The 54,340-nt window shown below is 70.4% G+C and carries 57 protein-coding genes (2 of these 57 only partly in view); 29 read left to right on the top strand and 28 right to left on the bottom strand.

All coding sequences use genetic code 11. The annotated features are described in order from the left end of the window. The 16 genes in view from fabG to C1I89_RS04575 are tightly spaced (at most 17 nt apart) and all read right to left on the bottom strand, a layout consistent with a single transcriptional unit that may run on beyond the window. A protein-coding gene (fabG, locus tag C1I89_RS04650) for a 3-oxoacyl-ACP reductase FabG (protein ID WP_102771586.1) crosses the window boundary here: on the bottom strand, window positions 1-323 show its 5' end (the start). Its footprint begins 409 nt before the window's first position; the window shows 323 of its 732 coding nt (coding positions 1-323); its start codon is at window positions 321-323; the stop codon falls past the left edge of the window. Next, the gene (locus C1I89_RS04645; protein WP_102771585.1) at window positions 320-775 is read right to left on the bottom strand and encodes an ApeP family dehydratase; all 456 of its coding nucleotides are present in this window, start codon (window positions 773-775) and stop codon (window positions 320-322) included. The genes fabG and C1I89_RS04645 overlap by 4 nt, the downstream gene beginning before the upstream one ends. Then, window positions 772-1,971: a beta-ketoacyl-ACP synthase gene (locus C1I89_RS04640; RefSeq protein WP_102771584.1), complete on the bottom strand. Its 1,200-nt coding sequence runs from the start codon at window positions 1,969-1,971 to the stop codon at window positions 772-774. The genes C1I89_RS04645 and C1I89_RS04640 overlap by 4 nt, the downstream gene beginning before the upstream one ends. Further along, window positions 1,968-2,507: a hypothetical protein gene (locus C1I89_RS04635; protein WP_102771864.1), complete on the bottom strand. Its 540-nt coding sequence runs from the start codon at window positions 2,505-2,507 to the stop codon at window positions 1,968-1,970. The genes C1I89_RS04640 and C1I89_RS04635 overlap by 4 nt, the downstream gene beginning before the upstream one ends. Further along, window positions 2,504-3,748: an NAD(P)/FAD-dependent oxidoreductase gene (locus tag C1I89_RS04630; protein WP_102771583.1), complete on the bottom strand. Its 1,245-nt coding sequence runs from the start codon at window positions 3,746-3,748 to the stop codon at window positions 2,504-2,506. Before C1I89_RS04630 ends, C1I89_RS04635 begins: the two co-directional genes overlap by 4 nt. A gap of 13 nt (window positions 3,749-3,761) precedes the next feature. After that, complete coding sequence (locus tag C1I89_RS04625; protein ID WP_102771582.1) at window positions 3,762-6,089, bottom strand: MMPL family transporter; 2,328 nt, start codon at window positions 6,087-6,089, stop codon at window positions 3,762-3,764. Then, window positions 6,073-6,681 carry an outer membrane lipoprotein carrier protein LolA gene (locus C1I89_RS04620; RefSeq protein ID WP_102771581.1) on the bottom strand — a complete coding sequence of 203 codons (609 nt, stop codon included), beginning with the start codon at window positions 6,679-6,681 and terminating at the stop codon, window positions 6,073-6,075. The genes C1I89_RS04625 and C1I89_RS04620 overlap by 17 nt, the downstream gene beginning before the upstream one ends. Further along, window positions 6,678-7,121 (bottom strand): acyl-CoA thioesterase, encoded by a 444-nt coding sequence (locus C1I89_RS04615; RefSeq protein ID WP_102771580.1) that lies wholly within the window; start codon window positions 7,119-7,121, stop codon window positions 6,678-6,680. Before C1I89_RS04615 ends, C1I89_RS04620 begins: the two co-directional genes overlap by 4 nt. Beyond that, window positions 7,114-8,037: an LpxL/LpxP family acyltransferase gene (locus C1I89_RS04610; RefSeq protein ID WP_102771579.1), complete on the bottom strand. Its 924-nt coding sequence runs from the start codon at window positions 8,035-8,037 to the stop codon at window positions 7,114-7,116. Before C1I89_RS04610 ends, C1I89_RS04615 begins: the two co-directional genes overlap by 8 nt. After that, the gene (locus C1I89_RS04605; protein WP_102771578.1) at window positions 8,034-8,786 is read right to left on the bottom strand and encodes a glycosyltransferase family 2 protein; all 753 of its coding nucleotides are present in this window, start codon (window positions 8,784-8,786) and stop codon (window positions 8,034-8,036) included. Before C1I89_RS04605 ends, C1I89_RS04610 begins: the two co-directional genes overlap by 4 nt. Further along, a complete protein-coding gene (locus C1I89_RS04600) occupies window positions 8,783-10,462 on the bottom strand; it encodes an ApeI family dehydratase (protein ID WP_102771577.1) in 1,680 nt (559 codons plus the stop codon). The genes C1I89_RS04605 and C1I89_RS04600 overlap by 4 nt, the downstream gene beginning before the upstream one ends. A gap of 3 nt (window positions 10,463-10,465) precedes the next feature. Continuing rightward, window positions 10,466-11,002: a hypothetical protein gene (locus tag C1I89_RS04595; protein WP_308810265.1), complete on the bottom strand. Its 537-nt coding sequence runs from the start codon at window positions 11,000-11,002 to the stop codon at window positions 10,466-10,468. Between the two features lie 8 nt (window positions 11,003-11,010). After that, window positions 11,011-11,265 carry an acyl carrier protein gene (locus C1I89_RS04590; RefSeq protein ID WP_102771575.1) on the bottom strand — a complete coding sequence of 85 codons (255 nt, stop codon included), beginning with the start codon at window positions 11,263-11,265 and terminating at the stop codon, window positions 11,011-11,013. A gap of 17 nt (window positions 11,266-11,282) precedes the next feature. Then, window positions 11,283-11,543 carry a phosphopantetheine-binding protein gene (locus tag C1I89_RS04585; protein ID WP_102771574.1) on the bottom strand — a complete coding sequence of 87 codons (261 nt, stop codon included), beginning with the start codon at window positions 11,541-11,543 and terminating at the stop codon, window positions 11,283-11,285. After that, a complete protein-coding gene (locus tag C1I89_RS04580; protein WP_102771863.1) occupies window positions 11,524-12,384 on the bottom strand; it encodes a lysophospholipid acyltransferase family protein in 861 nt (286 codons plus the stop codon). The genes C1I89_RS04585 and C1I89_RS04580 overlap by 20 nt, the downstream gene beginning before the upstream one ends. Next, entirely contained in the window at window positions 12,381-13,109 is a 729-nt protein-coding gene (locus C1I89_RS04575; RefSeq protein ID WP_102771573.1) for a beta-ketoacyl synthase chain length factor, read from the bottom strand. Before C1I89_RS04575 ends, C1I89_RS04580 begins: the two co-directional genes overlap by 4 nt. A 110-nt stretch (window positions 13,110-13,219) precedes the next feature. Between C1I89_RS04575 and C1I89_RS04570 the strand changes: the two genes are divergently transcribed. The 5 genes from C1I89_RS04570 (at window position 13,220) to C1I89_RS04550 (ending at window position 18,307) form a co-directional block, all read left to right on the top strand. After that, window positions 13,220-13,888, top strand: coding sequence for a 4'-phosphopantetheinyl transferase family protein (locus tag C1I89_RS04570; protein ID WP_102771572.1), 669 nt, complete (start codon window positions 13,220-13,222; stop codon window positions 13,886-13,888). An 89-nt stretch (window positions 13,889-13,977) separates the two neighbouring features. Beyond that, the gene (gene hmpA, locus C1I89_RS04565) at window positions 13,978-15,195 is read left to right on the top strand and encodes an NO-inducible flavohemoprotein (RefSeq protein WP_102771571.1); all 1,218 of its coding nucleotides are present in this window, start codon (window positions 13,978-13,980) and stop codon (window positions 15,193-15,195) included. 56 nt (window positions 15,196-15,251) lie between these two features. After that, a complete protein-coding gene (locus C1I89_RS04560) occupies window positions 15,252-15,689 on the top strand; it encodes an Rrf2 family transcriptional regulator (protein ID WP_102771570.1) in 438 nt (145 codons plus the stop codon). A gap of 102 nt (window positions 15,690-15,791) precedes the next feature. Further along, window positions 15,792-17,273 carry a D-amino acid dehydrogenase gene (locus C1I89_RS04555; RefSeq protein WP_102771569.1) on the top strand — a complete coding sequence of 494 codons (1,482 nt, stop codon included), beginning with the start codon at window positions 15,792-15,794 and terminating at the stop codon, window positions 17,271-17,273. 131 nt (window positions 17,274-17,404) lie between these two features. Further along, window positions 17,405-18,307 carry a DMT family transporter gene (locus C1I89_RS04550; RefSeq protein ID WP_102771568.1) on the top strand — a complete coding sequence of 301 codons (903 nt, stop codon included), beginning with the start codon at window positions 17,405-17,407 and terminating at the stop codon, window positions 18,305-18,307. Here the strand turns inward: C1I89_RS04550 and C1I89_RS04545 are convergent. Then, the gene (locus tag C1I89_RS04545; RefSeq protein WP_102771567.1) at window positions 18,304-18,960 is read right to left on the bottom strand and encodes a flavodoxin family protein; all 657 of its coding nucleotides are present in this window, start codon (window positions 18,958-18,960) and stop codon (window positions 18,304-18,306) included. The genes C1I89_RS04550 and C1I89_RS04545 overlap by 4 nt on opposite strands. Before the next feature lie 126 nt (window positions 18,961-19,086). Between C1I89_RS04545 and C1I89_RS04540 the strand changes: the two genes are divergently transcribed. From C1I89_RS04540 to C1I89_RS04495, 10 genes are all read left to right on the top strand, one after another. Next, a complete protein-coding gene (locus tag C1I89_RS04540; protein WP_102771566.1) occupies window positions 19,087-19,977 on the top strand; it encodes a LysR substrate-binding domain-containing protein in 891 nt (296 codons plus the stop codon). Beyond that, a complete protein-coding gene (locus C1I89_RS04535) occupies window positions 19,974-21,023 on the top strand; it encodes an AraC family transcriptional regulator (RefSeq protein WP_102771565.1) in 1,050 nt (349 codons plus the stop codon). The genes C1I89_RS04540 and C1I89_RS04535 overlap by 4 nt, the downstream gene beginning before the upstream one ends. 89 nt (window positions 21,024-21,112) lie before the next feature. Beyond that, window positions 21,113-22,081 carry a tripartite tricarboxylate transporter substrate binding protein gene (locus tag C1I89_RS04530; protein ID WP_102771564.1) on the top strand — a complete coding sequence of 323 codons (969 nt, stop codon included), beginning with the start codon at window positions 21,113-21,115 and terminating at the stop codon, window positions 22,079-22,081. Between the two features lie 110 nt (window positions 22,082-22,191). Continuing rightward, complete coding sequence (locus C1I89_RS04525) at window positions 22,192-23,247, top strand: 3-keto-5-aminohexanoate cleavage protein (protein WP_102771563.1); 1,056 nt, start codon at window positions 22,192-22,194, stop codon at window positions 23,245-23,247. Between the two features lie 54 nt (window positions 23,248-23,301). Beyond that, window positions 23,302-24,288, top strand: a complete 987-nt coding sequence (locus C1I89_RS04520; RefSeq protein WP_102771562.1) for a Bug family tripartite tricarboxylate transporter substrate binding protein — start codon at window positions 23,302-23,304, stop codon at window positions 24,286-24,288. A gap of 8 nt (window positions 24,289-24,296) precedes the next feature. Beyond that, window positions 24,297-24,755: a hypothetical protein gene (locus tag C1I89_RS04515; protein WP_102771561.1), complete on the top strand. Its 459-nt coding sequence runs from the start codon at window positions 24,297-24,299 to the stop codon at window positions 24,753-24,755. Next, the gene (locus tag C1I89_RS04510; protein WP_102771560.1) at window positions 24,752-25,114 is read left to right on the top strand and encodes a hypothetical protein; all 363 of its coding nucleotides are present in this window, start codon (window positions 24,752-24,754) and stop codon (window positions 25,112-25,114) included. Before C1I89_RS04515 ends, C1I89_RS04510 begins: the two co-directional genes overlap by 4 nt. A gap of 105 nt (window positions 25,115-25,219) precedes the next feature. Further along, window positions 25,220-26,107 (top strand): LysR family transcriptional regulator, encoded by an 888-nt coding sequence (locus tag C1I89_RS04505; protein WP_102771559.1) that lies wholly within the window; start codon window positions 25,220-25,222, stop codon window positions 26,105-26,107. 110 nt (window positions 26,108-26,217) lie between these two features. Beyond that, entirely contained in the window at window positions 26,218-26,856 is a 639-nt protein-coding gene (locus tag C1I89_RS04500) for a glutathione S-transferase family protein (RefSeq protein ID WP_102771558.1), read from the top strand. Window positions 26,857-26,873: 17 nt separating this feature from the next. Beyond that, window positions 26,874-27,836, top strand: coding sequence for a pyridoxamine 5'-phosphate oxidase family protein (locus tag C1I89_RS04495; RefSeq protein ID WP_102771557.1), 963 nt, complete (start codon window positions 26,874-26,876; stop codon window positions 27,834-27,836). Here C1I89_RS04495 and C1I89_RS04490 read toward each other — a convergent pair. After that, window positions 27,833-28,282, bottom strand: coding sequence for a winged helix-turn-helix transcriptional regulator (locus C1I89_RS04490; protein WP_102771556.1), 450 nt, complete (start codon window positions 28,280-28,282; stop codon window positions 27,833-27,835). The two genes, C1I89_RS04495 and C1I89_RS04490, sit on opposite strands and share 4 nt — an antisense overlap. Before the next feature lie 91 nt (window positions 28,283-28,373). On the opposite strand from C1I89_RS04490, the gene C1I89_RS04485 reads away from it, so the two are divergent. Beyond that, window positions 28,374-29,588: an MFS transporter gene (locus tag C1I89_RS04485; protein WP_258231329.1), complete on the top strand. Its 1,215-nt coding sequence runs from the start codon at window positions 28,374-28,376 to the stop codon at window positions 29,586-29,588. Here the strand turns inward: C1I89_RS04485 and C1I89_RS04480 are convergent. Together C1I89_RS04480 and C1I89_RS04475 are read right to left on the bottom strand one after the other, a co-directional pair. Further along, window positions 29,573-31,339, bottom strand: coding sequence for an acyl-CoA dehydrogenase (locus C1I89_RS04480; RefSeq protein WP_102771555.1), 1,767 nt, complete (start codon window positions 31,337-31,339; stop codon window positions 29,573-29,575). The two genes, C1I89_RS04485 and C1I89_RS04480, sit on opposite strands and share 16 nt — an antisense overlap. Before the next feature lie 28 nt (window positions 31,340-31,367). Continuing rightward, window positions 31,368-33,023, bottom strand: a complete 1,656-nt coding sequence (locus C1I89_RS04475; protein ID WP_102771554.1) for an acyl-CoA synthetase — start codon at window positions 33,021-33,023, stop codon at window positions 31,368-31,370. A gap of 151 nt (window positions 33,024-33,174) precedes the next feature. Between C1I89_RS04475 and C1I89_RS04470 the strand changes: the two genes are divergently transcribed. After that, window positions 33,175-33,885, top strand: a complete 711-nt coding sequence (locus C1I89_RS04470) for a Crp/Fnr family transcriptional regulator (RefSeq protein ID WP_102771553.1) — start codon at window positions 33,175-33,177, stop codon at window positions 33,883-33,885. Here C1I89_RS04470 and C1I89_RS04465 read toward each other — a convergent pair. Next, window positions 33,833-34,591 (bottom strand): aspartate/glutamate racemase family protein, encoded by a 759-nt coding sequence (locus tag C1I89_RS04465; RefSeq protein WP_102771552.1) that lies wholly within the window; start codon window positions 34,589-34,591, stop codon window positions 33,833-33,835. The genes C1I89_RS04470 and C1I89_RS04465 overlap by 53 nt on opposite strands. A gap of 218 nt (window positions 34,592-34,809) precedes the next feature. Between C1I89_RS04465 and C1I89_RS04460 the strand changes: the two genes are divergently transcribed. Beyond that, window positions 34,810-37,095, top strand: a complete 2,286-nt coding sequence (locus C1I89_RS04460) for a nitric-oxide reductase large subunit (RefSeq protein WP_102771551.1) — start codon at window positions 34,810-34,812, stop codon at window positions 37,093-37,095. Window positions 37,096-37,207: 112 nt separating this feature from the next. After that, window positions 37,208-38,017 carry a formylglycine-generating enzyme family protein gene (locus C1I89_RS04455; protein ID WP_102771550.1) on the top strand — a complete coding sequence of 270 codons (810 nt, stop codon included), beginning with the start codon at window positions 37,208-37,210 and terminating at the stop codon, window positions 38,015-38,017. A 47-nt stretch (window positions 38,018-38,064) separates the two neighbouring features. Here the strand turns inward: C1I89_RS04455 and C1I89_RS04450 are convergent, their stop codons facing one another. Further along, window positions 38,065-38,895 carry a Crp/Fnr family transcriptional regulator gene (locus C1I89_RS04450; protein WP_102771549.1) on the bottom strand — a complete coding sequence of 277 codons (831 nt, stop codon included), beginning with the start codon at window positions 38,893-38,895 and terminating at the stop codon, window positions 38,065-38,067. 196 nt (window positions 38,896-39,091) lie between these two features. Here C1I89_RS04450 and nirK point away from each other — a divergent pair, with 196 nt between their 5' ends. The 3 genes from nirK to gorA all read left to right on the top strand — a co-directional run bounded on the left by nirK (window position 39,092) and on the right by gorA (window position 42,016). Beyond that, a complete protein-coding gene (gene nirK / locus C1I89_RS04445) occupies window positions 39,092-40,174 on the top strand; it encodes a copper-containing nitrite reductase (protein WP_102771548.1) in 1,083 nt (360 codons plus the stop codon). Window positions 40,175-40,238: 64 nt separating this feature from the next. Then, window positions 40,239-40,565: a c-type cytochrome gene (locus C1I89_RS04440; RefSeq protein ID WP_102771547.1), complete on the top strand. Its 327-nt coding sequence runs from the start codon at window positions 40,239-40,241 to the stop codon at window positions 40,563-40,565. Between the two features lie 92 nt (window positions 40,566-40,657). Continuing rightward, window positions 40,658-42,016 (top strand): glutathione-disulfide reductase, encoded by a 1,359-nt coding sequence (gene gorA, locus C1I89_RS04435; protein ID WP_102771546.1) that lies wholly within the window; start codon window positions 40,658-40,660, stop codon window positions 42,014-42,016. A 2-nt stretch (window positions 42,017-42,018) separates the two neighbouring features. Here gorA and C1I89_RS04430 read toward each other — a convergent pair whose 3' ends face one another. Continuing rightward, window positions 42,019-42,828, bottom strand: a complete 810-nt coding sequence (locus tag C1I89_RS04430) for a DUF72 domain-containing protein (protein ID WP_102771545.1) — start codon at window positions 42,826-42,828, stop codon at window positions 42,019-42,021. Between the two features lie 139 nt (window positions 42,829-42,967). On the opposite strand from C1I89_RS04430, the gene C1I89_RS04425 reads away from it, so the two are divergent. Together C1I89_RS04425 and C1I89_RS04420 are read left to right on the top strand one after the other, a co-directional pair. Beyond that, complete coding sequence (locus tag C1I89_RS04425) at window positions 42,968-43,600, top strand: LysE family translocator (protein ID WP_102771544.1); 633 nt, start codon at window positions 42,968-42,970, stop codon at window positions 43,598-43,600. Continuing rightward, a complete protein-coding gene (locus C1I89_RS04420) occupies window positions 43,600-43,896 on the top strand; it encodes a hypothetical protein (protein ID WP_102771543.1) in 297 nt (98 codons plus the stop codon). The genes C1I89_RS04425 and C1I89_RS04420 overlap by 1 nt, the downstream gene beginning before the upstream one ends. On the opposite strand, the gene pdxR is transcribed toward C1I89_RS04420, so the two are convergent. Beyond that, window positions 43,889-45,409: a MocR-like pyridoxine biosynthesis transcription factor PdxR gene (pdxR, locus tag C1I89_RS04415; protein WP_369008003.1), complete on the bottom strand. Its 1,521-nt coding sequence runs from the start codon at window positions 45,407-45,409 to the stop codon at window positions 43,889-43,891. The genes C1I89_RS04420 and pdxR overlap by 8 nt on opposite strands. A 78-nt stretch (window positions 45,410-45,487) precedes the next feature. Here pdxR and C1I89_RS04410 point away from each other — a divergent pair, with 78 nt between their 5' ends. Both C1I89_RS04410 and C1I89_RS04405 read left to right on the top strand, forming a co-directional pair. Continuing rightward, on the top strand, window positions 45,488-46,216 hold the full coding sequence (locus C1I89_RS04410; protein ID WP_102771542.1) for a GNAT family N-acetyltransferase: 729 nt from the start codon (window positions 45,488-45,490) through the stop codon (window positions 46,214-46,216). Further along, on the top strand, window positions 46,207-47,103 hold the full coding sequence (locus tag C1I89_RS04405) for a DMT family transporter (protein ID WP_102771541.1): 897 nt from the start codon (window positions 46,207-46,209) through the stop codon (window positions 47,101-47,103). Before C1I89_RS04410 ends, C1I89_RS04405 begins: the two co-directional genes overlap by 10 nt. On the opposite strand, the gene C1I89_RS04400 is transcribed toward C1I89_RS04405, so the two are convergent. Genes C1I89_RS04400 through C1I89_RS04390 form a run of 3 tightly spaced genes read right to left on the bottom strand, consistent with a single transcriptional unit; the run spans window position 47,104 to window position 49,665 of the window. After that, entirely contained in the window at window positions 47,104-48,051 is a 948-nt protein-coding gene (locus C1I89_RS04400) for a DMT family transporter (RefSeq protein WP_102771540.1), read from the bottom strand. Next, on the bottom strand, window positions 48,048-48,383 hold the full coding sequence (locus tag C1I89_RS04395) for a thioredoxin family protein (RefSeq protein ID WP_102771539.1): 336 nt from the start codon (window positions 48,381-48,383) through the stop codon (window positions 48,048-48,050). Before C1I89_RS04395 ends, C1I89_RS04400 begins: the two co-directional genes overlap by 4 nt. 4 nt (window positions 48,384-48,387) lie before the next feature. Beyond that, complete coding sequence (locus tag C1I89_RS04390) at window positions 48,388-49,665, bottom strand: Zn-dependent hydrolase (protein WP_102771538.1); 1,278 nt, start codon at window positions 49,663-49,665, stop codon at window positions 48,388-48,390. Between the two features lie 137 nt (window positions 49,666-49,802). Here C1I89_RS04390 and C1I89_RS04385 point away from each other — a divergent pair, with 137 nt between their 5' ends. The 3 genes from C1I89_RS04385 to C1I89_RS04375 all read left to right on the top strand — a co-directional run bounded on the left by C1I89_RS04385 (window position 49,803) and on the right by C1I89_RS04375 (window position 54,057). Then, entirely contained in the window at window positions 49,803-51,425 is a 1,623-nt protein-coding gene (locus tag C1I89_RS04385; RefSeq protein ID WP_102771537.1) for an acyl-CoA synthetase, read from the top strand. 141 nt (window positions 51,426-51,566) lie between these two features. Next, complete coding sequence (locus C1I89_RS04380) at window positions 51,567-53,423, top strand: phosphoenolpyruvate carboxykinase (GTP) (RefSeq protein WP_102771536.1); 1,857 nt, start codon at window positions 51,567-51,569, stop codon at window positions 53,421-53,423. 7 nt (window positions 53,424-53,430) lie between these two features. Then, a complete protein-coding gene (locus C1I89_RS04375; RefSeq protein WP_102771535.1) occupies window positions 53,431-54,057 on the top strand; it encodes a class I SAM-dependent methyltransferase in 627 nt (208 codons plus the stop codon). Window positions 54,058-54,242: 185 nt separating this feature from the next. On the opposite strand, the gene C1I89_RS04370 is transcribed toward C1I89_RS04375, so the two are convergent. Continuing rightward, window positions 54,243-54,340 carry the final stretch of an ureidoglycolate lyase gene (locus C1I89_RS04370; protein ID WP_102771534.1) on the bottom strand. It continues 397 nt past the right edge of the window, so the window shows 98 of its 495 coding nt (coding positions 398-495); its start codon lies beyond the right edge, outside the window — the gene reads right to left on this strand; its stop codon occupies window positions 54,243-54,245.

The raw sequence follows: 54,340 nt of genomic DNA, 5'->3' as shown, positions 1-54,340 counted from the left end.
ACCTCGTCCCAGTCGTCGCCGGTCAGGGCGGGAAAGGCGCCGTCGCGCGTCAGGCCGGCGTTGAGCACCACGCCGTAGTAGGCGCCGTGGGTGTCGACGTCGGCCTGCAGCGCGGCTGCGCATTGCTGGCGGTCGGCGACGTCGAACTGCAGCACGCGGGCCTGGCGGCCGCGCGCCTGGACTTCGGCCTGCACGGCCTCGGCCTGGCCGCGCTGCCGGCGGCAGTGCAGCACCAGATCGTGGCCGGCGTCGGCCAGGGCCAGCGCGATCGCGCGGCCGATGCCGCGGCTCGAACCGGTGACGAGGATGGGGGCTGCGCTCATTCGGGTGACTCTTCCTGGATAAAGGCGTTGGGGTCCTGCGGCTGGTAGACGTTCAGCCTGGCCTGCGCCAGCAGGCGCGCGCCGTCGTGCAGTTCGCATTCGAACACGCTGATGCCGCTGGCGTCGGCCAGGCCGCGGCGCACCTGGACCGTCAGGCGCGCGCCGGCCGGCAGGGCGTCGGCATGGCTTTCGTAGCGCCGCGTGCCCAGCAGAAAGCCCAGCTTGACGGGCTGGCCGGCCTCGCGCGCGCGGCAGCCGGCCCAGGCGCCCACGGCCTGGGCCATCAGCTCCATGCCCAGCCAGGGCGGCAGCGAACCGTCCGCCAGGCTATAGGGCCCGGGCTTGACGACGGCCAGCGCGCACAGGCTGTCCGCATCATAGCTGCGGATCTCGTCTATCAATATCATGTCGCCGGCGTGCGGCAGCAGGCTGGCGATGGGCCACGGGATCATGGCTGCGCTCCGAGGATCAGGCTGACGTTGTTGCCGCCGAACGCGAACGAATTGCTCATGGCCACGCGCGGGCGGCCCGGCGCGTAGCGGTGCGCCGGCGTGCTGAATTCCAGCGCCGGCAGCTGCGGGTCGGGCACGCCGTCCCAGACGTGGGGAATCAGGCGCGCGCCGGCATTGGAGGCCGACAGCGTGGCCCAGGCCAGCGCCGCCTCCAGCGCGCCGGCCGCGCCCAGGGCATGGCCGGTCAGCGCCTTGGTCGAACAGCACGGCACGCCCTGCGGGAACACGGCGTGCATGGCGTGGCTTTCCATCGCGTCGTTGTGCGGCGTGCCGGTGCCGTGCAGGTTGACCCAGCCGACGCTGGCCGCGTCCAGGCCGGCCGAGGCCAGGGCGGCCTGCATGGCCTGGCGCGCGCCGGCCCCGGTCGGCTCCGGCGCCGACATGTGCCAGGCGTCGGAACTGGCGCCTCCGCCGAGCAGGGCCACGCCGTCGGGCCCGGCCGCGTCGCGCGCCATCAGGAACAGCGCGCCGGCTTCGCCGATGTTGATGCCGCGGCGGTTGGCCGAGAACGGCAGGCACAGGCCGTCGTCGATGGCGCCGAGCGCGGCGAACCCGTTGATGGTCAGCCGGCACAGCGTATCCGCGCCGCCGCAGACCACGGCGTCGCACAGGTCCAGTTCGAGCAGGCGGCGGGCCGACAGCAGGGCGCGCGCGCCCGAGGTGCAGGCCGTCGACAGCGTATAGGCCGGTCCGCTGACGCCCAGCCAGTCGGCGAAGAACGACGCAGGCGAGGACAGGGCCTGGCGGCGGTAGTCGTAGTCCGCCGGCCAGGCGCCGTGCGCGGCCAGGTGGCCGAAGGCGGGCGCGTTGTCGTTCACGCCCGAGGTGCTGGTGCCCAGCACCACGGCCACGCGGCCCGGCCCGTAACGCGCCACGGCGCCGCGCAATTGCGCTTCGATCTGCAGGGCCGCGGCCAGCAGCAACTGGTTGTTGCGGCTGCGGTGATGCGCCGGCAGGGCGTCGGGAATGGCAGGCAGCTCGCCGTCGTAGCCGCCCAGGGTCAGGGCGCGTCCGCGCACCCAGCCGGTGCGCGCGCGCATGCCGGACGTGTCGCCGGCCAGCGCGGCCGCGGCCACGGCGTCTATGCCCGCGCCCAGCGCGCAGACCACGCCGGGCTTGCCCAACCACGCGTTCATGGCTGCTCCTTCAGCGGCGAGATCCGCCAGTTCGTGCCGTCGGCGTCGACGATGGTGAAATCGCCGGCCCGGGCGGCGTCGGGCCAGCGCACGCTCCAGCGCGCGCGCCCCTGTTCCAGCAGGTCGCGCTGCAGCGCCGCGCCCGTGCGGCGCGCCTGCCAGCGGCCCGGACCATAGGCGGCGTCCAGCTCGGCCTCGGGCGTCCAGGCGAACATCAGTGCGGCGAACAGGTCGCGCGCCTGGGGGTTGGGGCGCAGGAAGCCGTCGTTGCGCCACTGGCCGTGTTCGAGCATCTGGCGGGCCTGCGGCACGCCCACCAGGTCGAACAGCGACCAGCGCAGCGCGGCGCCTTCGCGCTGCACCACCAGCATCGCGTCCTGCGGCGGCTGGCCGGGCGCGGCCTGCACCAGGTGCAGCTGCCGGGGCAGCGCGAACGCCGCCGTGCGCGCCGGCAGGGGCGGGGCGCCGGCGCAGCCGGCCAGCGCGGCCGCCAGCCAGGCCGCGCCGATGCAGCGGGCGAGCCTCGTTATCGTCATGCGGCCTCCGGCGGCGCGTCGCCGCCGCGGCACAGTTCGCTCAGCATGCGCAGGCGGCGCTGCGGGCTGGCGACGAAGGGGTTGGACAGATCCCAGGCGTAGCCCGCCAGGATCGAACTGATCATGCGGCGGATCTCGGGTTGCGCGTGTTCGTAGAAAACCACGTCCTGGAATTCGCCGCTGTACCAGCCCTGCACGTAGGCGCGGAACGTCTCCACGCCCACCATGAGCGGGTCGGCGAACGCCGTCTGCCAATCGACCTGCGCGCCGCCCAGCTGGCGGTGCAGCGCGTCGGCGGCCAGCTTGGACGAGCGCAGCGCGATGGTCACGCCCGATGAAAACACCGGGTCCAGGAATTCCGCGGCATTGCCCAGCAGCGCGTAGCCGGGGCCATGCAGCCGGCGCACGCTGGCCGAATAGCCGCCGATGGCGCCGGCCGGCGTGTCCCAGACGGCGTGCTTCAGAATGCGTTCCAGATTGGGCGCGGCGCGCGCCATCGCGCGCAGGACGGCCATCGGATCGGCATCGGCGCCGCCGAACCGTTCCTCGCCGCCCACCACGCCGAACGAGCTGCGGCCGTTGGAGAACGGGATCAGCCAGTACCAGATGCCGCGTTCCTCGGGATGCACGCTGATCAGGATTTTCTCGCGGTCGAAGCCGGGGTCGTCGATGCGGTCCTCGATATGGGTGTAGATGGCCTTGCGCGGCGGCATCGACGAGGGGATTTCCAGGTCCAGCAGGCGCGCCAGCACCCGCCCGTAGCCGCTGGCGTCGAGCACGAAGCGGGCCTGCACGCGGTAGCTGGCGCCGTCGGCGCCGCGCACCGCCAGCGTCGGCTCGCCATCGAAGTCGGCCGCGGTCACTTCCTGCCGGTAGCGCAGCTCCACGCCCTGGCGCGCCGCCTCGTCGGCCAGCACCTGGTCGAAGCGCGCGCGCTGCACCTGGAAGGTGGTGCCCGGACCGGGGGTGAACTTGTCGCGGAAGTCGAAATAGCTGTAGCGCTCGCCGCAGGCGAAGGCCGCGCCGTTCTTGACCTGGAAGCCCGCGGCCCGGACCGCCGGCAGCATGCCCGCTTCCTCCACGAATTCCAGGCAATGGGCCAGCAGGCTTTCGCCGATGGAAAAGCGCGGAAACTGCTGGCGCTCCAGCACCAGCACGTCATGCCCCTGCCGCTTGAGCAGCGCCGCGGCGACCGCGCCGGCCGGGCCCGCGCCGATGATCACGACTTCGCGTTGTTCCATCTCCGACCTTCTCCTATTCAGTTTGCGGAGCGGCCGGCCGGACCCAGGGCGCCCACAGCAGCGAGAAGGCCACGCCCAGCGCCACCGCCAGCCCGAAGTTGGCCAGCGCCGGGGTGCGGCTGAAAGCCAGCAGCCCGAAGGACAGCAGGGTGGTGGACGCGCTCAGCGCGATGCCGACGAGGCTGGCGGGCGCGCCCGCGATGCGCTCGTACATGAAGATCGCGTAATCCACCCCGATGGCCGACACCAGCAGCAGCCCGAACAGGCTGAACAGCGTGAGCGGCTGGCCCAGGTAGCCCAGCGCGGCCAGGCTGCATGCCGTGGCGGCGACCGGCACGGTCAGGATACGCCAGGCGGCCGCGCGCCCCAGCGTCAGCAGCAGCAGGGCGGCGGCCACGGCGTAGGACAGCAGCTTGAGTTCGGCGGCCTCGATGCGGGTGTCGGCGAACATGCGGTTCAGTTCGCCGCTGCGGTCCACCAGCGTCGCGCCCGGCACGGTTTCGGCGATGCCGGCGAGCGCGGCGGCGTCGCGCAGGCCCAGCAGGGTCACCATGCCCGCGACCTGCCCATCGCGCTCGCCCAGCCACAGGCCGCGCCAGCGTTCGGCCTGCTGGCCTTGCAGCGCCGCGGCGATGGTGACGGGCGGCAGGGCGGCGAGCGACCGCAGTTCCTCCTGCAAGGCTTCATAGGGAATGCCCAGGGCCGTAAGCGGGGCCCAGCGTTCGGGCTGCGCGGCCGCCGCGGCCAGGCTGCGGCCCAGCGCCTGCTGTTCGGCCACGGGCGCGACCAGCTGGCTCAAGGCGTTGTAGGCGGCGAGGTCGCCGCGTTCGACCAGGGCGTCCAGCGCCCGCGCCACGCGCGCCTGCCGGCGCAGCAGCTCGTCGGCGTCGGGCGCGCGCAGCAGGAAGAACTGGCTGGTCGGCACGAAGCCGGTGATCTCGCCGATCTGGCGCGCCTGCTGCAGCAGCGGCGCGGGCAGGCTCAGCCACTGCCGCAGGTCGTCCTGGACGCCGAGCCGGGCGATGCCGCCGGCGGCGCCCGCGGCCAGCGCGAGCGCGCCTATCCAGAACGCGCCGCGGCGGGCGTGCAGGCGTTCACGCGCATCCAGCGCCGCCGTCGACAGGCGCAGCAGCGGCTGCCAGGGACGCGGACGCCAGCCCTCCATCCAGGCCGGCAGCTGGCACACCGTGCAGGCGTAGGCGCCCAGCAGGCCGGCCGCCGAAAACACCGCCGTCTGCGTGAGCGCCGGAAACGGCGTGAACGCCAGCGCCACATAGCCCACCAGGGTGGCGGCCAGGCTGATGGTCAGCCCCGGCAGCACGCGCCGCAGCGCGGGCCAGCTGCGCCAGTCGGCCATGCCGTAGCTCTTGCCCAGCCAGTGCAGCGGAAAATCCACCGCCACCCCGATCAGGCTGGCGCCGATGACCAGGGTGAGCAGATGAATGGAGCCGAACACCGCCACGCAGGCCACCGCGCCGGTCACCAGGCCCACGGCCACCGGCGCGAAGGCCAGCAGGGCGCGCGCGCGGCGCAGCGCCAGCAGCAGCACCGCGACGATGCCCAGCGTGGCGCCGGCGCCGATCCAGCTGCTTTCGGCCACGGCCTGCGCGCGGCCCGCGGCCGCGTACAGCGGGCCGCCGGCCACCAGCAGTTCGGCGCCTTCGGCGTCCAGCACCTTGCGGTCCTGCTCCAGCTGCGCCGCGATGCGCTGGGGCGTGGCCGAGTCGAAGGCGTCGTCGCGGGTTTCGGCGCGCACCAGGATCCAGCGCCTGCCCGCATGCTCGGCCTGCAGGGTGCCGCTGCGTATGTCGTACTGCACCGCGCCGCCCGGATGCAGGGCTTCCTCGGCGCGGCGGGTCAGGCCGAGCCAGTCCTGGTCCGCCGGCACCAGCCCCGAGGATGAAAACGGATCCGACAGTTCGCGCGCGCGGCGCGCGGCGTAGGCGGCGGGATCGGTCTGCAGCTGGCGCCGGTCGGCCGCCGGCGGCATGGCCAGCCGGCCGGCCAGAAGCTGCCGGCGCAGCGCCGCCAGGTCCACGTCCAGCTCCACCTGCACGCGCGAAAACAGGCCACTGTCGGTCCAGCGCTGCGCCAGCCGGCGCGCGGGCGCGGCGGGGTCGGCGCCGGCCGACACCAGCGCGATCAGCTGGCGCGACAGCGGCTCCTGGATGCGGGCCTCGGCAAGCTGGCGCGTGGCGTCGCTGCCGGCGCGCGGCACCAGCTCCATCAGGTCGGCCGACACCGGCCAGCCGTTGCGGCACAGCCAGGCGCCCAGGCAGAGGACCAGCAGCAGCCCCAGCTTGAACAGCCGGGGCAGCCAGCGTTCAATCGGCAAACGCACGTTGCTCCTCGGCGGTGAGGGCCTGGGCGGCGGCCGCGTCCTGCATCTGCAGCACAGTGCGGTCGCCCTGCGTCTCGCGCAGTTCGATGCGCTGGACCAGCGCCGCGCCGTCGATCCGGATGCCGTCGAAGATCTGGCGCAGCAGCGCCGACCTGGGCGTGAGCACGAGCCGCCAGGCCTGGGCCGTGCCGCTGAGCGCAAGATCGAAGTTCTCGCGCAGGCCGCTGGTGTCGCCCGCCAGCACGGACAGGAACAGCTGGTTTTCGTGGCTGGCGCCTGCGCGCTGCGGCAGGGCCTGCCATTTGCCGTCGTCGCCGCGGCGCGAGATGCCGCGCGCGTCGATGCGCAGGTCCTGGGCCACGGGGGTGCGCAGCAGCCACAGCAGCCCCTTGCCGGCGGCCAGCGTGAAGTCGCCGCGGCTGGTGAGCGGTTGCGGCAGCGAGCGCAGGAATTTCTGCTGCACGAAGTGGCCGCGCACCACGGGCGCGGCGCGCAGCTGCGCCTGCAGGTCGGCCAGTTCGAAGGCCTGCGCGCTCCAGGACGGCAGGGCCAGCGCCAGCAGCGCGGCGCGCAGCAGCACGCGCCGCTTCATGCCGGCGCTTCCATGGCTTGCAGGCGGCGCCGCACGGCCTCGGTCAGCGCGGCCGGCGAGGCCAGCTGCATTTCGCCGGTCTCGATGCGGACCGCGACCTGCTCGGTGCTGGCCCGGGTCAGGCGCTGGCCGGTCTGCGCGTCCAGGATCAGGTAATGGATCTTCAAGCGATGCTCCCATTCCACCAGTTCGGCCCGCACGACCAGGCGCTGGCCGAACTGCGCCGGCTGCGCATAGCGCAGGTGCAGGTCGATCACGGGCCAGGCATAGCCGCTGGCCCGCATGGCGCAGTAGTTATAGCCCAGCGCGTCGAGCAGCTCGCAGCGCGCCTGTTCCAGGTACTTCACATAGTGGCCGTGCCAGACCACGTGGATCGAGTCGACGTCGAAGAATGGCACCCGGATTTCGACTTCAGCGCTGATCACGCCTCTTTTACGCATCGTCTTTCCAGAAAGGGTAGAAGTTGAACCATTGCAGCGGCGCCTGGCGGCAGTGCGCAGCCAGGCGGTCGGCGTAGCCCTGGGCCAGTTCCGCGATGCGCGCCGGGCGCGTGGCCCGCGTCCATTGCACGCGCTCGCGCAGGCGCTCCAGGCTCACGCGGTAGCGCGCGCCGTGGCGCGTGCAGAACAGCAGGTTGACCGGGCAGCCCAGCAGGCCGGCCAGCAGCCAGGGGCCCTGGGGCAGCAGGGCGGTGTCGCCCAGGAACTGCACCGGCGTGGTCCGGTCGCCCCGCAGCGGCACCCGGTCGCCGGCGATGGCCAGCCACTCGCCGCGCTCCAGCCGTTCGGCCAGGTCCAGCATGACGCCGGCGTCCAGCTCGCTGACCTGGATCATGCGCAGGCCGCCGCCGGCCTCGCCGAGCAGGCGGTTGAAGCGCGCCGCGTGCTTGTCGTGGACCAGCACGTTGAGCTTGAGCGTGCCCGCCTGTTGCGCCAGCGCGCGGCAGATTTCGATATTGCCCAGGTGCGAGCCGACCAGGATCTGGCCGCGGCCCCGGCCCATCTGCGCGTGCAGGCCGTCGGGATCGGCGATGTCCAGGCTGGCCGGCGTGATGCGGCCGCGCCAGGCGTCGAACTTGTCCAGGATGGCGTGCGCGAAGGCGAGGTACTGGCGGTAGACCGGCAGCGTGCGCGGCAGCGGCGCAGCCAGGCCGCCCGCCTGCCTCAGCCTGCGCTGGTAGGCGGCGATGGCGCGGCGCGCGCGGGCGCCGGAGACGTAGAAATACAGCACCACCAGCCAGACCACCGGCGCGATGGCGCGCCGGCCCAGCCTGCGCGCGGCCCAGACCGTCAGGCGCATGAGCGCCAGGCTGCCGCGTTCGGGCTGCTCGGCCCAGTGTCCGTCGGCCGCGCTCATGTCCGCGCTCCTCGCGCCAGCCGGCGCCACAGCAGCGCCGGCGCGCGCACCAGCATGCCGAAGAACAGGCGCGCGTGCATGCGGCTGATCAGCGCGTTGTCGCGCACGCCCTTGAAATGCGAGACGCCGTCTCGCGGGTAGGCCACGCGCGTCGGCAGCCAGATCATGGGCGCGCCGCGCCAGTGCAGCCGGACCAGCACCGCGATGTCGAAATCCATGCGCTGGCCGACCCGCGCGCCGTCGATCACCGGCAGCGCCAGCGACAGGGGATAGACGCGGAATCCGCACATGGCGTCGGGAATGTCGGCCGACAGCGTATTGATCCAGACCCAGACGCGGGTCAGCCAGCGGCCGTACAGGCGGCTGCGCGGCACGTCGTCGCCATATACCGGCCGGCCGCAGACCAGGGCTTGCGGATGCTCGCGCGAGGCGCGCGCGAACGCAGCGGCGTCCGCCAGGGCATGCTGCCCGTCGGCGTCGACCTGCAGCGCATGGGTGTAGCCCAGCGCCGCCGCCGCCCGCAGCCCGTCCTGCACCGCCGCGCCCTTGCCGCCGTTGGCCGGGCGCCGCAGCAGATGCGTGCCGGGCCGCGCGGCCAGCGCGTCCAGCACCGCGGCGCAGCCGGGCTCGGAGCCGTCGTCCACCAGCACGCAGGGCAGGCCTTGCGCGGCCAGTTGCGCCTGCACGGCGCCGACGGTGGCGCCGTGGTTGTACACGGGGATGAGCGCGCACAGGCGATAACCGCTCATGGCGCGCCGTCCTCCAGGATGCGGCCCGACGAGCAGGGCTGGCCGTCCACCGTATAGGCGAAATGCAGCTTGTGTTTGGCGGCGTCCCATTTCAGCGTCAGCGTCGCCGGGTCGCCGGGCCGGAGCAGGCGCTGGAACTTCAGGACCTCCATGCCCCCAAAGCGCAGGCCGGGCCGCAGGTCGCGCCGGGCCAGCGACATGGCCCAGCCGATCTGCGCCACGCCCGGCACCACCGGCACGGCCGGGAAGTGGCCGCTGAAATGGATCAGGTCGCAGGGGATCTCCATGGCGTAGCGGCGTTCGCCGTCGGCCCCGGCGGGCAGCGCCACGGCCTGCGGCGCCAGCGGGCGCGGACCGGCCGCGGCCTCGAAATCCTGCGGCAGCAGCTTGCCCTGCGCGTTGCAGGGCAGTTGCGTCATCAGGCGCCAGGCGCGCGGGATGGCCAGCGATTCGAAGCCGGCGGCCAGGTGCGCGCGCAGCTCGGCCAGGAGCGCCTTGCGCCCGCCGTTGCGCAGGGCGTGCAGGCCCCGGGCCGACAGCGCGACCAGCGCGACCAGCCGCGGCGCGCCGGCCAGCGTGCCCAGGCGCGCCTGCGCGACATAGCGGTGCCGCGCCAGCGCCTGCTCCAGCATGGGCAGCGAGATGCGCTTTTCTTCGATCTTGACGATGCGGTCCAGGCGGCCGAGCAGCCGGAATCCGCGTCCGCTCAGTTCGACGGCGTCGGCGGTCTGTTCCTCGGCCGCGCCGACCCAGGGCGACTGCACGCGCAGCGCGCCCTCGGCGTTGCGGCTCACGGCCACGCCGGGCAGCGGCCGCCAGTCCTGCGCGCCTTCGCGCCAGGCCACGGCGCCGGTTTCGGTGCTGCCGTAGATCTCGATGGGCCGCAGCCCGAGGTTGCGCGCGATGTGGTCGGACGCGTCGGCCGGCAGTTCGCCGCCGGCGGAATCGATGCGCAGCAGCCGCCCGCGCAACGCCGCCCAGTCCAGCCGCTGGCCCAGGCGGCGCAGCAGCGCCGGGCTGGCGATCCAGGCGAACTCGGAGTGGCGCAGGCTGGCGCGCTGCAGGTCTTCGGGATAGATGCGCTGGAACCTATCCAGCAGCCGGCCCGCGCACAGCGGCCACAGCACCCGGAAGGGCAGGCCGTACATATGCTGGGCCGATACGCTGCCCAGCACGGGCGCGCGCATGCCGGGCCATTGCCGTTCCAGCGCGTCGACCTCGTCCATCAGTTGCCGCCAGGTCTTGGCGATGTGCTTGGACCGGCCGCTGGAGCCGGAGGTGCACAGCACCAGGCCCAGCGCGGGATCGAGTTCGGCGGGCGCCAGCGGCGCGCCCCGCAGGTCCGCCAGCCGCCATTGCCGCGGCGCCGGCAGCGGCACGGGCGCGTCGACGAGCCAGCCGTCCACGGTGCAATCCAGCGCCGCGCAGGTATGAGGCTGGACGTCGCCCGGCAGCACGGCCGTCGCGCCGGCCCGCCAGCAGGCCAGCAGCGCGACCGCCAGCATGGCCGCGTCTTCGAACCACAGCGCCACGCGGCGCAGCCGCAGCGCCTGCAGCGCGCCGGCCGCCGACAGGCAGGCCTGCGCGAAATCGGCGCGCGTGAGCAGCGGCTCGTCGGCGACCGCCAGCGCGGGCGCGCCCGGCTGCAGGAGTTGCGTCAGCGGCGTCCAGGACATGGCTCAGGCCGCTTTGGCCGCGGCCGGACGCAGCAGCCACTCGCCGGCCAGCAGCAGCCCCATCAGCCCGTAGCTGATGGCGCCGTTATAGGCCAGCCACCAGTCCCACGGCGCCCAGGCGGCCAGGGCCGCGGCGGTGGCGCCGTTCAGGACGAAGAAGGCGCACCACACCAGCGTGACCTTGCGCGTGTAGCGCACGCCGGCCGGCGGCAGGTCGGGATGGCGCAGGCGCGCCAGGCGTTCGATCACCGGCGGGCCGAATTTCAGGCTGGCGCCGAAGACCGCCAGCATCATGGCGTTGACCATGACCGGATACCAGCGCAGGCCGGCTTGCGAATCCGTGGCGGCCAGGACCAGGCAGAACACGACCGCGACGGCCGGCAGCGCGCGCGAGCCGGGCTGCGCCGCGCCCGCGGTCAGGCCGCGCGCCAGCCACAGCAGCGCCAGCGGCAGCGCGATCCAGGCCGTGCTCACGCGTCCCAGCGCCGCATAGACGGCGAAGGGATACGCGATGCCGGCCACGGTCAGCGCGGCTGCCACGCCCCGTCTCATGCGGCCGGGTCCTGCTTCTGCCACATGGCTTCGACCACGTCCTCGATGGTGCGCACCGCACGGAAGTCGTTGGCGTCGAGCTTGCGGCCGGTCTGGCGGCGCACCTGGTCGATCAGATCGATGGCGTCGATGCTGTCGATTTCCAGGTCGGTGTACAGGTTCGCCGCGGGCGTGATGCGTTCCGGTTCGATCTCGAACAGTTCGATCAGCACGCTGCGCAGCGTATCGAAGATTTCTTCGCGGGTTTGCATCGTGGACTCCGTCTGCATTAGTCGTGGCGCTGGGCGTTCACGAAGGCTGCCAGCGTGGCGATGCTGGTGAAATGTTCGCGCATGTTCCGGGTTTCGGGATCGATGGTGATGCCGTAGCGCTTCTGCAGGGCCAGGCCCAGCTCCAGCGCGTCCACGGAGTCCAGCCCCAGGCCGTCGCCGAACAGCTGGGCGTCGCTGTCGATATCCTCGGGCGTGATGTCCTCCAGCCCCAGGGATTCGATGACGAAGGTTTTCAGTTCAAGTTCCAGTTGATTCATCCAGCTTGGACTCCGGGTTCGCCGCGATGGGCGATGGTTGGTTCGGCGCAGCGCGGGCGGGCGCGGCGCGCGCCAGCTCGGCTTCGAAATAGGCATGCAGGTAATCGTTCATCCGGCGTCCGGCGATGGGCAGCGGATGCGCGGCCAGCCAGGCGGCGGGATCGACGTCCTCGCCGACGTGGATGACATAGCGCATCCGGCTGGGCGGAATCCGGTACCAGGGCTCGCCCTTGGTCAGGCTGCGCGGATTCATGCTGATCACCACGGGCGTCACCACGCGCGCGCCGCGCAGCGCGATGGCGCAGGCGCCGCGATGAAAGCGCGGCGACGAATCGCGCGGCGTGCGGGTGCCTTCGGGAAAGACGATCAGCGTCTCGCCGTTGCGCAGCACCTCGGCGGCGCGGTCGAACATGTCGAAGCTCTCGTCGTTGGTGATGTAGCCGCAGCCGGCGATCGGCCCGCGCGTGAACGGGTTGGACGCCAGGCCGTGCTTGACGATGCAGTTGGCGTTGTCGACGTGGCCGACCAGGAACACCACGTCCAGCAGCGAGGGATGATTGGCCAGGATCATCTGCCCCGGCTGCCCCAGGCGCTCGGCGCCGCGGAAATCGATGGTCAGGATGCCGGTGCGCACCATGAAGCGGATGAAGATGCGGAACGTCCAGCTCAGGGTCCGGCGCGCCCGGCGCTGGCGCTCGCGCAGCCCGCCCGGCAGCAGGCGCTGCGCCGGGAACACCAGCACGCGCAGCAGCACGCCGCCCACGCCGAACAGCGTGAACGCCATGCCCGTGGCGACGAGCCGCCAGAGCCACCAGTCCTGCCGCGGCGCCGAGGTCGTCATGCCGCCCGCGTCCAGGTCCACTGGCGCGCGCGGTTCGCGTGCCGCCAGGCATCGCCGCCCAGGCACAGTTGGCGCAGCAGGTTCAGGGGATTGGGCCACAGCTGCGGCGGCGTACAGGCCGGCTCGGCCGGGCGCGGCGCCATGGCCAGCGTCCAGTCGGCGCCGGGGCGCAGGTGCAGGGCGACGGCGTAGGAATACGGCACGTCCTGCACCCAGGGAGAGTAGGGCGCCGGCGGCGATTCTTCGGCCAGCACCACCAGCACGTCGTCGTGGCCCTGGCCGAACAGCATGGCGGCTTCGACGATGGCGTGCTCCAGGCCGTCGTCCTCCACCGACAGGGCCACCGATTCGGCGGTTTCGCGGCGTATGATCGACCACTGGGCGGCGATGGCGTTGTGCACCGACAGGCCGAACGCCGTGGGCGAGAGCGGTTCGCCGGCGGCCAGCGCCTGCAGCAGCCCGAAGTTGCGGCTGGTCTCGCCGTGGCGCGAGGCGTAGACCAGCGGCATGCCGGGTCGGGCCTGGGCCATCGGCCACGCGCAGTCGAACACCCCGCGGGCCAGTGCGCTCAGGCGGCGGCGCTGCAGGGCGGGCAAGAAGTCCAGCCGGGCCGCATCCTGATTTCCGACGGGGCAGAACGGGTGTCGCGCCCAATCCAGCCAGCCTTCGGGGCTATCGATGCCAGGCGCCCAACCTCGCCATTGCGCGATCGAAAACGTCAACATAGCGCGCGATTCTACTACGGTGCTTTTGGCTGATTTTGATGAAAAAAGTTACCTGGGGCGCATCTTGTTGCGCGCTCTTCCGACCCTTTTAATGCAGGTTACCTTTTAACTTGGATACCCCTGAAATCCTGCTCTGGTGGGCCGACGGCCACGCCGCGCAAGCCTATTCGGAGGACCGGCTCTCGGCCGGCGACGCGGCGCGCGCGCGCACCGTGCGCGGGCCCCGGGCGCAGGCCGACTGGCGCGCCAGCCGCGCCCTGCTGCAGGACGTGCGCACGGCGCTGGCCGAAGGCGCAACGACCTCGCTCAGCCATAGCGCCGGCCATGCGCTGTGCGCCTCGGGGCCGGCGGGGCTGCCGCTGGGCGCCGACCTGGAGCGGATACGTCCCCGCGACGTGCCGCGCCTGGCGCGATGGGTCTGCGCGCCGCGGGAACAGGCCGCGCTGGCGCGCCTGGACGACGCCGCGCGGCTGGAACGCTTCTACCTGCTATGGACGCTCAAGGAAGCCTTCGTGAAGGCGGCGCGGCTGGATTTTCCGGCGGACATGGCCGCGGTCGGCCTGGCGGGCGATCCGGACGCGGACTGGGCCGGATGGCGGCTGCGGGCGCCGCCGGGAGCGTGGCGGGCGGCGGCTTACCGCCTGGGCGGGGAGTGGGTGGCGTCGGCGGTCTGGCGCGCCGCGGCCGGGACGCCGGCGCGTCCCGCGTGGCGCGCTGCAACCAATTGTGTGTTGCCGCCGGTTGCGATTTTGGGCGAGTGGGAGGTGTTAGCGGACTGAAGCGGATGCGGGTTTACCATTAGATTGTTAAAGATGTATTATGAATATATGTTTAACGGCGAACCCGATCGCACCACAAGGAGCAGTAGATGTTGAGTCCCGAAATCCGCGCCCTGGTCAAGAGCACCGCCCCCGTCCTGAAGACGCATGGCGTTGCGCTGACCCGGCATTTTTATGCCCGCATGTTCCAGCACAACCCTGAGCTCAAGCAGGTCTTCAACCAGGGCCACCAGGAAGGCGGTCAACAGCAGCAGGCGCTGGCCGGCGCGGTCGCGGCGTATGCCGAACACATCGACGATCCTTCGGTGCTGATGCCGGTGGTGACGCGCATCGTGCACAAGCACGTGAGCCTGGGCATCCGCCCCGAGCACTACCCCATCGTGGGCAAGCACCTGCTGGCCTCGATCCGCGAAGTGCTGGGCGAGGCGGCCACCGACGAACTGGTGGACGCCTGGGCCGCGGCCTACGGCCAGCTGGCCGATCTGCTGATCGCCGAAGAGGCGCGGCTGTACGGCGAATCGGCCGCCAAGCCCGGCGGCTGGACCGGCTGGCGCGGGTTCCGCGTGGTCGGCAAGCAGCGCGAGAGCGCCGAGATCACCTCGTTCTACCTGGCGCCTGCCGACGGCGGCAAGGTGCCCCCGTACCAGCCCGGCCAATACGTTTCGGTGCGCCTGTACGTGCCCGAACTGGGCCTGATGCAGCCGCGCCAGTACAGCCTGTCCGACGCGCCCGGCCAGGACCGCCTGCGCATCTCGGTCAAGCGCGAAACCGGCAGCGCGCAGGCGCCGGCCGGCCGCGTCTCCAACGCCCTGCACGACCGCCTGCAGGAGGGCGACGTGCTGGACGTGGCGCCGCCGCAGGGCGATTTCCATCTGCGTCCCGAAGGCAACGCGCCCGTGGTGCTGCTGAGCGGCGGCGTGGGCCTGACGCCCATGGTGTCCATCCTGAACCACCTGGTGGGCCTGAACGACGACCGCCAGATCCGCTTCGTGCACGGCTGCCGCAACGGCTCGGTGCACGCCATGAAAGAGCACGTCAACAGCATCGCCGCCGAGCGCCCCAACGTGCGCAAGGCCGTGTTCTACGAGGAAGTCGGCAACGGCGACCAGCGCGGCCGCGACTACGACCACGCCGGCCGCGTGGACCTGCTCGCCATCCAGGACGACGCCATCGTGCCGGGCGCCGACTACTATCTGTGCGGCCCCGCCGGCTTCATGCGCGCGCAGCGCCAGGCCCTGACCAGCCTGGGCGTGCCCGAAGACCGCATCCATGCCGAGGCCTTCGGCAGCGGCGGCGCGCCGGCCTGAGCGGTGTATCCTGGCGGCCTGTCTCCCCGGCCGCCGGGGACCTTCCCGACCTTGCCATGCAACTGACCCGATTCACCGACTTCGGCCTGCGCGTGCTGATGTACCTGACGCAATGCCGCGACCGGCCTACCGCCGTCACCATCCCGGAGATCGCCGACCGCTTCAGCCTGTCGCGCAATCACCTGGTGAAGGTGGCGCACTTCATGGCGCAACGCGGATGGATCGACACCTCGCGCGGCAAGGGCGGCGGCCTGCGCCTGGCGCGCCCGGCCGCCGAGTACCGGCTGGGCGACCTGATCCGCGAACTGGAGCAGCAGGGCCCGCTGATCGACTGCCGCGAGCCGCCTTGCGCGCTGGACGGCGTCTGCCATCTTTCCGGCGTGCTGGCGCGCACCCTGCAGGCCTTCTACGACGCGCTCAACGGCTACACGCTGGCCGACCTGGTGCGCGATCCGACCGCCGCCGCCATCATCCGCCTGCACCGCGCCGCCTGAGGCGCGCATTCCCTTTTGTTATGGACCCTGCGGCATTTGGCATTTGCCGCAGGCGCCGCGCGCGCCCGAGAATAGGCGATTCCCAGTCATTTGGATTCAGGCATGCGCGTTTGCGTCATCGGTGCCGGCGTCGTGGGCGTCACGTCGGCGTATTTTCTGGCGCGCCAGGGCCACGACGTGGTTCTGGTCGACAGCCAGCCCCGTCCGGCGGAAGTGTCCAGCTACGCCAACGGCGGACAGCTCAGCTACAGCTACGTGGCGCCGCTGGCCGGCCCCGGCGTGCTGCCCAGCGTGCCGGGCTGGCTGCTGCGGGCCGATTCGCCGCTGCGGTTCAGGCCCCGGCTGGACCCGCACCAGTGGCGCTGGTGCCTGCAATTCGCGCTGGCGTGCCGCGCCTCGGTGGCGCGCGAATCGACCGCCCAGCTCTCCGGCCTGTCCTATCTCAGCCGCGACGTGATGCATACCCTGCTGGAGCAGGAGAACCTGGATTTCGGCCACCTGAAGAACGGCAAGCTGATCGCCTACCGCAGCCCCGAGCTGCTGGAGAAAGCGCGCGCGCTGGTCGCCTACCAGGCCGCGCACGGGGCCGAGCAGCAGGTGCTGGACGCGGCCCAGACCCTGGCGCTGGAACCCGCGCTGGCCGGCATGNCCCAGCTCTCCGGCCTGTCCTATCTCAGCCGCGACGTGATGCATACCCTGCTGGAGCAGGAGAACCTGGATTTCGGCCACCTGAAGAACGGCAAGCTGATCGCCTACCGCAGCCCCGAGCTGCTGGAGAAAGCGCGCGCGCTGGTCGCCTACCAGGCCGCGCACGGGGCCGAGCAGCAGGTGCTGGACGCGGCCCAGACCCTGGCGCTGGAACCCGCGCTGGCCGGCATGGGCGGCAGCCTGGCCGGCGCCATCTACACGCCGAGCGAAGAGGCGGGCGATTGCCGCCAGTTCACCGAGGCGCTGTTCGAGCGCCTGCAGTCGCTGGGCAACGTGGAATGCGTCATGTCCAATCCGGTTTCCGGACTGCAGCGCGAAGGCCGCCGCATCGTGGCGGTGAACACGCGCCAGGGCGACATCGGCGCCGACGCCATCGTGCTGGCCACCGGCATCGGCACGCGCGCGCTGCTCGGTCCGCTGGGCCATGACGTCCCGCTGTATCCGCTCAAGGGCTACAGCCTGAGCGTGCCGCTGGCCGACGGCGATGATTCCGTGGCCCCGCGCATCAGCGTGACCGACTACGAACGGCGCATCGTCTACGCCCGCGTGGGCGGCATGCTGCGGATCGCGGCCATGGTGGACATCGGCAGCGCCGACGCCGACATCGACCCGGCGCGCATCGCGCTGCTCAAGCGCCAGGTGCGCGAGGCCTTCCCGGCGCTGGACCTGCGCCAGGCGGTGCCGTGGGCGGGCCTGCGCCCGGCCACGCCCACCGGCAAGCCCCTGATCGGGCGCAGCCCTGCGGCCGACAATCTGTGGCTCAACGTCGGCCAGGGCGCGCTGGGCTTCACGCTGGCCTGCGGCAGCGCGGCGCTGCTGACCGCCCAGATGGCGGACGTGGCCTTGCCCCTGGACCCCGCGCCGTTTCGCCCCTGAACCGGCCCATGTCCATTTCCAGATAGCCCCTGCCATTTCGTCGGCAGACGGACTGTCCCGCGCTCCCTAGGATAGGCATCCGCGCGCCGCTTCGCGGCCGCGTCCATCCTAATCCTGCGAGCGCAATCATCATGTCCTATCTGTACCCGTTGTTCGCCATCCTGTTCTGGGCGGGCAACGTCATCGTCTCCAAGATGGCGGCCAGCGCCATCTCGCCCACGGCCATCACCTTCTACCGGCTGGTGCTGGCGCTGTTCCTCATGGGCCTGTTCACCGCGCGCCCGGCCTGGCGCAACCGCAAGCTCATCCTGCGCCACTGGCCCAAGCTGGCCCTGTACGGCGCGCTGTCCTCGGCGCTGTTCCAGGCGCTGTCGTACCGCGCCGCCGAAACCACCACGGCCACCAACATGGCCATTCTGACCGCGCTGATCCCCTTGCTCAGCATGCTGCTCAGCGTGCTGATCCTGCGCGACCCCCTGACCCTGGGCATGGCCGCGGGCGGGGCGCTTTCGTTCATCGGCCTGCTGTACCTGGTGGGGCAGGGCGACATGCTGAGCGTGTTCCAGCAAGGCATCCACGCGGGCGACGGCCTGATGCTGCTGGCGGCCCTGTCGTACGCGCTGTACGGCGTGCTGCTGCGCCACTGGAAGGTGCCGCTGCCGGCCTGGCAGTCGACCTTCGTGCAGTCGATCTTCGCGCTGCTCTACATGCTGCCGCTGTACCTGCGCGTGCCGGCGGCGCAGGCCGCGCTGGACGCGGACACCATTCCGCTGATTCTTTACGCGGGCATTTTCTCGTCGGTGCTGCTGTCGTTCCTGTGGATCGAGGGCGTGCAGCGGCTGGGCCCCAACCGCTGCAGCATCTTCATCAACCTGCTGCCGCTGTTCACCGCGCTGGCCGCCTTCGCGCTGCTGCGCGAGCAGCTGCATGGTTACCACCTGCTGGGCGGCGCGGTGACGCTGGCCGGCGTGCTGCTGGCGCAGACCGTGCAGCGGCCGCTGTTCGGCCGCGCCCGCGGGCTGGCGCTGGACTAGTCCGCGCCTGCGCCCGCGGGTTCGTCCCACACATTGCGCGCGCGCGGCGTCTCGATCCGGTAGTCGGAATATTTGCGGGCGAAGAATTCCGCGCCCAGCGCGGCCGCGGCGTCCAGCGGCCGGCGCGGGTCGGCGGCGATCTCGCCGCGCAGATTGCCCGCGCCGTGCACATAGCCGATGAAATCCGAGTGCGTGTAGCGCGCGTATTCCTGGACCTGGTGCACGATGCCCAGCGCGGCGCCGGGATAGGTCTCCTCGGAAGCCACGGCCAGGCCCAGGCGCTTGCCGGCCATGCGGGCCTTGACCCGCTCGGGCTCGGGGCCGGCGCCGGCGTAGTGCGCGAACGAACGGTCGAAGAAGGCCTTGGCCTGGGCCGACATGCCGTACCACCAGATGGGGGTGCACAGCAGCATGCCGTCGGCCGGCAGGAAATGCTCCAGGAACAGTTCCGCGTAGCGGTCCGTGGGCGCAGGCGCGCGCCGCAGGTCGGGCAGAAAGCCGTGGATGTAATCGTCCAGGAACAGCAGGCTGGCGCGCACGCCCGCGGTTTCGGCGCCGCGCAGCGCGGCCGCGCCCAGCGCCGCGCTGTTGCCGTCGCGCCGCGGGCTGCCCACCAGGATGAGCAGGCTTTTTTCGGCTTGATGTGAATTCATGTGAGGTTTCCCGTTCTTGCAGGCGATATGCCATGCGTCAGGCAGAATTTAGGTTCATCGCCGGGCGGCGACAAATGAGCATTCCTGAACTAAGATGAATCGAATTCATCCCGGGGCCCGCCATCCATGTTCGCCACGCTACCCGTCACGGCGCTGCGCACCTTCGAGGCCGCCGCCAGGCTGCGCAGTTTCAAGCTGGCCGCGGCCGAGCTTGCCGTCACCGCGACGGCGGTTTCGCACCAGGTCAAGGCGCTGGAACGCCATGTGGGCGTGGCGCTGTTCGAACGCGTGCCGCGCGGGGTGCGCCTGACGGACGCCGGCGGCCGATTGTTCGCGCGCGTGCACGGCGCGCTGCTGGACGTGGCCCAGACGCTGGACGACTTGCGGCCGGCGCCGGCCTCGGGCGCGCTGACGGTATCGACCACGCATTCGTTCGCGGCCTTGTGGCTGGTGCCGCGGCTGGGACGTTTCTACGAGGCCCATCCGCAATACCAGCTGCGCCTGAATGCCAGCGCCGAACCGGTGGATCTGCTGCAGGACGCCAGCGTGGACGTGGCGGTGCGCTACAGCCGCCGGCAGTATCCGGGCCTGCATGCCGCCTGCACGCTGCAGGAGCGGTTCGGCGTCTATGGCGCGCCGGCCCTGGTGGCGCGGCAGGGCAGGCGCGCGCCGGCGCTGGTGACCGTGCGCTGGCGCGACTCGCTGTTGTACGAACAGGGCTGGCGGGACTGGTGCGAGGCGGCCGGGCTGCCGGCCTGGCGCCGGCCGGCGGCCGAACACGCCTATGACGAGGAACACTATGCGCTGCAGGCCGCCATCGCCGGGCAGGGCCTGGTGCTGGCCAGCTCGGTGATGGTGTCCGACAGCGTGGACGCGGGCACCCTGGTGGCCTGCCGTCCGCAGGTGCGGGTGGCGGGCGCGGCCTATACGGCGCTGTGCGCGCCGGGGCGCGAACGGCATCCGCCGGTCAAGGCGTTCCTGGCGTGGCTGGGCCGGGAATTCGAGGCCCAGGCATGAGACACGCCTCGCAGCTGATGCGCAGCGGCAGCCTCAGCGGCTACGTCGAACTGGTGCAATCGCTGGGCCGCGACCCCTACGCCTTCATGAAGGCGGTGGGCCTGCAGGCGAAGTTCCTGGACGATCCGGAGATGCTGATTTCGCGGGACGCCGTGCGCGAACTGCTGGAGATCACCGCGCGCGCCACGCGCACGGAAGACCTGGCGCTGCGCCTGGCGGCAAGGCGCAAGCTGTCCGCGCTCGGCCCCATCAGCCTGGTGCTCAGGCAAGCGCCCACGCCGCGCGCCGCCATCGACACCCTGTGCCGCTATCTGCGGCTGGTGAACGCCTCGCTGATCATCCGCGTCGAAGACGCGGGCAACGTGATCGTGCTGCGCGAGGATCTGCTGCCCACGCCCGGACTGGCGATGCGCCAGTCGGTGGAGCTGGCCGTGGGCACGCTGTTTCGCATCCTCAGCGAACTGATCGGGCCGCGCTGGCAGCCGCTGGACGTCTGTTTCACGCATCGTCCGCCCAAGGACGTCGCCGCGCATCGCGCCTATTTCCGCCGCGCCGTCAAATTCAACCAGGACTTCAATGGGCTGGTGTGCCTGGCCAGCGACCTGTCCCGCCCGCGCGAGCCGGGAGACCAGGTCGCCGCCGACCTAGCGCGCAAATACCTGGAAGCGGCGCTGACCGATCGCGGCGAGAGCGCCCAGGAGACCTGCCGCCGGGTCATATTGGCGCTGTTGCCCAGCGGCGCGTGCAGCGCGCAGGAAGTGGCGCGCTTCCTGCACGTCGACCGGCGCACGCTGCACCGCCGGCTCGAAGCGGAAGGGCTGAGCTTCAGCCGGCTGCTCGACCAGGTGCGCTCGGACCTGGCCAGGCACCATCTGCGCGAGAGCGACCTGCCGCTGGGCGAGGTGGCGGAGCTGCTGGGTTTCGCCCGCGCCAGCAGCTTCAGCCACTGGTTCCGCGGCCTGTTCGGCTGCAGCGCCACCGAGTGGAGCAAGCAGGCCGGGTCCATGTCCCAAAAAAGCAAACTTGTGTCCCAGAAAAGCAAGTGAGCGCGCAGCGTCCGGCAGATACTTATGCCCACAGGACAGGCATTGCGCAGCGCGCATCCGTCCGACATAAGAAAGCACAGGAGACGGACATGAGACTGCAGCGATTTGCACGGCCCGCCGTGGCCTTGATCGGATGGTCGCTGGCGTTCAGCGCCTGGGCGCTGGGCGGCAAGCCCTTGCGGGTCATCGTCCCGGGACAGCCGGGCGGCACGATAGACATCGCCGCCCGCGTGATCGGGCAGCAGATGTCCGCGGACACCGGCCGGCCCGTGGTCATCGAGAACCGTCCCGGCGCGACCGGCTCGATAGGCCTGAGCGCCATGCTGAAGGCCGATCCCGACGGCGACACCATCGCGCTCGGGCCGAACAACATGCTGGTCGAGGCGCCGCAGGTGATGAAGGTGCCTTACGACCCGCTGGGCGATATCGTCACCATCGCCCGGGTGGCGTTCACCAGCTATGCGCTGGTGAGTTCGGCAGACTATCCGGCCAAGGATTTCCCGAGCCTGGTCGAGCACCTGAAGACGCGCAAGGGCAAGTCTTCTTTCGCCAGCTACGGCACGGGCACGGTGTCGCAGTACTCCGGGCTGATCTTCAGCAGCCAGGCCGGGCTGGACATGCAGCACGTGGCCTACCTGGGATCGCCGCAGGCCCTGCAGGACGTGATCGGCGGGCAGGTCGACGTGATGTTCGACGGCATGGTGACGTCCCTGCCGCTGATCAAGAGCGGCCGGCTGCGCGCCTATGCCGTCGCCGGAAAGAACCGGTCCAGGTATTTTCCCGAGGTGCCGACGATGAGCGAGCTGGGCTACCCCGAAATCCAGTTCCAGGGCCAGGTGTGCTTCTACGGTTCCAGCAAGCTGCCGCCCGAGGTACTGGCCAGGCTCCAGGCCATCGTCAGCAAGGCGGCCAGCGCGCCCACGGTGCAGCAGAAGCTCGGCGACGTGGGCCTGGAGCCCGACGTGAGCACCGATACGGCCGCGCTGCTGGCCGAAAACCGGCAGCTGTTCCAGCGCAACGCCGCCATCGTCAAGAAGTTCGACATCCGGGCGAACTGACCCGCCCGCACCGTTTCCCACGCGACACGGGCGCGCCTGCGCGCGCCGGCACGGCCGCGCACGCCCGGCGCCGCAACCCTTCCATTTCCACCCCAGCGGAGCATCCAGCCATGAATTTCCTAGACGGCCATCTGTATCCCGAAAACCAGCAGCCCCTGATCATCACCGCCGCGCCTTACGCGCCGGGCTGGATTCCTTCGGACTTTCCCGAAGACATTCCGGTCACGATGGAAGAGCAGATCCAGAAGGCGGTGGACTGCTACGAAGCCGGCGCCACCGTGCTGCACCTGCACGTGCGCGAAGCCAACGGCAAGGGCAGCAAGCGCCTGTCCATGTTCAACGAACTGATCGCCGGCGTGCGCGAGGCCGTGCCCGAGATGATCATCCAGGTCGGCGGCTCCATCAGCTTCGCGCCCGAGGAAGGGCAGGCGGCCAAGTGGCTCAGCGACGACACCCGCCACATGCTGGCCGAACTCGATCCCAGGCCCGACCAGGTCACGGTGACCGTCAACACCACGCAGATGAACGTCACCGAACATGCCGGCGTCGATGACTTCAGGGGCGTTTCGCGCGGCTTTCCGGAGCTGTATTCGACCTACAAGGACATGATCGTGCCCTCCAATCCCAGCTGGGCCGAGGAGCACATCCGGCGCCTGACGGCGGCGGGCATCCAGAGCGAGTTCCAGGTCTACAACATCAACAGCTTCGAGACGATCGAGCGCATGATCCGCCGCGGCGTCTACAAGGGTCCGCTGGTGATGAACTGGGTCGCCATCAGCGGCGGCATGGACCAGGCCAACATCTACAACCTGGCCAACATGCTGCGCGCCGTGCCCGACGGCGCGGTGGTCACGGTGGAGAGCTCGGTGCTGAACGTGCTGCCCATCAACATGATCGGCATCGCCCTGGGCCTGCACGTGCGCTGCGGCATCGAGGACGTGCTGTGGAACCAGACGCGCACGGGCAAGATGAGCTCGGTCGAGCAGATCAGGCAGCTGGTCCGCATCTCCGGCGAATTCGGCCGCCCCATCGCCACCGCGCAGCAGGCGCGCGAGATCATGAAGATCGGCGTGTTCTACGAGACCGCCGACGAGACGCTGCGGGCCAACGGCTTCGCGCCCAACCGCAACGGCGGCAACCAGGGCTTCCTGCGCAAGCCGGACTGAAACCGGGCGGCCGGCCGGTCCGGCCGCGAACCTGAACCACGGGATGGATGAATTATGGCATCGTTGACTCGCAGGCAACTCATACTCGGCGCGACGGCGGCGCTGGCGGCCGGCCTGGTCCGCGCCCAGGGCGCCGGCGAATGGCCCGCGCGGCCGGTCAAGGTAATCGTCCCCGGCGGGCCGGGCGGCGTGCTGGACACGCTGGCGCGCCAGCTCTACGCCCGGCTGCAGGACGCGCTGGGCCAGCCTTTCGTGGTCGAGAACCGGCCCGGCGCGAACGGGCTGATCGGTTCGGCCGCGGTCAAGAACGCGGCGCCGGACGGCTATACGATCCTGCACAGCACGGCCTCGTCCATGGTGATGGCCGAGGCCCTGAATCCCGCCATATCGATCCGGACCTTGCGCGACCTGGAGCCGGTGGCGCTGTCCTCCGTGGGCGGGGTGCTGCTGGTGGTGCATCCGTCGGTGCCGGCCAGGACGCTGCCCGAACTGGTGGCGCTGCTGCGCAGCGATCCCGACAAGTACCCTTCGTACGGAAGCTGGGGCGTGGGCTCGAACGGCCACCTGACGATGGAGTGGCTCAAGCAGCGGGCCGGCCTGCGCATCAATCACGTTCCGTACAAGACTTCGCCTTCCTTGCTCACCAACATCGTGTCGGGCGAGCTGCCGATAGGCTGGGTCGACGTCGTGGCGCCGCTGGGCTTCATCGAGCAGGGCAAGCTGCGGCCCATCGCCCTGACCGGCACGGTGCGCAGCCCCCGGCTGCCCGAGGTGCCGGTGTTGTCCGAGCAGGGCTATCCCTTCACCGCCGCGGGCTGGCAAGGCATTTTCGCGCCCAAGGGCACGCCGCCGGAAATCGTGGAGCGCCTGCACGCCGTCATCAACCGCGAACAGGTGCAGCCGGCGTTCAGGCAGGCGCTGCTGCAGGCCAACGTGCCGCCGGCGCAGGCCGTCAGCCGCGAGGCGTTCGTGCAGACGATAAAGGACGACCTGGCGGCCTGGCGCAAGGTCGTGGTCGACGGCAACATCCAGGCGGATTGAGACAGGCCATGAAGATCGCTTCCCATGCCGAAAAGATCGGCCGCCTGCTGCGGCTGCGCGCCAGGCTCGACCCCCTGGAGGATTTCGAGCTGTGGTACTGGACCGGCCTGACGGCCGGAACCAATATCTGGAACGCCGCGCTGCACGCGGTGGGGCTGACCAGCGAGGACCGTGTTTTCTCGACCATTCCAGGCGTGCACGTGGTGCCGCAGCCCGACGGCGGCTGGCGGCGCGAACTGCGCGGCCCGGGCGACGTCAGCCATGTCGGCTGGCCGGCGATTCCAGGGGAAATGCCCGAGCCCGTGCAGCGCCTGGAAGCCGCGCTGCACGAACTGGAAACCTATCGCGATCCCTGCCTGCGGGGCGACCGCGTTCCGACGCAGGCCATAGTCGATGCCTGCGACGGTGCGCTGTCGGAAGCCATCGCAGTCTATGACGCGCTGGTCCTTCCGGAGGCGCGCAGATGATTCCTGACCATCATCGCGCCAAGGCGCGGCGGATCGAGCGCTCGCTCGCCAAGCTCACCGACGCGGATTGGGAGATCCGCATCGAGGCGGCGATGCTGGCGGCCACGCACTGGGTCAACTACACGCTGCACAGGACTGGCGTCAGCGACGAGTCCGAAGACATGGTGCACGCGTCCATGTGCATGGTGAGCGTGCTGCGCAAGTACCGGCTGGCCGAACCGCTGCTGATCGCGCAGCTCGAAGCGATCGAGGAGCTGCGCCCCTTGCACGTGCGCGGCGACATGGAAGGCGGCGCCGGCGCTGCGGCCAGGGCGCTGGAACTGCTCGACGCGATAGGAACGCGGGCGCGTGCGCTGTGATCCGGCGCCGGATTGACGGGTCCGGGAGCCGCTTCTAATATCGTCCGACATTGCGCGGCGGCCTCGCCGCGACCCTGGCGGCGCACCGTGAACCGATTCCATGAAATGACCGTATTCCTGGCGGTGGCCGAGGCGCAGAGCTTCGCCGCCGCCGCCCGGCGCCTGGAGATGTCGGCGCCCAGCGTCACACGCAGCGTGGCGGCGCTGGAGCGGCGGCTGGGCGCCTTGCTGCTGGTGCGCACCACGCGCAGCCTGCGCCTGACCGAGGCCGGCCAGCGCTATGCCGCGGACTGCCGCCGCATCCTCGAAGAGGTGGAGCAGGCCGATGACGCCGCGGCCGGCGCCATGGCCGCCCCGCGCGGCGCGCTCAGCATCACCGCGCCGGCCCTGTTCGGCGAGCTGCACGTGATGCCGGCGGTGCTGGGCTATCTGCGCGCGCACCGCGCAGTCTCGGTGCGCACGCTGCTGGTGGACCGCGTGGTCAATCTGCTCGACGAAGGCGTGGACGTGGCGGTGCGCATCGGCGCCTTGCCCGATTCGTCGCTGACCGCCGTGCAGGTGGGCGAGGTGCGCCGCGTGGTGTGCGCCGCGCCCGCGTTCCTGCGCGAACATGGCGCGCCGCGCGATCCGGACGAGCTGCAGCGCTATTGCACCATCACCGCGGCGATGGAAGGGCGCGGGCCGCAATGGCGCTTCCTGCAGGACGGCCAGCCCAGGCGCGTGCGGGTCGATTCGCAGCTGACGGTCACCTCGTTCCAGGCCGCGGTGCTGGCGGCCCGCGAGGGCTGGGGCCTGACGCAGGTGGTGTCCTACCAGGTCGCGCGCCACCTGGCCAGCGGCGAACTGGAAGTGGTGCTGCGCGACTTCGAACTGCCGCCCTTGCCGGTGCACGTGGTGTATCCGGAAGGCCGCAAGAGTTCGGCCAAGGTGCGCAGCTTCGTCGATTTCTGCGTCGAGGCCCTGCGCCGCGACCTGGCCGCGCTGCCGGCCTAGCCGCATATTCTTTCACCGCCTGCAAGAGTGTCTTGCCGCGGCCGGCCGTTCCCCCGCGGCCGGCGCGGGGCCAAGATGGGCCTGTCTCCAGTCCCCATTGAAGAAACCTCATGCAGACCGCCCAGCCTTCCATCCTGACGTTCTACAGCTTTCCGCTGTCCGGCCATGCCCATCGCGTGGCGCTCATGCTGTCCCTGCTCGATGTGCCGCACCGGACGGTCGACGTGGACCTGCGCGGCGGCGAACACAAGCGCCCCGCGTTCCTGGCGCTCAATCCGTTCGGCCAGGTGCCGGTGATCGATGACGGCGGCGTGGTGGTGGCGGACTCCACCGCGATCCTGGTCTACCTGGCCAGGCGCTACGGAGGCCAGGCCTGGCTGCCCGAGGACGCCGCCGGCGCGGCCGCGGTGCAGCGCTGGCTGTCGGTCGCTTCCGGGCCGCTGGCCGCCGGTCCCGCCGCAGCGCGCCTGGTGACGCTGTTCGGTGCGCCCTACGACGTGGACAGCACGCTGGCGCGCGCCCATGCCTTGCTGGCGGTCATGGACCGCGAGCTGGCCGGCCGCGACTTTCTGGCCGGCGCGGCGCCCTCGATCGCGGACGTCGCCTGCTATGCCTATGTGGCGCATGCGCCCGAGGGCAATGTGTCGCTGGACAGCTATGCGGCGCTGCGGGCCTGGCTGCGCCGCATCGAAGGCCTGCCGCGCTTCGTGCCCATGGCTTGCTCGCCGGTGGGCCTGCTGGCCGCGTGATGGCAGGGAGCGCAATCATGACCATCGCTTCGACGCCTGCCGCAACGCCGTCGCCCTGGCATGCCGGCGAAACCCTGCTGCAACGCCACGCCGGCGTGGCCGAACGCATGCAGCAGACCGGGCCCAAGGTCATCCGCAACTACATGCCGGACCAGCACCGCGAATTCTTCGCGCAGCTGCCGTTCCTGGTGGCCGGCGCGGTGGACGGGCAGGGCGATCCCTGGGCCGGCGTGCTGGAGGGGCCGCCCGGCTTCGCGGTCTCGCCCGATCCGCGCGTGCTGCGCGTCTGCGCCACGCCCGACGCCGACGATCCGCTGCTGGCCGGCCTGGGACCGGACCGGCCGGTGGGCGTGCTGGGCATCGAGCTGCACACGCGCCGGCGCAACCGGGTCAACGGCCGCATTTCGGCCTGGGACGGCAAGCGTTTCGAGATCGCGGTGGCGCAGTCCTTCGGCAACTGCCCCAAGTACATACAGGCCCGCGACTTCCATTTCTCCCGTTCTCCGGCGCTGCGTTTCGCCGGCGCGCCGCGCGAGCGCGACGGGCTGGACGCCGCCGCCCGCGCGCTGATCGCGCGGTCCGACACCCTGTTCGTGGCCAGCTACGTCGACGCCGGCGAGCGCGCCGTGGACGTGTCGCACCGCGGCGGCAAGCCGGGCTTCGTGCGGGTGGAGGGCAATGTGCTGACCATCCCGGATTTCTCGGGCAACCGCTACTTCAACACCTTGGGCAACATGGTGCTGAACCCGCGCGCCGGGCTGCTGTTCATCGACTTCGAGCGCGGCGACGTGCTGCAGCTGGCCGGACGCGCCGAAGTGATCCTGGACAGCCCCGAGGTCGCGCGGTTCGAGGGCGCCGAACGGCTGTGGCGGGTGCACGCGCGCCGCGTGGCATTCCGTCCGGGCGCGCTGGCCCTGCGCTGGCGTTTCGAGGCCTATTCGCCGGCCTCTCTGGCGACCGGGCAGTGGGCCGGAGCCTAGGCATCCGTCTTCTGTACCACGGTGTCTTCCGGGCCGATCGGGCGGCCGTCCTGCGCGCGCACTTCCAGCCGGCGCACGGGCTGGCCGCGCTTGCGGTCGATCAGCAGCGAGTGGGGCTCGGCGGGGCCGTAATAGTGGTCTTCGCCCCATTGGCGCAGGCCGACGATCACCGGGAACAGCGCACGGCCTTTTTCCGTGAGCACGTATTCCTGGTAGGCGCTGCCGTCGGAGGCGGGGGCCGCGGCCAGGATATCGTGCGCGGTCAGCGTGCGCAGGCGGTCGCTGAGGATGTTCTTGGCCACGCCCAGGCTTTTCTGGAATTCGCCGAAGCGGCGCAGCCCGTCGAAGGCGTCGCGCACGATCAATAGCGACCACCAGTCGCCGATGGCGTCCAGGGAGCGCGCCACCGGGCAGGCGGCGCCTTCGAAACTCGTGCGTTTGACCATGCCGATTCCTCGCGCAGGAAAAATAATGGTTGCATTATAAAACCTTGAATCCTAGTATTCTGGTTTTGTAATGAAACCAAAAGGAATCGCCATGTCCGACGACTCTCCCATGCCGCGTTCGCTGGTGCTGCTGCTTGCGGTGGCCTGCGCCCTGAGCGTGGCCAACGTGTATTACGCGCAGCCGCTGCTGGACGCCATCGGCCGCGAGTTCGGCCTGTCCGAGGCGGCGGTGGGCGTGGTGGTGACGGCCACGCAGCTGGGCTGCGCGCTGGCGCTGCTGTTCGTGGTGCCGCTGGGCGACCTGCTGGACCGCCGTCGCCTGATGATCGGCCAGCTCGGGCTGCTGGCGCTGGCGCTGGCGGCCGTGGCGGTCGCGCCTGCCGCGCCCTGGCTGCTGGCCGGCATGGTCGCGCTGGGCCTGCTGGGCACGGCGATGACGCAGGGCCTGCTGGCGCTGTCGGCGGCGCTGGCCGCACCGGGCGAACGCGGCCGCGTGGTCGGGGCCGCGCAGGGCGGCGTGGTGACCGGGCTGTTGCTGGCCCGGGTGCTGGCCGGCGTGGTGGCCGACGCCTGGGGCTGGCGCGCGGTGTACCTGGTGTCGGCCGCGCTGGCGGCGGCGCTTGCGGTGGTGCTGGCCTATCGCCTGCCGCGCCGCCGCCTGCCCACGGTGGACCTGGGCTACTGGGCGCTGCTGCGTTCGCTGTACGACTTGCTCGCGTCAGAGCGCGTGCTGCGCGTGCGCGGCACGATCGCGATGCTGATGTTCGCCGCCTTCAGCGCGTTCTGGACCGCGCTGGTGCTGCCCTTGAGCGCGCCGCCCCATTCGCTGACGCATACGGCGGTGGGCGCCTTCGGGCTGGTGGGCGTGGTCGGCGTGCTGATGGCCGCCGGCGCCGGCCGGCTGGCCGATCGCGGGCTGGGCGAGCGCACCACGGCGGCGGGCCTGGCGCTGTTGTGCCTGTCGTGGGCGCCGATCGCATTGCTGGAACACAGCCTGTGGCTGCTGGCGCTGGGCGTGCTGGTCCTGGACGTGGCCTTGCAGGCGCTGCACGTCACCAACCAGGCCATGATTTTCGGCATCAGCGCCCAGGCGCACAGCCGCCTGGTGGGCGGCTACATGATGTTCTACGCCGCCGGCAGCGGCCTGGGCTCGATCGCCTCGACCGCGATATACGCGCAGGCCGGATGGCCGGGCGTCTGCGCGCTGGGCGCGGCGATCAGCCTGGCGGCGCTGGCGTTCTGGGCACTGACGCTGCCGCGTCAGGCGGCGCAACGCCCCTACGCCTGCCGTCACGGCAAGGCGTAATCCTTCGACCCCAGCACCACCGCCGCCAGCCCCGGCGCCTGGCTCAGCTTGTGCAGCGCATAGCATTGCGCCGTGGCGATCTTGGCGTCGTGGAACGCCGGGTCTTCGTCGCGGTGGGCCAGGCTGGCGAGCAGGGCGCGCGCCATCTGCCAGCCGGCCAGGGTGGTGCCGGCCAGCAGCAGGTAGGGCACGGCGGCGCCGAACACCGCGTTGGGATGGCTGGCGGCGTTGGCCAGCACGAAATCGACGGCGTCGGACAGCGCCGCGCTGGCCCGGCGCAGGGGCGCGAGCATGCGGGCCGCGGCGGGATCGCCGCTGGCCTCCAGCGCCGCTTCGGTCTGGCGGACTTCGGCCAGCAGGGCGCGGGCGACGGCGCCGCCGTCGCGCAGGGTCTTGCGGCCCACCAGGTCGTTGGCCTGGATCGCGGTGGTGCCTTCGTAGATGGTGAGGATGCGGGCGTCGCGGTAGTACTGCGCGGCGCCGGTTTCCTCGATGAAGCCCATGCCGCCATGCACCTGCACGCCGAGGCTGGCCACGTCGATCGACATCTCGGTGCACCAGCCCTTGACGATGGGAACCAGGAATTCCTGGACCGCCAGGTGGCGCTTGCGCGCTTCGGCGTCGGGGCTGGCGTGGGCCAGGTCGGCATGGCCGGCAGTGACGTAGGCCAGCGCGCGGCCGGCCTCGGTCAGCGCGCGCATGGTGCCCAGCATGCGGCGCACGTCGGGGTGCTGGATGATGGGCACGGCCTCGCGCGAGGAGCCGTCCACCGGCCGGCTCTGCACGCGCTCGGCGGCATAGGCCTGCGCATGCTGATAGGCGCGGTCGGCGACGGCGATGCCCTGCACGCCGACGGCGTAGCGGGCGGCGTTCATCATGATGAACATGGCGTCCAGGCCGCGGTTTTCCTGGCCCACCAGATAGCCCACCGCGCCGCCGGCGTCGCCGAACTGCAGGGTCGCGGTGGGGCTGGCCTTGATGCCCAGCTTGTGCTCGATCGACACGCATTGCACGTCGTTGCGCGCGCCCAGCGTGCCGTCCTCGTTGACCAGGAACTTGGGCACTAGGAAAAGCGAAATGCCCTTGACCCCTTCGGGCGCGTCGGGCAGGCGGGCCAGCACCAGGTGCACGATGTTCTCGGCGAGATCATGTTCGCCATAGGTGATGAAGATCTTGGTGCCGGAAATCCGGTAGGTGCCGTCGTCCGCAGGCTGCGCGCGAGAGCGGATCATGGCCAGGTCGGAGCCGGCCTGCGGCTCGGTCAGGTTCATGGTCCCGGTCCAGCGGCCTTCGATCATGGGGCCGATGTAGCGCTCGCGCAGCTCGGGCGAGCCGGCGGTCAGCAGCGCCTCGATCGCGCCGTTGGTCAGCAGCGGGCACAGCGCGAAAGACAGGTTGGCGGCGTTGAGCATCTCGGAGCAGGGCGAGCCCAGCAGCCCCGGCAGGCCCTGGCCGCCGTACTCGACCGGATGGGTCATGCCCTGCCAGCCGGCTTCGGCGTACTGGCGGAAGGCCTGCTTGAAGCCGGGCGAGGTGGTCACCGCGCCGTCGCGCCAGGCGCTGGGCTCGCGGTCGGCCGGCTGGTTCAGCGGCGCCAGCACGTCGCCGGCGTAGCGCGCGGATTCCTCCAGCACGGCCTGCACGGTGTCGGGCGTGGCTTCCTCGAAGCCGGGCAGGGCGGCCACCTGGGGCAGGCCGGCCAGGCGGTTCAGCACGAACAGCATGTCTTTCACGGGGGCTTGGTACGTCATTGCGTTGGCGCTCCTGGATGGGGTGTGGTCAGGCCGTCTTGCCCGGGGCGGCCAGGTCGATGGCCGAGGTCGCGCCCACGGCGGCGCGCAGTTCGAACTTCTGGATCTTGCCGGTGGAGGTCTTGGGCAGTTCGCCGAAGCGCACCGCGCGCGGGACCTTGAAGCCCGGCAGCAGGCTTCTGCAATGCGCGATGATTTCCTCGGCGGTGGCGCTGCAGCCGGGCTTGAGCTCGATGAAGGCGCACGGGGTTTCGCCCCACTTGGGATCGGGCATGGCCACCACCGCGGCCGCGGCCACCGCGGGATGGCGGTAGAGCGCGTCCTCGACTTCGATGCTGGAGATGTTCTCGCCGCCCGAGATGATGATGTCCTTGCTGCGGTCCTTGATGCGGACGTAGCCGTCGGCCGTCATCACGCCGAGGTCGCCGGTGTGGAACCAGCCGCCGGCGAACGCGGCGTCGGTGGCGCGCTCGTTCTTCAGGTAGCCCTTCATGCAGATGTTGCCGCGGAACATGACTTCGCCCACGGTCTGCTCGTCGGGCGGCACCGGTTCCATGGTTTCCGGGTCGCGCACCGACACGCCGGCCTGCAGGTGATAGCGCACGCCCTGGCGGGCGGTGAGCAGCGCGCGCTGCTCGTCTTCCAGCGCGTCCCAGGCGTCCTGGCGCGCGCACACGGCCGCCGGGCCGTAGACCTCGGTCAGGCCGTAGACGTGGGTCAGCTCGAAACCGATGTCGCGCATCTTGGCGATGACGGCCGGCGCCGGCGCCGCGCCGGCGACCATGGTGCGCACGGTGTGCCGGATGCCCGCCCGCATTTCGGCCGGCGCGTTGGCCAGCGCGCTTTGCACGATGGGCGCGCCGCAGTAATGGGTCACGCCTTCGTCGCGGATCAGGTCGAACACCATCTTGGGGTCGACCTTGCGCAGACAGACGTTGACGCCCGCGCGCGCGGCCACCGTCCACGGGAAACACCAGCCGTTGCAATGGAACATGGGCAGGGTCCACAGATAGACCGGATGCTTGGGCATGTCCCATTCGAGGATGTTGCTGACCGCGTTGAGATAGGCGCCGCGGTAGTGGTAGACCACGCCCTTGGGATCGCCGGTGGTGCCGGACGTGTAGTTCAGCGCGATGGCGTCCCATTCGTCGGCCGGCGGCTGCCAGTCGTAGCGCGCCGGCGCGGCGGCCAGGAAGTCTTCGTAGTCGATCGCGCCGGGCAGGGCGGCGGGCGCGCTCTCCAGGTCGTGCACCGAAATCAGTTTCAGGTGGGGATACTCGGCCACGGCGCGGCGCGCGACCTCGGCGTATTCCGTGTCCACGATCAGCGCCCGGGCCTCGCCGTGGCCCAGCATGAACAGCACGCTGGGAATGTCCAGCCGCGTGTTCAGGGTGTTGAGCACCGCGCCCAGCATGGGCACGCCGAAGTGGGCCTCGACCATGGCGGGGATGTTGGGCAGCATGACCGCGACCGTATCGCCGCGCCGGACGCCGGCCTGCTCCAGCGCGCCGGCCAGGCGCTGCGCGCGTTCGTAGGTCTGGGCCCAGTTGCGCCGCACCTTGCCGTGGACCACGGCCAGGCGCTGCCCATACACTTCGGCGGCGCGGGCGATGAAATCCACCGGCGTCAGGGGCGTGTAATTGGCCTCGCGGCGCGCGAGGCCGTGCTCGTACATGCTGCTCATGCTTGTCTCCTGTCGGATGCGGAAGGCACCCGGATATTCTTTGCGCGGAGGGCGTTTGTTCCGCTTCGCTTGCTAGAGCTTATCGGCGGCCGGAAAATGCAGTCTGTCACCTGCATGACAGACCCATCCCGAGTTTTACACGGATCTTCCCATGTCCGACGTTTCAAACATCGTTTCCGCCGAAGAACCGGCGCCGTTGTTCGCCGCCTGCGCCTGGTTCGGCGCGCTGCAGGCCGAACACCAGGAGCTGGTCCTGGCGAGCTCGCGCGCCGAGCGCGTGGACGCCGGCGCCTGGATCGCGCGGCGCAACGCGCCCTCGGATTACTGGCTGGGCGTGCATACGGGCCTGCTCAAACTGGCCATCTACAACGAGTCGGGGCGCAGCTGTACGTTTTCGGGCGTGCCGCCGGGCGGCTGGTTCGGCGAGGGCAGCGTGATCAAGCGCGAATTGCGCAAGTACGACGTGGTGGCCATCCAGCCCTCGCTGGTGCTGCTGGTGCCGGCGGCGACCTTCCACGCGCTGCTGGCGGCCAGCCTGCCGTTTTCGCATTTCGTCATCGGCCAGCTGAACGACCGCATGGGCGAATTCATCGCCTCCATCCAGAACCACCGCCTGCTGGACGCGGACGCGCGGGTGGCGCAGTCGCTGGCGCAGTTGTTCAATCCGCGGCTGTATCCGTCCACCGACCTGACCCTGGCGATTTCGCAGGAGGAGCTGGGCTATCTCACCGGCCTGTCGCGCCAGCGGGTCAACCAGGCGCTGCAGGCCCTGGCCGACCAGGACATGCTGGCGCTGGCCTACAACCAGATCAAGGTGCTGGACCTGGAGCGCCTGCGCCAGTACGGGCTGGAGCAGATCTGAGCGCGCGGGCCAGCGCGGCGCGCGCCAGGATGCGGGTGGAGTCCAGCGTGGGCAGCGCGCAATTGGCGTCGTCCAGCACCAGCGGCAGTTCGGTGCAGCCCAGCACCACGGCGTCGCAGCCGGCCGCGCGCAGGCGCTCGACCACGGCTTGCAGCCGCGCCACCGATTCGGGCTTGAAGACGCCGTACACCAGTTCGTCCATGATGATGCGGCCCACCAGCGCGCGGTCCTGCGGTTCGGGGCGCAGCCATTGCAGCCCGCGTTCGTCCAGCTTGTCCGGGTAGACCTCGCTGTCGGCCAGCCAGCGCGTGCCCAGGATGCCGAGGCGGCGGTGGCCGCGCGCCTGCGCCTGGGCGGCGACTTCCGCGGCGATGTGCAGCCAGGGCAGCGGCGAGCGCGCCAATATCGGGTCCAGCGCCTGGTGGATGGTGTTGTCGGGGCAGATCAGGAAATCGGCGCCGGCGCGCGCCAGCTTGTGCGCCGAGGACAGCATCAGCGCGCCCACGCCGTCCAGGTCGCCGCGGTCCAGGCAGGCCACGTAGTCGGCCAGCGAATGCGTATGCAGCGAGATCTCGGGGTGCGCGTGCGGACCCAGGCGCTGCGCGCCTTCGGCGCACAGCGTGCGATAGCACAGCGCCGCGCCTTCCGCCGAGCAGGCCACGATGCCGATATGCAAGGGGGCGGAGTTGTCGCTTGCGGTCACCATGCGGTCGGCTCCTTGTAGAGGGACGGGAAGAGGCTGCGCCATCGTAAATGGCGCAGAAGGGTAGAAATGACCTTTAAGGAGTTATTTATACCCTTATGTATCACGGTAAAAAAAACCCGATAAATCACAATCCATTGATTTAAAGGGAAATTTTTCTGGCACGGAATTCGCATATAGGAGCGTACCCAAAAACCGCAACACTGGAGGGCGTTCCCATCATGGGTCCGTATCGGAAATTATGGTTCACGCTGATCGCCGTGCTGACGATCACATTCGCACTGCTGGGTTTCTATGGCGGCGAAGTCTACCGAAAGGCGCCGCCGATTCCCGGCCAGGTGGTGTCGGCCGACGGCACCCGCCTGTTCGGCCGTGACGACATCCTGGACGGCCAGACCGCCTGGCAATCGATCGGCGGCATGCAGCTGGGATCGATCTGGGGGCACGGCGCCTATCAGGCGCCCGACTGGACGGCCGACTGGCTGCACCGCGAACTGACGGCCTGGCTGGACCTTGCCGCGCGCGACGCGCACGGCAAGGACTACGCGCAGTTGTCCACGCCCGAGCAGGCCGCGCTGCGCGAGGCCCTGAAGGCCGAATACCGCGGCAACGGCACCGACGCCGCGACGGACACGCTCACGGTCAGTCCGCGCCGCGCGCGGGCGATGGCGCAGACGGCGGCCTACTACGACCTGCTGTTCTCCGACGCGCCGTCGCAGCATCGCACCCGCGAAAGCTACGCCATGAAGGAAAACACCCTGCCCGATCCGGCGCGGCGCGCGCAGCTCACGCAGTTCTTCTTCTGGACCGCGTGGGCCGCGGCGACCGAGCGCCCGGGCCAGGACGTCACCTACACCAACAACTGGCCGCACGAGCCGCTGATCGGCAACACGCCCAGCACCGAGAACATTGTCTGGTCCATCGTCAGCGTGGTGGTGCTGCTGGCCGGCATCGGCCTGCTGGTGTGGGCCTGGGCCTTCCTGCGCGGCGAGGAAGAGCCGGAACCCGAGGCGCCCGCCAAGGATCCGTTGACCAGCTTCGCGCTCACGCCCTCGCAGCGGGCGCTGGGCAAGTACGTGTTCCTGGTCGCGGCGCTGTTCGGGTTCCAGGTGCTTCTGGGCGGCTTCACCGCGCACTACACCGTCGAAGGGCAGAAGTTCTACGGCGTCGACCTGTCGCAGTGGTTCCCATACTCGCTGGTGCGCACCTGGCACATCCAGAGCGCGCTGTTCTGGATCGCCAGCGGCTTCCTGGCGGCCGGCCTGTTCCTGGCGCCGGTGATCAACGGCGGGCGCGATCCCAAGTACCAGAAGCTGGGCGTCGACATCCTGTTCTGGGCGCTGGTGGTCGTGGTGGTCGGTTCGTACATCGGCAATTACCTGGCGATCGCCCAGATCATGCCGCCGAACCTGAACTTCTGGCTGGGCCATCAGGGCTATGAGTACGTGGACCTTGGCCGCCTGTGGCAGATCGGCAAGTACGTGGGCCTGTGCTTCTGGCTGGTGCTGATGCTGCGCGGCATCGTGCCGGCGCTGCGCACCAAGGGCACCGACAAGAACCTGCTGGCGCTGCTGACCGCGTCGACGGGCGCCATCGGCCTGTTCTACGGCGCCGGCTTCTTCTACGGCGAGCGCACCCACCTGACGATCATGGAATACTGGCGCTGGTGGATCGTGCACCTGTGGGTCGAGGGCTTCTTCGAAGTCTTCGCCACCACCGCGCTGGCCTTCATCTTCTCGACCATGGGCCTGGTGTCGCGCCGCATGGCCACCACCGCCAGCCTGGCCTCGGCCTCGCTGTTCATGCTGGGCGGCGTGCCGGGCACCTTCCACCACCTGTATTTCGCCGGCGCCACCACGCCGGTGATGGCGGTGGGCGCGAGCTTCTCGGCGCTGGAAGTGGTGCCGCTGATCGTGCTGGGCCACGAGGCCTGGGAAAACTGGCGCCTGAAGTCGCGCGCGCCGTGGATGAACAACCTGAAGTGGCCGCTGATGTGCTTTGTCGCGGTGGCCTTCTGGAACATGCTGGGCGCGGGCGTCTTCGGCTTCATGATCAATCCGCCGGTGTCGCTGTTCTACATCCAGGGCCTGAACACCACGCCGGTCCACGCGCACGCCGCGCTGTTCGGGGTGTACGGCTTCCTGGCGCTGGGCTTCACGCTCATGGTGCTGCGCTACATCCGTCCGCACTACACGCTCAACCCCGGCCTGATGAAGCTGGCGTTCTGGGGGCTGAACATCGGCCTGGCGCTGATGATCTTCACCAGCCTGCTGCCGATCGGACTGATCCAGTTCCAGGCCAGCGTGAGCGAGGGCATGTGGTACGCCCGCAGCGAAGCCTTCATGCAGCAGGAGATCCTGCAGAACCTGCGCTGGGGCCGCACCTTCGGCGACGTGGTGTTCCTGCTGGGCGCGCTGGCGATGGTGGTGCAGGTCATCCTGGGCCTGCTGAGCGGCCGCGCCGTGCCCAACGAGCCGCGGCTGCAGGCCCGTCCGGCCCGCGGCTGATCCCGGTTCGCCGCCCTCATTGCGCCAGCGCAAAGAGGGCGGCGGCGGGAGCCGGTCCAATAGATCCAGGTCCCGGGGCGTCCCGCCCCGGAACGCAACCGGAGCCTCATCCGTGCGCAGCCTGTCGATCGTCGCAATCCTCTTGTCGTTGACCGCATGCGGGCCCGCAGACCGGGCCCCTGCGTCCTTGCCGCAGGTGCTGCGGCTGCCGGCCGGCGAAGTGTCGTACCGGCCTTCCGACACGACGCTGCGCGGCGGCTATCCGGTGACCCCGGCGCCGCTGACGGCGCGTTTTCCACGCGGGCTGTCCATCATGAAACACCAGGTCAGCCAGGCCGAATACGCGGCCTGCGTGAAGGCGGGCGGCTGCAAGCCGCTGGACGGCGCGCATCGAGGCGCGGGCGCGCCTGACATGCCGGCGGTGGGCGTCAGCTGGACCGATGCGTCGGCGTATGCGGCCTGGCTGTCGGCGCGCACCGGGCGGCGCTGGCGCCTGCCCACCTATCCGGAATGGGTCTACGCGGCCGGCGAAGCCTTTCGCGAGCAGGCCGCGCTGCCCGACGCCGGCGACGATCCCGCCCAGCGCTGGCTGGCCGAATACGACGCGCAGAGCAACCGCCAGCGGGAGGACGCCGAGGTGCGCGCGTTCGGCGCCTACGGCGTGAACGCAAGCGGCCTGATGGACATGGCCGGCAGCGTGTGGGACTGGACCAGCGACTGCCATGCGGTGCGGGTCCTGGACGCGCCGGCCGGCGAGGCCGACGGCGGCCGCAACTGCGGCATCCGGATCGCGGCCGGGCGCCACGTGGCCTACCTGCCGGACTTCATCCGCGATCCCAAGAGCGGGGCCTGCTCGGTCGGCCTGCCGCCGGCCAACCTGGGCCTGCGGCTGGTGCTGGACGAGGCTGCCGTCGCGGGCTGATGTTGGAGTTTTGCTGCGAAACCCGGTGGCTGGGGCCGCCTGATGGGTTACGCGCGTTCGAGATAGGCGTCCTCGCTCAAGAACGCTCGCGCTGCACCCATCCTACGGCGCTGCGCGGGCGGCGGCTCGGCCGGCGGCGGGCCGTCCAGGCAGGAAGTACAGCCCGAACAGTCGGGCGCGGCCTGGGCATCGCTGCAGACGCGCGCCAGCGCGGCCGGCGAGCGCAGCACGATGCGCTTGCGGCTGCCGTCGACGATGCCGCGCTGGCGCCAGTCGCTCAGCAGGCGGCTGACGGTGTGCAGCGTGGTGCCCGTCATTTCCGCGATGTCCTGGCGCGTGATCGGAAAACTGATGCCGATGCCGCCGGCGGTAGGCTGGCCGGCGCTTTCCACCAGGCGCAACAGCGTGCGCGCCACGCGCTGCTCGACCTCGTCGGTGGACAGTTCCTGGATGCGCAGGTGCGCGTCCTGCAGGCGCTGGCCCATGGTCTGCAGCGCCATCGCGCCGAGCTGCGGATGGTTGCCCACGAAACGCTCCCACAACTCGTCCGGCCAGGCCAGGCACACGCTTTCCAGCACGGCCTGCACGGTGGCGGGATAGCGCGATTGGCGCATGGCGCGGGCCAGTCCGAACATGTCGCCCGGGTTGACGTAGCGCACCACCACCTGTTCGCCGTCGGCGGTGATCTGCGCCACTTTCAGCCGGCCGCTGAGCAGCACGAAGAAGTGCGAGGCGATGCCGCCCTGGCGGTAGGCGGCGGCGCCGGCGACCAGCCGGCAAGGCTGGGCGCCGCGCAACGCGGACTTCAATTGCGCATCGGAAAGAGGCTTGAAGATCTCCAGGTTGCGCAGCAGCGCGTGACAAAGCGGGGAAGGCATGGCGGTCCTAGAAAGCGGGGGGAGACGGACGAATCTCCATGGCTTCATGTTGACACCGCGGTCCCGCGCTGACAATGCGCCCGGCGCGCGCGCTCGCCTTCGAGTTTGCGCTACAGCAAAGAACGGCGCCTGCGTCGGTTCTTCAATAGGGGTGCCGGCTTTCCCGGCGATTGAAGAACTGGATAAGGAGCTGGATATGAACGCACTACGGCCCCCCTTGCTGGCTGCGGCGCTGGCTTTCACGCTGGCCGCGACGGCCGTGTTCGCGCAGGATGCCGACAAGCTGCCGCGCGCCAAGGTCACGCTGGTCGCCCCGCCGATGGTCCACCCGCACGAGCAGGTCGCGACGTCGGGCCCGAAAGTGGTCGAATTCGAAATGAGCATCGAGGAAAAGAAGATGGTCATCGACGACAAGGGCACCACGCTTCAGGCCATGACGTTCAACGGGTCCATGCCCGGCCCGACGCTGGTGGTGCACGAGGGCGACTACGTCGAGCTGACGCTGGTCAATCCCGCCACCAACGCCATGCGCCACAACGTGGACTTCCACGCCGCCACCGGCGCGCTGGGCGGCGCCAAGCTGACCAACGTCGATCCGGGCCAGCAGGCCACGCTGCGCTTCAAGGCCGACCGGACCGGCACCTTCGTGTACCACTGCGCGCCCGAAGGCATGGTGCCGTGGCACGTGGTGGCCGGCATGAGCGGCGTGCTGATGGTGCTGCCGCGCGACGGCCTGAAAGACCCGGAAGGCAAGCCGCTGCGCTACGACCGCGTCTACACGATAGGCGAATTCGACCTCTACATCCCCAAGGACGAAAACGGCAAGTACAAGGACTACGCCACGCTGGTGGAAAGCTACGCCGACACGGTCGAGGTGATGCGCACGCTTACGCCGTCGCACATCGTATTCAACGGCAAGGTGGGCGCGCTGACCGGGGCCAACGCGCTGCAGGCCAAGGTCGGCGAAACCGTGATGCTGATCCATTCGCAGGCCAACCGCGACACGCGTCCGCATCTGATCGGCGGCCACGGCGACTGGGTCTGGGAAACCGGCAAGTTCGCCAATCCGCCGCAGCGTGACCTGGAGACCTGGTTCATCCGCGGCGGCTCGGCGGGCGCGGCGCTCTACACCTTCAAGCAGCCGGGCGTGTACGCCTACCTGAACCACAACCTGATCGAAGCCTTCGAGCTGGGGGCGGCCGGCCACATCAAGGTCGAGGGCAAGTGGAACGACGACCTGATGAAGCAGATCAAGGCTCCGGGTCCGATCCCGCGCTGAACGTCCGGGGCCGGGCGCCCGCGTCCGGCCTTCACCCCCAGAGATCTTCCGACGGAGCTTTGCCATGTCCACACTACTACGCATTCTGCTGGCGGCCGCACTGGCCGGCCTGCCGGCTTCATGGGCGCAGGCGGAAACCTCGGCCACCGTCCATGCGGCCGGCGAAAAAGTCTACAAATCCGCCTGTTTCGTGTGCCACGCCAGCGGCGTGGCCAACGCGCCCAGGCTGGGCGACAAGCAGGCCTGGTCGCCGCTCATCGCCCAGGGCGCCGACGCGCTGGTGGCGACGGTCATGAAGGGCAAGGGCGCCATGCCGCCGCGCGGCGGCTCGTCGGCCGACGAGGCCGCGCTGCGCGCCGCCGTGGAGTTCATGATGGCCGCCGCACAATAGGGACGCAGGACGCATCGGCCCGCCGCGTGGTGTTAAATACGGTTTTCCCAGACACAGAACGCGCGGTCCTGCGGCGGCGCGAAGGAAACATCATGGCATTTGATTTCGACTTGTTTGTGATCGGCGCGGGGTCGGGCGGCGTGCGCGCGGCGCGTTTCGCGGCCGGTTTCGGGGCGCGCGTGGCGGTGGCGGAAAGCCGCTACCTGGGCGGCACCTGCGTGAACGTGGGATGCGTGCCCAAGAAGCTGCTGGTCTACGGCGCCCATTTCAGCGAAGACTTCGAACAGGCCCGGGGCTTCGGCTGGAACGCCGGCGAACCCGCGTTCGACTGGCCCACCCTGATCGCCAACAAGAATCGCGAAATCGAGCGTCTCAATGGCATCTACCGCAACCTGCTGGTCAACAGCGGCGTGACGCTGCTGGAAGGGCATGCCCGCATCCAGGACCCGCACACGGTCGAAGTCAACGGCAAGACCTACAGCGCCGCCCACATCCTGGTGGCCACGGGCGGCTGGCCCCAGGTGCCGGACATTCCGGGCAAGGAACATGCCATCACCTCGAACGAGGCCTTTTTCCTCGAGGCGCTGCCGCGCCGCGTGCTGGTGGTGGGCGGCGGCTACATCGCGGTGGAATTCGCCTCGATCTTCAACGGCATGGGCGCGCAGACCGTGCAGGCCTATCGCGGCCCGCTGTTCCTGCGCGGCTTCGACCAGGGCGTGCGCGAGCACCTGCGCGACGAGCTGGAGAAGAAGGGCGTGGACCTGCGTTTCAACGCCGAGGTCGCGCGCATCGACAAGCGGGCCGACGGCACGCTGGCCGCCACGCTCAAGGACGGCTCGGTGATCGAGACCGATTGCGTGTTCTACGCCACCGGCCGGCGCCCCATGCTGGACAACCTGGGGCTGGAGAACACCGCCGTCAGGCTCAAGGACGACGGCTTCATCCAGGTGGATGACGAGTACCGTACCGCCGAGCCTTCCATACTGGCCATCGGCGACGTGATCGGCCGCGTGCCGCTGACGCCGGTGGCGCTGGCCGAGGGCATGGCGGTGGCGCGGCGCCTGTTCCGTCCGGAGGAATACCGCAAGGTGGATTACCAGCTGATCCCGACCGCGGTGTTCAGCCTGCCCAACATCGGCACGGTGGGCATGACGACCGAAGAGGCGCGCGCCGCCGGCCACCGGATCAAGCTGTTCGAAAGCCGCTTCCGTCCCATGAAGCTGACCCTGACCGAGTCGCAGGAAAAGACGCTGATGAAGCTGATCGTCGACGCCGACACCGACCGCGTGCTGGGCGTGCACATGGTGGGCCCGGACGCCGGCGAGATCATCCAGGGCATCGCGGTGGCGCTGAAGGCCGGCGCGACCAAGCAGGTGTTCGACGAAACCATCGGCATCCATCCCACGGCCGCCGAGGAATTCGTGACCCTGCGCACGCCGGTCGCGCAATAAGCCTACAAGCGCTCGATCAGGGCGCGCGCCGCCGCCGGCGCGCGTTCCTTGGCGCCGTTGATGAAAAAGGCGTAGACGTCGCGCGGCTGCGCCGCGGCCCCGGCCGGCTCGCCGGCCCGCGGCAGGTCGGCGGGCTGCGCGCCGCCGGCCCAGGCCTGCAACCGCGCGGCCCAGGCGTCCAGCGCCTTGGGCGCGTAGCCGGCCTTGAAGCCGGCGCTGGCGCGCATCAGCCGCGCATACACGAAATCGGCCGTGCAATCGGCCATCGAGGGGTAGTCGTCGCTGTCCGTGTACACGGTGGCGGCGCGGTGGCGGCGCGCCAGCCGCAGGTAGTCCTCGCACAGGAAGCTGGGGTGGCGCACGTCCAGCACGTGGCGCAGCGCTAGCCCGTCCACCCGCTCCGGCAGCAGTTCCAGAAAAGCGCCGAAGTCGTCGGCGTCGAAGGTCTTGGTCGGCGCGAACTGCCAGACGATGGGGCCCAGCTTGGGGCCGAGCTCGGCGATGCCGCTGTGCACGAAGCGCTCGACCGAATCCTTGGCGCCCGCCAGCTGCCGGCGGTTGGTCGCGTAGCGCGAGGCCTTCAGCGTGAACACGAAACCGTCCGGGGTGGCGTCGCGCCACTTGGCGAAGGTGGCGGGTTTCTGGCTGCTGTAGTAGGTGCCGTTGACTTCGATGGCGGTGAGCTGGCGGCTGGCGTATTCCAGTTCCTGCGCGTGGGGCAGGTCTTCGGGGTAGAAGACGCCGCGCCAGGCGGGGTAGGTCCAGCCGCCTATGCCGACGCGGATCGCGCCGGTGCGGTGTTGTGGGGACATTCCGGACGCTCCAGGGAAAACCGACCGCTCAACTGTATCGCCGGCGCCACTGGCGCGTAAACGCCCCGCGGGAAAGTTGCTGTTGCGCCACCGTTTTGCGCTAAGGTGTCTGTCTACGCTCCCCACTTGCCGCTCCATCATGCCAGATCTCGCCCATTTCCTGACTTTCGCCCTGGTGGCCCTGGGCATGGTGCTCACCCCCGGGCCGAACATGATCTACCTGGTGTCGCGCTCGATCTCGCAGGGCGCCCAGGCCGGCCTGATCTCGCTGGGCGGCGTGGCGGTCGGCTTCGTCTTCTATGTATGCTGCGCCGCCTTCGGCATCACGGCGCTGCTGATGGCCGTGCCTTACGCCTACGACGCGCTGCGCATCGGCGGCGCGCTGTACCTGCTGTACATGGCGTGGCAGGCGCTGCGCCCCGGCGGACGCTCGCCGTTCCAGGTGCGCGAACTGCCCAGGAGCAGCCCGCGCACGCTGTTCATGATGGGGCTGCTGACCAATCTGCTCAATCCCAAGATCGCCATCATGTACGTATCGCTGCTGCCGCAGTTCATCCAGCCCGAGCGCGGCAGCGTGTTCGCGCAGTCGCTGGCGCTGGGCATGACCCAGGTCGCCATCAGCCTTTCGGTCAACGCCCTCATCGCGATCATGGCCGGCTCCATCGCCGGCTTCCTGGCCGGCCGTCCGCTGTGGATGGCGGCGCAGCGCTGGCTGATGGGCACCGTGCTGGCCGGACTGGCCGTGCGCATGCTGACGGACGCGCGGCGCTGATGGGGGCCGGCGACGGATTCTTCGCTTCGCTGGGCGGAATGCTCGGCGAAGCCCTGCGCAGCATCGTGGCGGGGCTGAAGTGGCTGCTGGGCGGCATCGGCGGCGCGCTGGGCGATTTCTATTCGGGCCTGGCCGGCGCGATGGGCATGAGCCCGTCCGTGTTCAACCTGGTCCTGCTGGTGCTGGGGCTCATGCTGCTGTGGGCGGCGGTCAAGTCGCTGCTGCGCCGCTCCATCCTGGGCTTCGTTTTCTGGCTGTTCCTGGCCGTGCTGGTGCTGGGCGGGCTGATCAACTGAGCGGCCGGCGCCGCCCACCGCATTCCAGCGCGACCTCGCGCAGCCGCCGCAGCAGCGCCGGAAAGCGCTCCGCGCCCGTGTTGCCGTAGCCGATCACCAGGCCGTTGTCCTGCGGCCGGGGCGACACCGCGAACGAGGACAGCGCGCTCGGGTTCATCCCCAGCGCGCGCGCCTGCCGCACGATTTCCTGGTCCGGGTACGCCGGCGGCAGCCGCACCGTCAGGTGCAGGCCGCTGTGTCCGCCCAGTACTTCGTGCTCGATGCCGAAATGGGCGGCCAGCGCGTCGCGCAGCGCCGCCTGCCGTTCCCGGTACAGCCGGCGCATGCGCCCCAGATGGCGCGAGAACTGGCCGTTTTCGATGAAGGCCGCCATGGTCAGCTGTTCGAGCCGGTGGCCGCCGCGCAGCATCTCGACGACGGACGGCATGGCCTGCGCCGCCAGCGCCCGCGGCAGCACCAGATAGCCCAGCCGCAGGGCGGGGAACATGGTCTTGCTGAAGGTGCCCACATACAGCACGGGCGCGTCGGCCACCAGGCCCTGCATGGCCGCGATGGGTTCGCCCTGGTGGCGGAACTCGCTGTCGTAATCGTCTTCGATGATCCAGGCGCCGGCCTGCCGCGCGCGCTCGATCAGGTCCAGCCGGCGGGTCAGCGACAGCACCGCGCCGGTGGGGTACTGGTGCGACGGCGTGGTCTGGATCAGCCGCGGCGGATGGTCGCGCCAGGCGCTGTCGGGGATCACGATGCCGTCGTCGTCCACGCGCAGCGGCAGCATCTCCAGGTCGCCGCCGTGGAAGGCGGCCTTGGCGCCGCGGTAGCCGGGCTCTTCCAGCCAGGCGGTATCGCCGGGGTTGGTCAGCAGCTGCACGCACAGCGCCAGCGCGCCTTGCGCGCCTTCGGTGATGACGATGCGCGAGGCGTCGCAGCGCACGCCGCGCGAGACCCGCAGGTATTGGGCGATGGCTTCGCGCAGCGCCGGTTCGCCCAGCGGATCGCCATAGCCCAGCGCGGCGGCCGGCGCGGCCTGCAGCGCGCGGTCCTGCGCGCGGCGCCAGGCGCTGGCCGGGAACTGCGTCAGCGCCGGGGTGCCGGGCGTCAGCGGCAGCGAACCGTCGTGCGCGTAGCGCGTGGACACGATGCGCGCCAGGCGCCGGGCCGTGGCCGGAACCGGGGAGGGCGGCGCGGCGGCCTGGCCGGCCGCGCCGGCGGCGGCCGACAAGGGCGCGACCCGCGTGCCCTGCCGGTCGGCGATCACGAAGCCTTCGGCCGTCAGCTGCTCGTAGGCGATCAGCACGGTGTTGCGCGAGATCTCCAGCTCTTCGGCCAGGGCGCGCGACGAGGGCAGCTTGCCGCCGGCCGGCAGCTGGCCGGCCAGGATGGCCTGCTTGAGGCGCTGGATCAGTTGGCGCTGGCGCGGCAGGGCGCCGGGGCCGCGCGCCAGCGGGCTGGCGAGCAGGGCGGAGGAGGTCATCATGGCCCTATTAAAGTCCTTAGGCGTGGTGCTTTTTATCATGCCACGGTTCCGATATCGTGAGGCCATGCAGATCGCGTCCGGCCATACCGGCGGCGCGCCAACCAGGAAGAGGTCCGAATGCCCGCCCGCGTCAACGCTTTTCAGCAACCCATCGGCCCGGAAATGCCCGGCTGGACGGCGCGCCCGCGCCCGCCCGCCACGCCGCTCTACGGCCGCTACTGCCGGCTCGAACCGCTGTCGGCCGAGCGCCACGCGGCGGATCTGTACCAGGCCTTCAGCCGGGCGCCCGACGACAGCGACTGGACCTACATGTCGGTGGGCCCCTTCGCCGACGAGGCCGCCTACCGGGCGTTCGCCGAAAAGGTCCAGGACGGCCCCGATCCCATGCACCACGCCATCATCGACCTGCAATCGGGCCGCGCCGTCGGCACGCTGGCGCTGATGCGCATCGATCCGCCCAACGGCGTCATCGAGGTCGGCTTCGTGTCTTTCTCGCGCCAGCTCAAGCGCACCCGCATCGCCACCGAGGCGCAGTTCCTGCTGATGCGCCGCGTCTTCGACGAACTGGGCTATCGCCGCTACGAATGGAAGTGCGACAGCCTCAACGCGCCGTCGCGCGCCGCCGCCGCGCGCCTGGGCTTCGAGTTCGAAGGGGTGTTCCGCCAGGCCACGGTCTACAAGGGCCGCAGCCGCGACACGGCCTGGTTCTCCATCGTGGACGGCGAATGGCCGGCGCTGCGCGCGGCCTACGAACAGTGGCTGGGCGCGGACAACTTCGACGCCGAAGGCCGCCAGCGTCGCGGGCTGGCCGCCATGATCGCCGAGGCCCGCGCCGCGTGCGCCTGATCCCCGTCGCGCTGGCCCTGTTCTGGGGGCTGAACTGGCCGGCCGTGAAAATCGTGCTGGGCGTCGTCCCGCCCTTCACCCTGCGCCTGCTGGGGCTGGGCAGCGGCGCCTTGCTGCTGTTGCTGCTGGCGCGGGTCAAGCGGCTCGATCTGCTGCCGCCGCGCGCTTCGTGGCCGGGCATCGTGGTGGGCGGCCTGCTGGCCATCGCGGTGTTCAACCTGGCGGTGGCCTGGGCGCAGCTCAGCACCAGCACCTCGCGCGCGGCGGTGCTGACCTTCACCATGCCCATGATGTCGGCGCTGCTGGCGTGGGCGGTGCTGGGCGAGCGGCTGGACCGGCGCCGCGCGCTGGCGCTCGCGCTGGGCGCGGCCGGCGTGGCCATCCTGGCATGGCCGGTGCTGCGCGCGGTCTTCGGCGGGCATGACGCGGCGGCGGCCCTGGGCCTGGCGTATCCGCTGGTGGCGGCGTTCGGCTGGGCCGCCGGCACGGTCTATCTGAAGGCGCGGCCGGTGGCCGGCCACCGCATCGTGGTCACGGCCTGGCAGCTGGTGGTGGGCGCGGGCTGCGCGCTGGCGGGCGTGCTGCTGTCCGGCGAACGCTTTCCGCTGCACGGCTGGAACGGACGCGTCGCGGGCGCGCTGACGTTTCACATCGTGCTGGGCACGGCGGTGGCCTATTGGCTCTGGTTCGTGCTGAGCGAGCGGGTCAGCGCCACGGTGGCCACGCTGACCACGCTGATGGTGCCGGTGGTGGGCGTGCTGGGCGCGATGGCGCTGGTGGGCGACCGGCCCGCCGCCATGGACTGGTGGGGCTTCGCCCTGGTGCTGGCGGGGGCGGCGCTGATCGTGCTGAACCTGGACGCGGCGCCGCGCCGGCGCCGGGCCTGATCAGCGCACGCGGCGCAGCTTCTCGCGCAGCAGTTCCGCGCCGCTGACCAGCGTGATGCCGGACAGCACCAGCGCCGCGCCCAGCACGAAGGCGGCGTCCAGCGGCTCGTCCAGGATCAGCACGCCGAAGCTCACGCCGAACAGCGGGGTCATGAAAGACAGCACCGACAGGCGCGAGGCCAGGTAGCGGCGCAGCAGCCAGAACCAGGCCAGGTAGCTGGACAGGGCCACCACCACGCACTGGAAGGCCACGCTGGCGAGCGCTTGCGGCGTGTAGCGGAAGCCGTCGCTGCCGGTGGCCGCGGCGTAGGCCAGCAGCGCCACCGCCGCCACCGCCATCTGGTAGAGCAGGGTCTTGGCGGGCGCGGCCTCGGACAGCGAGGTCTTGCGGATCGCCACGGTGGTGGCGCCCCACAGCAGGCCGGCGAGCAGGCCCATCGCGTCGCCCAGCAGCATGTCGGGCGCGCCGGCCTGGCCTTCGGGACGGCCCTTGCCCAGGAACGCGATGGCGATGCCGCAGAACGCGATCGCCACGCCCAGCCACTGCAGCGGCTTCATGCGCTCTTCGGGCAGCAGCCAGTGCAGCCCGAGCGCGGCGAAGATGGGCGCGGTGTACAGGAACACGGACATGTGCGAGGCGGTGGTGTAGACCAGGCCCTGCGCCACGAACAGGAATTCGCCGGCGAACAGCAGGCCCACCACCAGCCCGGGCAGGGCGGTGCCGTCGCGCACTGCCTGCGCGCCCTCGCGCCGCCACACCACCGCGGCCAGCACCAGCGCCGCGAAGGCCGAGCGCAGGCCGATCTGCATGATGGGCGCGACGTCGTCGGCCACCAGCTTGATCGCGATTTGCTGGAAGCCCCAGCAGACGCACAGCAGCAGCATGGCGCCGGTGGCCAGCGCGTCCAGCGGCTGGCGCAGCGGCCGGGGAGCCGGCAGCGCGCTCATGGCAGTTCCGCCGGATAGCTGTCCAGGGCCAGGCCGATCTGCTGGCGCAGGTCCCATTCCGCCAGGCTGGCCTGCACCGGGCCGAAGAACGCGCCGTCGCGGGTCACGAACATGGCGGGCAGGTGGAAGACTTCGTAGCGCTCGACCAGGCCGCCGTTCTCGCCGGCGTCCACCCAGCACAGACGCTCCACCGGCAGTTCCAGCCGCGGCAGCTGCTCGCGCGCGACCCGGCAGTTGCCGCAGGTGCGGCTGTGAAAGACCAGCAGCGACAGGCCGGGGGCGTCGAGCAGGTAGCGGTCGGCGGTGCTGTCGTTGAGTTCTATCTGTTCCATGGTCTCAGGCGCCGCGCAGCACGCGGTCCAGTTGCAGCACGGACTGGTACAGCACGCGGGTGCCATCCAGCAGCTGCGCGGGTTCGATCGATTCCTCGGGGCAGTGGCTGCGCCCGTTCAGGCAAGGGATGAAAATCATGCCGATGGGGCCGGTGGGCGCCATGTAGACCGCGTCGTGGCCGGCGCCGCTGGGCAGGCGCATGCTGGCGTAGCCCAGCTGGCCGGCGGCGGCCTCGACCGCGTCCATCACCAGCGGCGCGCAGTCGGTGGGCCGCGCGCGGCTGAGCTGGGTCCAGCCGGCCGACAGGCGCAGCGCCTTCAGGTCCTGCGCCACGCCGGCCATCAGGGTTTCGGGAAAGGCGTCCAGCACCGCGTCGCTGTCGCTGCGCACTTCCAGCGTCAGTTCGACCAGGCCGGGCACCGCGTTGGCCGCGTTGGGCGTCATCGACAGGCGCCCGACCGTGGCTACCACGTAATGCGGATTGCCGCTGGCGGCGCTGGCCTGGCGGTTCGCGGCGTCGATGATGCGGGCCGCGCCCACCAGCGCGTCGCGGCGGATGTCCATGGGCGTGGTGCCGGCGTGGTCGGGCTGGCCCTGCACCGTGATCTGCACGCGGCGGATGCCGACGATGTTGGTGACCACGCCGATGGGCAGGCCGCGGCTTTCCAGCACCGGGCCCTGTTCGATGTGCAGTTCGACGAAGGCCGCGGTTTCGCCGGCGCGGCGCAGCGGCGCGCCCAGCGCCGCCGGGTCGCCGCCGATGCGGGCGATGCCTTCGGCCAGCGTCTCGCCCTCGGGGTTGCGCGAGGCCAGCATGTCGGCGCTCAGCTGGCCCGACAGCGCGCGGCTGCCGACACAGGAGATGCCGTAGTCGCTGGGCTCTTCGGACAGGAAATCGATGACCTCGAAGGGGTGTTCGAGCTGCACGCCGTGTTCGCGCAGCGTGTGGGCCACTTCGATGCCGGCCAGCACGCCGATGATGCCGTCGTAGCGGCCGCCGCTCATCACGGTGTCGCAGTGCGAGCCGGTGGCGATGGGTTTGCGCGCGGGATCGCGCCCGGGCAGCGTGCCGATCAGGTTGCCGCCGGCGTCCAGGCGGGTGGCCAGGCCGGCGGCTTCGAATTCGCCGCGCAGCCAGGCGCGGGCCTGGTCGAATTGCGGCGAGAACGCGCGGCGGGTCCAGGGCTGGTCGGGCAGGGTGTAGCGGGACAGGGTTTCGGCGCGGGCCCAGAGGCGTTCGGCGTTCAGCGGAGGAAAGGCGGGGGAGGTGGTTTGCGGCATGAGACTTCCTGGGGTGCGCGTGCAATTATGGCATGCGCGGCAGAGGCCATCGCGGCGCGCGCGGCTTACTATATCGGTGCCGGCGCATGGCCCGGATGCCGCGCGCCAACGAGAATTCAAACCACGAGAGACAAACCATGCTGTCCAGAGCCGATTCCTACGCGCAGCTCGCGTCCCAGTTCCAATGGCAGGTGCCGGCGGCCTACAACATCGGCGTGGACGCCTGCGACAAATGGGCCGACGGCAGCGGCCGCCTGGCCCTGATCTACGAGAAAAGCGACGGCGCGCAGTCGCGCTATACCTTCGACCAGATCAAGGCGCTGTCCAACCGCCTGGCCAACAGCATGGCGCGCCACGGCGTGCGGCGCGGCGACCGGGTGGCCGTCTACCTGCCGCAGGCGCCCGAGACCGCCGTGGCCCACATCGCGATCTACAAGATGGGCGCGGTGGCGGTGCCGCTGTTCACGCTGTTCGGCGTGGACGCCATCCAGTACCGGCTGGCCGACAGCGGCGCGGCCGCGCTGGTGACCGACGCGGCCGGCTGCCGCAAGCTGCGCGAAATCCGCGCCGGCCTGCCGGAACTGAAGGTCGTCTATTGCATCGACGACGAGGCGGTCGACGACGCCGTGCCGTTCCATGCCGCGCTGGCCGCCGAGTCCGACGACTACGCGACGGCGGCCACCTCGGCCGACGATCCGGCCGTCATCATCTACACGTCGGGAACCACTGGCAAGCCCAAGGGCGCGCTGCATGCGCAGCGCGCGCTGCTGGGCCATCTGCCCGGCGTGGAGATGTCGCACGAATTCTTTCCCGAAAACGCCGCGCTGATGTGGACGCCGGCCGACTGGGCCTGGATCGGCGGGCTGCTGGACGTGCTGCTGCCGTCCTGGCACCACGGCGTGCCGGTGCTGGCGCGCCGCTTCGAGAAGTTCGACGGCGCCGCCGCCTTCGAGCTGATGGCGCGCCACGGCGTGACGCATACGTTCCTGCCGCCCACGGCGCTGAAGATGATGCGCGCCGTGGCCCAGCCGCCCGCGGCCGGCTCGCTGGCGCTGCGCTCGGTGGCCAGCGGCGGCGAGTCGCTGGGCGCCGAGCTGATCGACTGGGGCCGGCGCGTGCTGGGCGTCACCATCAACGAGTTCTACGGGCAGACCGAGTGCAACATGCTGGTGTCCTCGTGCTCGTCGCTGTTCGATCCGGTGATCGGCTCGATCGGCCGCGCCGCGCCGGGGCACCGGGTCGCCATCGTGGACGACCGGGGCGTCGAAGTGGCCGATGGACAGGAAGGCAATATCGGCGTATTGCGGCCGGACCCGGTCATGTTCCTGGGCTATTGGAACAACCCGCAGGCCACGGCCGAGAAATTCGCCGGCGACTACCTGCTCACCGGCGACCAGGGCGTGCGCGACGCGCAGGGTTTCATCCGCTTCGTCGGCCGCAACGACGACGTCATCACCAGCGCCGGCTACCGCATCGGCCCGGGTCCGATCGAGGACTGCCTGCTGGGCCATCCGGCCGTGCGCATGGCGGCGGTGGTGGGCGTGCCCGACGCCGAGCGCACCGAGATTGTGATGGCCTATGTGGTCCTGAACGACGGCGTGCAGGGCGACGAGGCGCTGGTGAAGTCCCTGCAGGCCCACGTGCGCACCCGGCTGGCGGCGCACGAATACCCGCGCGCCATCCGCTTTGTAACCAGTTTGCCGACCACTGCAACGGGCAAGATCATCCGCCGGGAGCTGCGCGACGGACGCTACGGGTAGCCGTCTCAACCCGTGACACTTCGTCCAAGAGGATGGGTTGACGGGCAGCCTGTGGCTGCAAGTATGATGGCCCAAATTGATACGGCCCCACTCAAACTGGGGCCGTATCATCATTCGCTGACTAGTATGGAGATAACCCCGATGGATAAGCCTTTGGATGGGGGATTGGCGGCCTTGAACGTACCTGCCTACGTCAAGCACCGTGGCCTGATCGACTGGGTGGCGAGCTTCGTCGCGCATGCCAAGCCCGAACGCGTCGTCTGGTGCGACGGCTCCCAGGAGGAGTACGACCGGCTCTGTGAGCAGATGGTGCAATCGGGAACCCTGCGCAGGCTGAACCCCGCCAAGCGGCCCAATTCCTATCTGGCCTGGTCCGATCCGTCCGACGTGGCGCGGGTCGAGGACCGCACGTTCATCTGTTCCGACCGTCCCGAGGACGCCGGCCCGACCAACAACTGGGCCGATCCGGCCGAGATGCGCGCCACGCTCAACGGCCTGTTCGAAGGCGCCATGCGCGGGCGCACGCTGTACGTGGTGCCGTTCTCGATGGGCCCGCTGGGTTCCGACATCGCCCACATCGGCGTGGAGCTCTCCGACAGCCCCTACGTGGCGGTGAACATGCGCATCATGACGCGCATGGGCAAGCAGGTCTACGAGGTGCTGGGCACCGACGGCGAGTTCGTGCCCTGCGTGCACTCGGTCGGCAAGCCGCTGGCGCCCGGCGAGGCCGACGTGGCCTGGCCGTGCAACCCCACCAAGTACATCGTCCACTTCCCGCAGACCCGCGAGATCTGGAGCTACGGCTCGGGCTACGGCGGCAACGCGCTGCTGGGCAAGAAATGCTTCGCGCTGCGCATCGCCTCGACCATGGGCCGCGACCAGGGCTGGCTGGCCGAGCACATGCTGATCCTGGGCGTGACCTCGCCCAAGGGCCGCAAGTACCACGTGGCCGCGGCCTTTCCGTCGGCCTGCGGCAAGACCAACTTCGCCATGCTGATCCCGCCCCAGGGCATGGACGGCTGGAAGGTCACCACCATCGGCGACGACATCGCCTGGATCAAGCCCGGCCCCGACGGCCGCCTGCACGCCATCAACCCGGAAGCCGGCTATTTCGGCGTGGCCCCGGGCACCAGCGAGCAGACCAACTTCAACGCCATGGCCACGCTCAAGGCCAACGTCATCTTCACCAACGTGGCGCTGACCGACGACGGCGACGTCTGGTGGGAAGGCATGACCGACACCCCGCCCGAGCACCTGACCGACTGGCAGGGCCAGGACTGGACGCCGGCCATCGCGCGCGAAACCGGCCGCAAGGCCGCGCACCCGAACGCGCGCTTCACCGCGCCGGCGGCGCAATGCCCGTCCATCGACCCCGAATGGGAAAACCCCAAGGGCGTGGTCATCGACGCCTTCATCTTCGGCGGACGCCGCTCCACCACCGTGCCGCTGGTCACCGAGGCCCGCAACTGGGTCGAAGGCGTCTACATGGCCGCCACCATGGGGTCGGAAACCACCGCCGCGGCCGCCGGCCAGCAGGGCGTGGTGCGCCGCGATCCCTTCGCCATGCTGCCGTTCTGCGGCTACAACATGAGCGACTACTTCAACCACTGGCTGAAGCTGGGCAAGCAGCTCGAAGCCGCCGGCGCCACGCTGCCGCGCATCTATTGCGTCAACTGGTTCCGCAAGGGGCCCGACGGCAAGTTCGTGTGGCCGGGCTTCGGCGACAACATGCGTGTGCTGCGCTGGATGCTGGGCCGCATCGACGGCCAGTCCAAGGGCGTGGAGCAGGTGTTCGGCATTTCGCCCAGCTACCAGGACATCGACTGGACCGGCCTGGAATTCAGCCCGGACAAGTTCGAGCAGGTGATGTCGGTGGACGCCGCCGCCTGGCGCGACGAGCTGGCGCTGCACGACCAGCTGTTCAAGCAGCTGGAGCAGGGCCTGCCCGCCGATCTGCCGGCCGCCAAGGCCCGGATCGAAGGCCGCCTGGCGGCCTGACGGCCCCATGAGGCTCGACGCCGAGGACCTGGCCAAGATCAGTGCGCTGACCCTGGCGCACTACCAGGAGAACGCCGAATCGTTCGAGGCCGGCACGCGCGACCACGATGTCAGCCAGAACATCGCCGCGCTGCTGCGCCACATCGAGGGCGCGCCGCCGTGCGACATCCTGGACTTCGGCTGCGGTCCCGGCCGCGACCTCAAGACGTTCACGGCGCTGGGCCACCGCGCGGTGGGCCTGGACGGCACGCCGCGCTTCGTCGAGATGGCGAGCCAGGCCAGCGGCTGCGAAGTCTGGCTGCAGGACTTTCTCAAGCTGTCCTTGCCCGCCGGCCGCTTCGACGGCATCTACGCCAATGCGGCGCTGTTCCACGTGCCCGGCCAGGAACTGCCCCGGGTGCTGCGCGAACTGCGCGCCGCGCTCAAGCCGCGCGGGGCGCTGTTCAGCTCCAATCCGCGCGGCGGCAACCAGGAAGGCTGGAACCGCGGGCGCTACGGCGCCTACCACGACCTGGACGGCTGGCGGGGGTTGATGAAAGAGGCCGGATTCGAGGAACTCGAACATTACTATCGGCCGCAGGGTTTGCCGCGAGATCAGCAGCCGTGGCTGGCCAGTGTGTGGCGGCGGGTTTAGGGTGATGGGTTTCGCGCGTTCGGCGTTCGTGTTCTTGGTCAGGGTCTCTCGCGCCGCACCCATCCTACGGCCGTGAAATCGCATCGTAGGATGGGTGCAGCGCGAGAATCCACGGGCAAGAACCCAATCATCGAACGCGCGAAACCCATCAGGCGGCGCAAGCCGCCATTCATCCCCACACCCCCTCAAGCAAGCACCACCCAATCCCCCCCCGGCAGCGGCGCCACCTCGCAATCCACCTGCGCGCCCGCGCGCTCCAGCACCGCGAAATCCCCATCCGCCA

The organism is Achromobacter pulmonis, from assembly GCF_002885955.2.
Classification (GTDB): domain Bacteria; phylum Pseudomonadota; class Gammaproteobacteria; order Burkholderiales; family Burkholderiaceae_B; genus Achromobacter; species Achromobacter pulmonis_A.
The sequence above is the reverse complement of the archived record's forward strand: the minus strand, read 5'-3'. Positions and strand labels throughout refer to the sequence as shown.

Bases quoted from the DNA above. Each gene is read 5' to 3' on its own strand.
- C1I89_RS04540 (WP_102771566.1), top strand. From the start codon at position 19,087: ATGTTCGCCACGCTACCCGTCACGGCGCTGCGCACCTTCGAGGCCGCC.
- C1I89_RS04500 (WP_102771558.1), top strand. From the start codon at position 26,218: ATGCAGACCGCCCAGCCTTCCATCCTGACGTTCTACAGCTTTCCGCTG.
- C1I89_RS04385 (WP_102771537.1), top strand. From the start codon at position 49,803: ATGCTGTCCAGAGCCGATTCCTACGCGCAGCTCGCGTCCCAGTTCCAA.
- C1I89_RS04440 (WP_102771547.1), top strand. From the start codon at position 40,239: ATGTCCACACTACTACGCATTCTGCTGGCGGCCGCACTGGCCGGCCTG.
- C1I89_RS04465 (WP_102771552.1), bottom strand. From the start codon at position 34,591: ATGGTGACCGCAAGCGACAACTCCGCCCCCTTGCATATCGGCATCGTG.
- C1I89_RS04640 (WP_102771584.1), bottom strand. From the start codon at position 1,971: ATGAACGCGTGGTTGGGCAAGCCCGGCGTGGTCTGCGCGCTGGGCGCG.
- C1I89_RS04515 (WP_102771561.1), top strand. From the start codon at position 24,297: ATGAAGATCGCTTCCCATGCCGAAAAGATCGGCCGCCTGCTGCGGCTG.
- C1I89_RS04480 (WP_102771555.1), bottom strand. From the start codon at position 31,339: ATGACGTACCAAGCCCCCGTGAAAGACATGCTGTTCGTGCTGAACCGC.
- C1I89_RS04620 (WP_102771581.1), bottom strand. From the start codon at position 6,681: ATGAAGCGGCGCGTGCTGCTGCGCGCCGCGCTGCTGGCGCTGGCCCTG.
- C1I89_RS04475 (WP_102771554.1), bottom strand. From the start codon at position 33,023: ATGAGCAGCATGTACGAGCACGGCCTCGCGCGCCGCGAGGCCAATTAC.
- C1I89_RS04600 (WP_102771577.1), bottom strand. From the start codon at position 10,462: ATGTCCTGGACGCCGCTGACGCAACTCCTGCAGCCGGGCGCGCCCGCG.
- C1I89_RS04615 (WP_102771580.1), bottom strand. From the start codon at position 7,121: ATGCGTAAAAGAGGCGTGATCAGCGCTGAAGTCGAAATCCGGGTGCCA.
- gorA (WP_102771546.1), top strand. From the start codon at position 40,658: ATGGCATTTGATTTCGACTTGTTTGTGATCGGCGCGGGGTCGGGCGGC.
- C1I89_RS04380 (WP_102771536.1), top strand. From the start codon at position 51,567: ATGGATAAGCCTTTGGATGGGGGATTGGCGGCCTTGAACGTACCTGCC.
- C1I89_RS04605 (WP_102771578.1), bottom strand. From the start codon at position 8,786: ATGAGCGGTTATCGCCTGTGCGCGCTCATCCCCGTGTACAACCACGGC.
- C1I89_RS04520 (WP_102771562.1), top strand. From the start codon at position 23,302: ATGGCATCGTTGACTCGCAGGCAACTCATACTCGGCGCGACGGCGGCG.
- C1I89_RS04550 (WP_102771568.1), top strand. From the start codon at position 17,405: ATGTCCTATCTGTACCCGTTGTTCGCCATCCTGTTCTGGGCGGGCAAC.
- C1I89_RS04430 (WP_102771545.1), bottom strand. From the start codon at position 42,828: ATGTCCCCACAACACCGCACCGGCGCGATCCGCGTCGGCATAGGCGGC.
- nirK (WP_102771548.1), top strand. From the start codon at position 39,092: ATGAACGCACTACGGCCCCCCTTGCTGGCTGCGGCGCTGGCTTTCACG.
- C1I89_RS04510 (WP_102771560.1), top strand. From the start codon at position 24,752: ATGATTCCTGACCATCATCGCGCCAAGGCGCGGCGGATCGAGCGCTCG.
- C1I89_RS04490 (WP_102771556.1), bottom strand. From the start codon at position 28,282: ATGGTCAAACGCACGAGTTTCGAAGGCGCCGCCTGCCCGGTGGCGCGC.
- C1I89_RS04410 (WP_102771542.1), top strand. From the start codon at position 45,488: ATGCCCGCCCGCGTCAACGCTTTTCAGCAACCCATCGGCCCGGAAATG.
- C1I89_RS04375 (WP_102771535.1), top strand. From the start codon at position 53,431: ATGAGGCTCGACGCCGAGGACCTGGCCAAGATCAGTGCGCTGACCCTG.
- C1I89_RS04635 (WP_102771864.1), bottom strand. From the start codon at position 2,507: ATGACGATAACGAGGCTCGCCCGCTGCATCGGCGCGGCCTGGCTGGCG.
- C1I89_RS04610 (WP_102771579.1), bottom strand. From the start codon at position 8,037: ATGAGCGCGGCCGACGGACACTGGGCCGAGCAGCCCGAACGCGGCAGC.
- C1I89_RS04420 (WP_102771543.1), top strand. From the start codon at position 43,600: ATGGGGGCCGGCGACGGATTCTTCGCTTCGCTGGGCGGAATGCTCGGC.
- C1I89_RS04460 (WP_102771551.1), top strand. From the start codon at position 34,810: ATGGGTCCGTATCGGAAATTATGGTTCACGCTGATCGCCGTGCTGACG.
- C1I89_RS04470 (WP_102771553.1), top strand. From the start codon at position 33,175: ATGTCCGACGTTTCAAACATCGTTTCCGCCGAAGAACCGGCGCCGTTG.
- C1I89_RS04535 (WP_102771565.1), top strand. From the start codon at position 19,974: ATGAGACACGCCTCGCAGCTGATGCGCAGCGGCAGCCTCAGCGGCTAC.
- C1I89_RS04390 (WP_102771538.1), bottom strand. From the start codon at position 49,665: ATGCCGCAAACCACCTCCCCCGCCTTTCCTCCGCTGAACGCCGAACGC.
- C1I89_RS04560 (WP_102771570.1), top strand. From the start codon at position 15,252: ATGCAACTGACCCGATTCACCGACTTCGGCCTGCGCGTGCTGATGTAC.
- C1I89_RS04525 (WP_102771563.1), top strand. From the start codon at position 22,192: ATGAATTTCCTAGACGGCCATCTGTATCCCGAAAACCAGCAGCCCCTG.
- C1I89_RS04395 (WP_102771539.1), bottom strand. From the start codon at position 48,383: ATGGAACAGATAGAACTCAACGACAGCACCGCCGACCGCTACCTGCTC.
- C1I89_RS04585 (WP_102771574.1), bottom strand. From the start codon at position 11,543: ATGAATCAACTGGAACTTGAACTGAAAACCTTCGTCATCGAATCCCTG.
- C1I89_RS04645 (WP_102771585.1), bottom strand. From the start codon at position 775: ATGATCCCGTGGCCCATCGCCAGCCTGCTGCCGCACGCCGGCGACATG.
- hmpA (WP_102771571.1), top strand. From the start codon at position 13,978: ATGTTGAGTCCCGAAATCCGCGCCCTGGTCAAGAGCACCGCCCCCGTC.
- pdxR (WP_369008003.1), bottom strand. From the start codon at position 45,409: ATGATAAAAAGCACCACGCCTAAGGACTTTAATAGGGCCATGATGACC.
- C1I89_RS04450 (WP_102771549.1), bottom strand. From the start codon at position 38,895: ATGCCTTCCCCGCTTTGTCACGCGCTGCTGCGCAACCTGGAGATCTTC.
- C1I89_RS04545 (WP_102771567.1), bottom strand. From the start codon at position 18,960: ATGAATTCACATCAAGCCGAAAAAAGCCTGCTCATCCTGGTGGGCAGC.
- C1I89_RS04590 (WP_102771575.1), bottom strand. From the start codon at position 11,265: ATGCAAACCCGCGAAGAAATCTTCGATACGCTGCGCAGCGTGCTGATC.
- C1I89_RS04505 (WP_102771559.1), top strand. From the start codon at position 25,220: ATGACCGTATTCCTGGCGGTGGCCGAGGCGCAGAGCTTCGCCGCCGCC.
- C1I89_RS04400 (WP_102771540.1), bottom strand. From the start codon at position 48,051: ATGAGCGCGCTGCCGGCTCCCCGGCCGCTGCGCCAGCCGCTGGACGCG.
- C1I89_RS04495 (WP_102771557.1), top strand. From the start codon at position 26,874: ATGACCATCGCTTCGACGCCTGCCGCAACGCCGTCGCCCTGGCATGCC.
- C1I89_RS04530 (WP_102771564.1), top strand. From the start codon at position 21,113: ATGAGACTGCAGCGATTTGCACGGCCCGCCGTGGCCTTGATCGGATGG.
- C1I89_RS04485 (WP_258231329.1), top strand. From the start codon at position 28,374: ATGTCCGACGACTCTCCCATGCCGCGTTCGCTGGTGCTGCTGCTTGCG.
- C1I89_RS04580 (WP_102771863.1), bottom strand. From the start codon at position 12,384: ATGACGACCTCGGCGCCGCGGCAGGACTGGTGGCTCTGGCGGCTCGTC.
- C1I89_RS04630 (WP_102771583.1), bottom strand. From the start codon at position 3,748: ATGGAACAACGCGAAGTCGTGATCATCGGCGCGGGCCCGGCCGGCGCG.
- C1I89_RS04575 (WP_102771573.1), bottom strand. From the start codon at position 13,109: ATGTTGACGTTTTCGATCGCGCAATGGCGAGGTTGGGCGCCTGGCATC.
- C1I89_RS04425 (WP_102771544.1), top strand. From the start codon at position 42,968: ATGCCAGATCTCGCCCATTTCCTGACTTTCGCCCTGGTGGCCCTGGGC.